This is a genomic window from Pseudomonas marincola, from assembly GCF_900116605.1.
Taxonomy (GTDB): domain Bacteria; phylum Pseudomonadota; class Gammaproteobacteria; order Pseudomonadales; family Pseudomonadaceae; genus Aquipseudomonas; species Aquipseudomonas marincola.
This window is the reverse complement of record NZ_FPBC01000003.1, coordinates 287,384-345,054: the sequence shown is the minus strand read 5'-3', so window position 1 is coordinate 345,054 and position 57,671 is coordinate 287,384. Positions and strand designations below refer to the sequence as shown.

49 protein-coding genes and 1 riboswitch (2 of these 50 running past the window's edge) are annotated in these 57,671 nt (G+C 58.2%); of the genes, 16 read left to right on the top strand and 33 right to left on the bottom strand.

Features of this window, described 5'->3' with window-relative positions; translation table 11 throughout:
* The 8 genes from hflK to BM395_RS07790 all read right to left on the bottom strand — a co-directional run.
* Positions 1 to 1,129 carry the 5' portion of an FtsH protease activity modulator HflK gene (gene hflK / locus BM395_RS07825; RefSeq protein WP_069898280.1) on the bottom strand. The gene continues 38 nt to the left of window position 1, outside the view, so the window shows 1,129 of its 1,167 coding nt (coding positions 1–1,129); it begins with the start codon at positions 1,127 to 1,129; the stop codon falls past the left edge of the window.
* Between the two features lie 97 nt (positions 1,130 to 1,226).
* Entirely contained in the window at positions 1,227 to 2,528 is a 1,302-nt protein-coding gene (gene hflX, locus BM395_RS07820) for a ribosome rescue GTPase HflX (protein ID WP_069898281.1), read from the bottom strand.
* A 14-nt stretch (positions 2,529 to 2,542) separates the two neighbouring features.
* Positions 2,543 to 2,803 carry an RNA chaperone Hfq gene (gene hfq / locus BM395_RS07815; protein ID WP_069898282.1) on the bottom strand — a complete coding sequence of 87 codons (261 nt, stop codon included), beginning with the start codon at positions 2,801 to 2,803 and terminating at the stop codon, positions 2,543 to 2,545.
* A gap of 98 nt (positions 2,804 to 2,901) precedes the next feature.
* Positions 2,902 to 3,876 (bottom strand): tRNA (adenosine(37)-N6)-dimethylallyltransferase MiaA, encoded by a 975-nt coding sequence (gene miaA, locus BM395_RS07810; RefSeq protein ID WP_090510354.1) that lies wholly within the window; start codon positions 3,874 to 3,876, stop codon positions 2,902 to 2,904.
* Between the two features lie 42 nt (positions 3,877 to 3,918).
* Positions 3,919 to 5,802 carry a DNA mismatch repair endonuclease MutL gene (gene mutL / locus BM395_RS07805; protein WP_090510351.1) on the bottom strand — a complete coding sequence of 628 codons (1,884 nt, stop codon included), beginning with the start codon at positions 5,800 to 5,802 and terminating at the stop codon, positions 3,919 to 3,921.
* Positions 5,799 to 7,217, bottom strand: a complete 1,419-nt coding sequence (locus BM395_RS07800) for an N-acetylmuramoyl-L-alanine amidase (RefSeq protein WP_090510379.1) — start codon at positions 7,215 to 7,217, stop codon at positions 5,799 to 5,801. The genes mutL and BM395_RS07800 overlap by 4 nt, the downstream gene beginning before the upstream one ends.
* A 13-nt stretch (positions 7,218 to 7,230) precedes the next feature.
* A complete protein-coding gene (gene tsaE, locus BM395_RS07795; protein WP_090510348.1) occupies positions 7,231 to 7,704 on the bottom strand; it encodes a tRNA (adenosine(37)-N6)-threonylcarbamoyltransferase complex ATPase subunit type 1 TsaE in 474 nt (157 codons plus the stop codon).
* Positions 7,697 to 9,190 carry an NAD(P)H-hydrate dehydratase gene (locus BM395_RS07790; protein ID WP_090510345.1) on the bottom strand — a complete coding sequence of 498 codons (1,494 nt, stop codon included), beginning with the start codon at positions 9,188 to 9,190 and terminating at the stop codon, positions 7,697 to 7,699. Before BM395_RS07790 ends, tsaE begins: the two co-directional genes overlap by 8 nt.
* Positions 9,191 to 9,388: 198 nt before the next feature.
* Here BM395_RS07790 and queG point away from each other — a divergent pair, with 198 nt between their 5' ends.
* Entirely contained in the window at positions 9,389 to 10,468 is a 1,080-nt protein-coding gene (queG, locus tag BM395_RS07785; protein ID WP_069898287.1) for a tRNA epoxyqueuosine(34) reductase QueG, read from the top strand.
* Here queG and orn read toward each other — a convergent pair.
* Both orn and BM395_RS07775 read right to left on the bottom strand, forming a co-directional pair.
* Positions 10,458 to 11,000 carry an oligoribonuclease gene (gene orn, locus BM395_RS07780; RefSeq protein ID WP_090510343.1) on the bottom strand — a complete coding sequence of 181 codons (543 nt, stop codon included), beginning with the start codon at positions 10,998 to 11,000 and terminating at the stop codon, positions 10,458 to 10,460. The genes queG and orn overlap by 11 nt on opposite strands.
* A 28-nt stretch (positions 11,001 to 11,028) precedes the next feature.
* Entirely contained in the window at positions 11,029 to 11,832 is an 804-nt protein-coding gene (locus tag BM395_RS07775) for a class I SAM-dependent methyltransferase (protein WP_090510340.1), read from the bottom strand.
* Positions 11,833 to 11,947: 115 nt separating this feature from the next.
* Here BM395_RS07775 and rsgA point away from each other — a divergent pair, with 115 nt between their 5' ends.
* Positions 11,948 to 12,979: a small ribosomal subunit biogenesis GTPase RsgA gene (gene rsgA, locus BM395_RS07770; protein ID WP_090510337.1), complete on the top strand. Its 1,032-nt coding sequence runs from the start codon at positions 11,948 to 11,950 to the stop codon at positions 12,977 to 12,979.
* 29 nt (positions 12,980 to 13,008) lie between these two features.
* Here rsgA and motB read toward each other — a convergent pair whose 3' ends face one another.
* Together motB and motA are read right to left on the bottom strand one after the other, a co-directional pair.
* Complete coding sequence (motB, locus tag BM395_RS07765; protein WP_090510334.1) at positions 13,009 to 14,031, bottom strand: flagellar motor protein MotB; 1,023 nt, start codon at positions 14,029 to 14,031, stop codon at positions 13,009 to 13,011.
* A gap of 10 nt (positions 14,032 to 14,041) precedes the next feature.
* Positions 14,042 to 14,893, bottom strand: a complete 852-nt coding sequence (gene motA / locus BM395_RS07760) for a flagellar motor stator protein MotA (protein ID WP_069898292.1) — start codon at positions 14,891 to 14,893, stop codon at positions 14,042 to 14,044.
* Positions 14,894 to 15,163: 270 nt separating this feature from the next.
* Between motA and BM395_RS07755 the strand changes: the two genes are divergently transcribed.
* The 5 genes from BM395_RS07755 to BM395_RS07735 all read left to right on the top strand — a co-directional run bounded on the left by BM395_RS07755 (position 15,164) and on the right by BM395_RS07735 (position 22,546).
* Positions 15,164 to 16,675 carry an HDOD domain-containing protein gene (locus BM395_RS07755; protein WP_090510332.1) on the top strand — a complete coding sequence of 504 codons (1,512 nt, stop codon included), beginning with the start codon at positions 15,164 to 15,166 and terminating at the stop codon, positions 16,673 to 16,675.
* A gap of 45 nt (positions 16,676 to 16,720) precedes the next feature.
* On the top strand, positions 16,721 to 17,536 hold the full coding sequence (locus BM395_RS07750) for a rhodanese-like domain-containing protein (RefSeq protein WP_090510329.1): 816 nt from the start codon (positions 16,721 to 16,723) through the stop codon (positions 17,534 to 17,536).
* Between the two features lie 62 nt (positions 17,537 to 17,598).
* Positions 17,599 to 18,450, top strand: coding sequence for an archaetidylserine decarboxylase (gene asd, locus BM395_RS07745; RefSeq protein ID WP_090510325.1), 852 nt, complete (start codon positions 17,599 to 17,601; stop codon positions 18,448 to 18,450).
* A gap of 171 nt (positions 18,451 to 18,621) precedes the next feature.
* Positions 18,622 to 20,415: a molecular chaperone gene (locus BM395_RS07740; protein ID WP_090510322.1), complete on the top strand. Its 1,794-nt coding sequence runs from the start codon at positions 18,622 to 18,624 to the stop codon at positions 20,413 to 20,415.
* 61 nt (positions 20,416 to 20,476) lie between these two features.
* Complete coding sequence (locus BM395_RS07735) at positions 20,477 to 22,546, top strand: EAL domain-containing response regulator (protein WP_090510319.1); 2,070 nt, start codon at positions 20,477 to 20,479, stop codon at positions 22,544 to 22,546.
* A 79-nt stretch (positions 22,547 to 22,625) separates the two neighbouring features.
* Here BM395_RS07735 and serB read toward each other — a convergent pair whose 3' ends face one another.
* Positions 22,626 to 23,840: a phosphoserine phosphatase SerB gene (serB, locus tag BM395_RS07730; RefSeq protein ID WP_069898297.1), complete on the bottom strand. Its 1,215-nt coding sequence runs from the start codon at positions 23,838 to 23,840 to the stop codon at positions 22,626 to 22,628.
* Between the two features lie 304 nt (positions 23,841 to 24,144).
* On the opposite strand from serB, the gene BM395_RS07725 reads away from it, so the two are divergent.
* Entirely contained in the window at positions 24,145 to 25,716 is a 1,572-nt protein-coding gene (locus BM395_RS07725) for a histidine kinase (protein WP_069898298.1), read from the top strand.
* Positions 25,717 to 25,778: 62 nt separating this feature from the next.
* Here the strand turns inward: BM395_RS07725 and BM395_RS07720 are convergent, their stop codons facing one another.
* From BM395_RS07720 to nudF, 9 genes are all read right to left on the bottom strand, one after another.
* Positions 25,779 to 26,486, bottom strand: a complete 708-nt coding sequence (locus BM395_RS07720) for a PqiC family protein (RefSeq protein ID WP_090510316.1) — start codon at positions 26,484 to 26,486, stop codon at positions 25,779 to 25,781.
* 265 nt (positions 26,487 to 26,751) lie between these two features.
* The gene (gene parC / locus BM395_RS07715; protein WP_069898300.1) at positions 26,752 to 29,019 is read right to left on the bottom strand and encodes a DNA topoisomerase IV subunit A; all 2,268 of its coding nucleotides are present in this window, start codon (positions 29,017 to 29,019) and stop codon (positions 26,752 to 26,754) included.
* A 7-nt stretch (positions 29,020 to 29,026) separates the two neighbouring features.
* Positions 29,027 to 29,551: a retropepsin-like aspartic protease family protein gene (locus BM395_RS07710; RefSeq protein WP_069898301.1), complete on the bottom strand. Its 525-nt coding sequence runs from the start codon at positions 29,549 to 29,551 to the stop codon at positions 29,027 to 29,029.
* Complete coding sequence (locus tag BM395_RS07705; protein WP_090510313.1) at positions 29,548 to 30,531, bottom strand: esterase-like activity of phytase family protein; 984 nt, start codon at positions 30,529 to 30,531, stop codon at positions 29,548 to 29,550. Before BM395_RS07705 ends, BM395_RS07710 begins: the two co-directional genes overlap by 4 nt.
* Positions 30,528 to 32,417: a DNA topoisomerase IV subunit B gene (parE, locus tag BM395_RS07700; protein ID WP_090510311.1), complete on the bottom strand. Its 1,890-nt coding sequence runs from the start codon at positions 32,415 to 32,417 to the stop codon at positions 30,528 to 30,530. The genes BM395_RS07705 and parE overlap by 4 nt, the downstream gene beginning before the upstream one ends.
* An 80-nt stretch (positions 32,418 to 32,497) precedes the next feature.
* Positions 32,498 to 33,124: a YqiA/YcfP family alpha/beta fold hydrolase gene (locus tag BM395_RS07695; protein WP_069898304.1), complete on the bottom strand. Its 627-nt coding sequence runs from the start codon at positions 33,122 to 33,124 to the stop codon at positions 32,498 to 32,500.
* Between the two features lie 158 nt (positions 33,125 to 33,282).
* Entirely contained in the window at positions 33,283 to 34,083 is an 801-nt protein-coding gene (cpdA, locus tag BM395_RS07690) for a 3',5'-cyclic-AMP phosphodiesterase (RefSeq protein ID WP_425287589.1), read from the bottom strand.
* A 132-nt stretch (positions 34,084 to 34,215) separates the two neighbouring features.
* Positions 34,216 to 34,680, bottom strand: coding sequence for a DUF1249 domain-containing protein (locus BM395_RS07685; protein ID WP_090510306.1), 465 nt, complete (start codon positions 34,678 to 34,680; stop codon positions 34,216 to 34,218).
* On the bottom strand, positions 34,671 to 35,288 hold the full coding sequence (gene nudF / locus BM395_RS07680) for an ADP-ribose diphosphatase (RefSeq protein ID WP_069898307.1): 618 nt from the start codon (positions 35,286 to 35,288) through the stop codon (positions 34,671 to 34,673). Before nudF ends, BM395_RS07685 begins: the two co-directional genes overlap by 10 nt.
* Positions 35,289 to 35,566: 278 nt before the next feature.
* Here nudF and BM395_RS07675 point away from each other — a divergent pair, with 278 nt between their 5' ends.
* A complete protein-coding gene (locus tag BM395_RS07675; protein ID WP_090510303.1) occupies positions 35,567 to 36,304 on the top strand; it encodes an RsiV family protein in 738 nt (245 codons plus the stop codon).
* On the opposite strand, the gene cytX is transcribed toward BM395_RS07675, so the two are convergent.
* On the bottom strand, positions 36,264 to 37,562 hold the full coding sequence (gene cytX / locus BM395_RS07670) for a putative hydroxymethylpyrimidine transporter CytX (protein ID WP_090510302.1): 1,299 nt from the start codon (positions 37,560 to 37,562) through the stop codon (positions 36,264 to 36,266). The two genes, BM395_RS07675 and cytX, sit on opposite strands and share 41 nt — an antisense overlap.
* A gap of 111 nt (positions 37,563 to 37,673) precedes the next feature.
* Positions 37,674 to 39,566: a phosphomethylpyrimidine synthase ThiC gene (thiC, locus tag BM395_RS07665; protein ID WP_090510298.1), complete on the bottom strand. Its 1,893-nt coding sequence runs from the start codon at positions 39,564 to 39,566 to the stop codon at positions 37,674 to 37,676.
* Between the two features lie 99 nt (positions 39,567 to 39,665).
* A riboswitch (TPP riboswitch) is annotated at positions 39,666 to 39,773 on the bottom strand.
* 207 nt (positions 39,774 to 39,980) lie between these two features.
* Here thiC and BM395_RS07660 point away from each other — a divergent pair.
* Positions 39,981 to 41,432: a TolC family outer membrane protein gene (locus BM395_RS07660; RefSeq protein WP_069898311.1), complete on the top strand. Its 1,452-nt coding sequence runs from the start codon at positions 39,981 to 39,983 to the stop codon at positions 41,430 to 41,432.
* 62 nt (positions 41,433 to 41,494) lie between these two features.
* Here BM395_RS07660 and waaA read toward each other — a convergent pair whose 3' ends face one another.
* Both waaA and BM395_RS07650 read right to left on the bottom strand, forming a co-directional pair.
* Positions 41,495 to 42,781, bottom strand: a complete 1,287-nt coding sequence (gene waaA, locus BM395_RS07655; protein ID WP_090510295.1) for a lipid IV(A) 3-deoxy-D-manno-octulosonic acid transferase — start codon at positions 42,779 to 42,781, stop codon at positions 41,495 to 41,497.
* A gap of 33 nt (positions 42,782 to 42,814) precedes the next feature.
* Positions 42,815 to 43,699, bottom strand: coding sequence for a LysR family transcriptional regulator (locus BM395_RS07650; RefSeq protein WP_069898313.1), 885 nt, complete (start codon positions 43,697 to 43,699; stop codon positions 42,815 to 42,817).
* 82 nt (positions 43,700 to 43,781) lie between these two features.
* Here BM395_RS07650 and BM395_RS07645 point away from each other — a divergent pair, with 82 nt between their 5' ends.
* The 4 genes from BM395_RS07645 (at position 43,782) to BM395_RS07630 (ending at position 47,202) form a co-directional block, all read left to right on the top strand.
* Positions 43,782 to 44,114 (top strand): DMT family transporter, encoded by a 333-nt coding sequence (locus tag BM395_RS07645; protein WP_069898314.1) that lies wholly within the window; start codon positions 43,782 to 43,784, stop codon positions 44,112 to 44,114.
* Between the two features lie 64 nt (positions 44,115 to 44,178).
* Positions 44,179 to 45,354: an NAD(P)/FAD-dependent oxidoreductase gene (locus BM395_RS07640; protein WP_090510291.1), complete on the top strand. Its 1,176-nt coding sequence runs from the start codon at positions 44,179 to 44,181 to the stop codon at positions 45,352 to 45,354.
* Positions 45,351 to 46,160: an aldo/keto reductase gene (locus BM395_RS07635; protein ID WP_090510289.1), complete on the top strand. Its 810-nt coding sequence runs from the start codon at positions 45,351 to 45,353 to the stop codon at positions 46,158 to 46,160. The genes BM395_RS07640 and BM395_RS07635 overlap by 4 nt, the downstream gene beginning before the upstream one ends.
* A gap of 85 nt (positions 46,161 to 46,245) precedes the next feature.
* Positions 46,246 to 47,202 carry a metal ABC transporter ATPase gene (locus BM395_RS07630; protein WP_244528946.1) on the top strand — a complete coding sequence of 319 codons (957 nt, stop codon included), beginning with the start codon at positions 46,246 to 46,248 and terminating at the stop codon, positions 47,200 to 47,202.
* Positions 47,203 to 47,249: 47 nt separating this feature from the next.
* On the opposite strand, the gene hldE is transcribed toward BM395_RS07630, so the two are convergent.
* Positions 47,250 to 48,671 carry a bifunctional D-glycero-beta-D-manno-heptose-7-phosphate kinase/D-glycero-beta-D-manno-heptose 1-phosphate adenylyltransferase HldE gene (hldE, locus tag BM395_RS07625; RefSeq protein WP_090510287.1) on the bottom strand — a complete coding sequence of 474 codons (1,422 nt, stop codon included), beginning with the start codon at positions 48,669 to 48,671 and terminating at the stop codon, positions 47,250 to 47,252.
* Between the two features lie 136 nt (positions 48,672 to 48,807).
* Entirely contained in the window at positions 48,808 to 50,604 is a 1,797-nt protein-coding gene (gene msbA, locus BM395_RS07620; RefSeq protein WP_090510283.1) for a lipid A export permease/ATP-binding protein MsbA, read from the bottom strand.
* A 276-nt stretch (positions 50,605 to 50,880) separates the two neighbouring features.
* Here msbA and BM395_RS07615 point away from each other — a divergent pair, with 276 nt between their 5' ends.
* Positions 50,881 to 51,960 (top strand): O-antigen ligase family protein, encoded by a 1,080-nt coding sequence (locus BM395_RS07615; RefSeq protein WP_244528945.1) that lies wholly within the window; start codon positions 50,881 to 50,883, stop codon positions 51,958 to 51,960.
* Positions 51,957 to 52,622, top strand: a complete 666-nt coding sequence (locus BM395_RS07610) for a BUD32 family EKC/KEOPS complex subunit (RefSeq protein WP_090510277.1) — start codon at positions 51,957 to 51,959, stop codon at positions 52,620 to 52,622. The genes BM395_RS07615 and BM395_RS07610 overlap by 4 nt, the downstream gene beginning before the upstream one ends.
* Positions 52,623 to 52,656: 34 nt before the next feature.
* On the opposite strand, the gene BM395_RS07605 is transcribed toward BM395_RS07610, so the two are convergent.
* The 5 genes from BM395_RS07605 to BM395_RS07585 all read right to left on the bottom strand — a co-directional run.
* A complete protein-coding gene (locus BM395_RS07605; protein ID WP_090510274.1) occupies positions 52,657 to 53,526 on the bottom strand; it encodes a glycosyltransferase in 870 nt (289 codons plus the stop codon).
* Complete coding sequence (locus BM395_RS07600) at positions 53,519 to 54,664, bottom strand: glycosyltransferase (protein ID WP_090510272.1); 1,146 nt, start codon at positions 54,662 to 54,664, stop codon at positions 53,519 to 53,521. Before BM395_RS07600 ends, BM395_RS07605 begins: the two co-directional genes overlap by 8 nt.
* On the bottom strand, positions 54,664 to 55,581 hold the full coding sequence (locus BM395_RS07595; protein ID WP_170860564.1) for a glycosyltransferase family 2 protein: 918 nt from the start codon (positions 55,579 to 55,581) through the stop codon (positions 54,664 to 54,666). The genes BM395_RS07600 and BM395_RS07595 overlap by 1 nt, the downstream gene beginning before the upstream one ends.
* Entirely contained in the window at positions 55,568 to 57,322 is a 1,755-nt protein-coding gene (locus tag BM395_RS07590) for a carbamoyltransferase family protein (RefSeq protein WP_090510270.1), read from the bottom strand. The genes BM395_RS07595 and BM395_RS07590 overlap by 14 nt, the downstream gene beginning before the upstream one ends.
* A gap of 88 nt (positions 57,323 to 57,410) precedes the next feature.
* Positions 57,411 to 57,671: the 3' end of a lipopolysaccharide kinase InaA family protein gene (locus BM395_RS07585; RefSeq protein ID WP_090510267.1), read on the bottom strand. It continues 1,197 nt past the right edge of the window; 261 of the gene's 1,458 nt are visible here — the last part of the coding sequence; the start codon falls outside the window, past its right edge — the gene reads right to left on this strand; the stop codon is at positions 57,411 to 57,413.

The window sequence follows — 57,671 nt, the reverse complement described above, 5'->3', positions numbered from 1 at the left end:
GCGGCCTTACCGAGCTTGTGCTTGCATCGTTGCTGCTGCCGGAAATTGAACTGGCAGCCGCACCACTGCGACCATCAATCATTTTGTCCAGCGGCAGATAGAGCAGATTGTTCTGGCCCTTGTCACCGGTGACCATGACCTTGCTGGTGTTACTCATGACTTCCTGCATGGTGTCCAGATACAGACGCTCACGCGTCACTTCCGGCGCCTTGCGATATTCCGCTACCAACGCAGTGAAACGATCCGCCTCACCCTGAGCGCGGGAAACCACTTCGTCACGGTAACCGCTGGCATCTTCGATCAGACGCTGAGCCTGACCACGCGCTTCCGGCACGACGCCGTTGGCGTAAGTCTCAGCCTTGTTCTTTTCGCGCTGCTCGTCTTCACGCGCACGAATCACGTCATCGAATGCTTCCTGAACTTCACGCGGCGCTGCGGCGCTCTGCAAGTTGACAGTCGTCACGACGATACCGGTCTTGTAGGTATCGAGGAAACGCTGCAGGCGCTCCTTGACTTCGCTGGCCATCAGCTCACGACCTTCGGTCAGCACCTGATCCATCTCGGTCGAACCCACTACGTGGCGGACCGCACTGTCAGTTGCGTGCTGCAAGCTGATTTCCGGCTGATCAACGTTCAACACAAAATCCTGCAGGTTGCTGATTTTGTACTGCACGGTGAGCGGCACTTCGATGATGTTCTCGTCCTCAGTCAACATCTGACCCTGCTTGCTGTAAGCACGCTCACGGGTGACGTTTTCCTGAAACTTGCGATCAATCGGCGGGAAATAGATATTCAGGCCCGGCCCTACGGTTTCGTAATACTTACCGAAACGCAGTACCACTGCCTGTTCTTGTTCGTCGACAACATAGATCGCGCTGTACAACCAAATGGCTGCAAGCACAGCCAGGCCGCCCAGCAGCAAGCCGAAGCCGCCACCGCCTTTACTGCCGCCGCTGTCATTGTCATTGCCACGATTCTTATTGCCGCCAAAAAGCCCGTTCAGGCTCTCTTGCAGCTTGCGGAAGGCTTCGTCGAGATCTGGCGGCCCTTTACGATCGCCGCCGTTATTACGACGACCACCCCATGGGTCCTGATTATTCCCGTTGCCACCCGGCTCATTCCAAGCCATAGCGCTCTCCATCTGATAAAGCGAATACGCGCCAAGCGGCGCGCCTGCCAATGCTATCGAATGCCCGCCCTAATCGGCATATTTAGTAACACGGGCTTTATTGCAAAGTGTGTTGCTCAATAAATTCGACAGGTTGCAAACCCGCCCGACTTACTAATCGATTCAGCTCTGTACGCGGTACGCGAACAGCCAACAAACTGCTGCCATCTTCCGCATGCGCTTCACTCTGTACAACCCCCAAAGCAAAGAACTGGGCACGTAAACTGGCCAATTTGAACGGCAGTTGCAAGGTTCCGACAAATAAATCATCACCCAGCAGCTCGGCAATGGCCTGTTTCAACAGCGGCAAACCGCGGCCATCACGCGCCGACAACCAGACCCGCTGGGGTTTACCGTCTTCGCCACGCTGAATCTGCGGCTCTACACCTTCGAGCAAATCGAGCTTGTTGTAGACCTCGAGTATCGGCAATTCCTGCGCGCCAATTTCGCCCAGCACGTGCATTACCTGCTCAACCTGCGCCATGCGTTCCGGCTCGTGAGAGTCGATTACATGCAGCAGCAAATCGGAATTGCTCGATTCTTCCAGAGTAGCGCGAAATGCCTCGACCAACTTGTGCGGCAAGTGGCGAATAAAACCCACGGTATCGGCCAACACAATCGGCCCCAGATCTTCAAGATCGAGACGCCGCAGCGTTGGGTCGAGTGTTGCAAACAACTGGTCTGCAGCGTAGACCTCAGATTCGGTCAGCGCATTGAACAGGGTCGATTTGCCGGCGTTGGTGTAGCCCACCAGTGAAACCGAAGGAATATCGGCACGCTTACGCCCGCGCCGCGCCTGATCTCGCTGGCTGCGCACTTTGGTAAGTTTTTGCTTGATCTGGCGAATACGAACGCGCAGCAGGCGGCGGTCTGTTTCCAGCTGGGTTTCACCCGGGCCGCGCAGACCAATACCGCCTTTCTGCCGCTCAAGGTGAGTCCAGCCACGAACCAGACGCGTGCTCATATGATCGAGCTGTGCCAGCTCAACCTGCAACTTGCCTTCGTGTGTGCGCGCGCGCTGCGCGAAGATATCGAGAATCAGGCCGGTACGATCCAGCACCCGACACTCAAAAACACGCTCAAGGTTACGTTCCTGACTGGGCGTAAGAATGTGATTGAAGATAACCAGGTCCGCCTCATGGGCTTTGACCTGGTCACGCAACTCTTCAACTTTACCGCTACCAATCAAGTATTTTGCGGTCAGCCGACCGCTTGGCACACTGAGGAAGGCCACCGCATCAGCGCCCGCTGACATCGCGAGCTCCTGAAACTCCTGCGGATCTTCACGCGCCTCTGAGTCTTGGCTATCCAGATGCACAAGGATTGCCCGCTCACCACCTTCATGACGCTCGAAGAACAATACAGCCCCCTATATCAGGCGTTGCCAGGCTCTGCTTCAGCTGCTTCGGTTTCGCTAGCAGTTGGCAGACGAACAGGACGGCTTGGCACAACAGTCGAAATTGCGTGCTTGTAGACCATCTGGCTGACAGTGTTTTTCAGCAAAATCACGAACTGGTCGAAAGATTCGATCTGTCCCTGAAGTTTGATGCCGTTTACCAGGTAAATGGAAACGGGTACGCGTTCCTTACGCAGGGTGTTCAGGTAAGGGTCTTGTAGCGAATGCCCTTTTGACATGTGCCGCACTCCTTTTGGGATAATTTCAAATAATTTAAGTAAGCAATAAATAGCTGGAGTCGCCATACCCCCAAGGATAGACGGCTATCGGCAGGATCTCATTTCAATATGGAGACCGAAGCCAGATATTTCAAGGCACGTGACAGATTGTCGCAAGATAAACTGTCGAGCCAGTGCAGATTCTCCCAGCTTCTCAGCCAGGTGAACTGTCGCTTGGCCAACTGGCGAGTCGCAACAATCCCGCGTTTCTGCATTTCTTCTTTTGTAGCAGTGCCATCAAGGTATTCCCAAACCTGGCGATACCCCACTGCACGTATAGACGGTAAACCGGCGTGCAGGTCACTTCTCTGATGCAGCCGTTCGACCTCATCAATCAGCCCCTGTTCCAGCATCTGCACAAATCGTTGCTCGATACGGGCGTGCAACACACTTCGTTCAGCTGGCGCAATGGCAATATTGGCCACAGTATAGGGGAAACCGTGGCCTGCGGTCGTGCTCGAATCAATATTATGTTGCGCCTGGCGTTGCCGATGTTCGGTCATGCTGAGACCGCTCACCCGATACACCTCCAGCGCCCGAATCAAGCGCTGCGGGTCATTCGGGTGAATCCGCGCAGCGGACTCGGGATCAACTGCCTGCAGCTCGGCATGCAGCGACTCCAGCCCTTGCTCCTGAGCCTGCTGCTCAAGCACGGCGCGAACCTCGGCATCAGCAGCCGGCATGTCGGCCAGCCCTTCACGCAATGCCTTGTAATAAAGCATTGTTCCGCCGACCAGCAACGGAATCCGTCCACGCGCGGTGATTTCAGCCATTTCGGCCAGCGCATCGCTGCGAAACTCGGCCGCCGAGTAGCTTTCTGCCGGGTCACGGATATCAATCAGCCGGTGCGGAAACTCGGCCAGCGTGGCTTTGTCCGGCTTGGCGGTGCCTATGTCCATGTCGCGGTAGATCAGCGCCGAGTCGACACTGATCAAGTCACACGGCAATACGCGGGCAAGCTCCAGCGCCAGGTCGGTTTTACCGGCAGCTGTCGGGCCCATCAGGAAAATTGCCGGCGGCAAGCGCTCAGACATGTTTATAAGGTCTCTTAAAAGTCGGCGAGGTGCCGGGCGCGATCAACGACCGCGCAGGAACAGCTTATCCAAATCATCCATGGCCAGCTGCGTCCATGTAGGACGACCATGGTTGCATTGACCGCTGCGCTCAGTATGTTCCATGTCACGCAGCAAGGCGTTCATTTCCGGCAGCGTCAGGCGGCGATTAGCGCGAACCGAGCCGTGACACGCCATGGTGCCGAGCAACTCGTTGAGATGCGCCTGAATCCGGTCACTGGTGCCGTATTCGAGCAAATCCGCCAGTACATCATGCACCAGCCGTGTGGCTTCAGCCTGCTTGAGCAAGGCCGGAATCTGACGGATAGCCAGTGTTTCCGGGCCCAGGCGCTGCAACTCGAAACCCAGCCGCTGGAACCAGTCGGCATGCTCTTCTGCGCAATCGGCTTCGCGCTGGCTCAGGGCAATCGACTCCGGCACCAGCAACGGCTGCCCGCGCAGCCCTTCGCTGGCCATCGCGACTTTCAGCCGCTCATAGGTGATGCGCTCATGCGCCGCATGCATATCCACCAACACCATGCCCTGCACGTTTTCAGCGAGGATATACACGCCTTTGAGCTGCGCAATGGCATAGCCCAACGGCGGCACGTCGCCCTGCTCGGCAGGCAAACCCATTGCCGGGGATGACGGCATCGGCGCGAAAAACTCGCGATAGGCACTCTGCGCCTCGGCAGCCGGAACGGCCGCGGCGGGAGAGCCACCCGAATATTGCTGATAGCCAGCGCCCGGCGAGCGCCAGACATTGGTTGCCGGCTGTGTTTCAAGCGTGCTCGCGGCCAGGCCGATTTCACCTTGCGGGCCAAATTCGCCGGCGGCCGCGCCAGTCGGGCGCACCATCTGCTCGACCGCAGCGGGCGCTGCCAGTTGGTCTTCGGGACGAACTTCGCCGAGCGCACGGTGCAGCGTGCCGTAGAGGAAATCATGAACCATGCGCCCGTCACGGAAGCGCACTTCGTGTTTGGTCGGGTGCACGTTGACGTCAACCACAGCCGGATCGACTTCGAGGAACAGCACAAATGTCGGGTGACGGCCGTTGAACAGCACATCGCGGTAAGCCTGACGTACTGCATGCGCCACCAGCTTGTCGCGCACCGTACGGCCGTTCACGTAGAAGTATTGCAGGTCAGCCTGACTGCGCGAGAAGGTCGGCAAGCCCACCCAGCCCCACAAATGCAGGCCATTGCGTTCAATCTCAATAGGCAGCGCCTGCTCAAGGAATGCCGGACCACAGACTGACGCCACGCGCCGCCCACGGCTGGTTTGATCATTGGCTTCATGCAGCGAAAGCACGGTTTTACCGTTGTGACGCAGATGAAACGCGACATCAAAACGAGCCAATGCCAGGCGCTTGATGACTTCTTGCAGATGATCGAATTCGGTTTTTTCAGTGCGCAGAAACTTGCGCCGCGCAGGCGTATTGAAGAACAGGTCGCGAACCTCAACCGAAGTGCCAACCGGATGCGCTGCTGGCTGCACACGCGGCTGCATGTCGCGGCCTTCGGTTTCAACCTGCCAGGCTTGCTCGGCCTCGGCGGTGCGCGATGTCATGGTCAGGCGTGATACGGAACTGATCGAGGCCAGCGCTTCACCGCGAAAGCCCAGACTCATGACTTGTTCAAGGTCTTCAAGCTCGCGGATCTTGCTGGTGGCGTGACGCGCCAGCGCCAGCGGCAGGTCGTCTTCGGCAATTCCACTGCCATCATCACGCACCCGCAGCAGCTTGACGCCGCCCTGCTCGACATCGACATCAATGCGTTTGGCACCCGAGTCGAGGCTGTTTTCGAGCAACTCCTTGATCACCGAAGCCGGACGCTCAACCACTTCACCGGCGGCAATCTGGTTCGCCAGCCGCGGACTCAGCAGCTGGATGCGTGCTGCGTCACTCATGGCTGTGACGCCAACGAAGTCGCCGGAATGTGCAGGGTCTGACCGACCTTGATCACATTCGAACTCAGGGAGTTGGCACTCTTCAAGGCTGCCAGGCTGATCTGGTAGCGCTCGGCAATCATCGCCAGGCTCTCGCCGGAACTCACCCGATGTTCGCGTGCGCTTGGCGCAATCTTGCCATTGTCACGCTGCCAGGCAATGTAACTGCCGGGTGGCGGGTTTTGCTGGAAGAACTGCTTCACACCCGAAGTAATCGAGCGTGCCAACGATTGCTGATGCTTGGATGAGAACAGCTTGTTGGCCTCATTCGGGTTAGAGATAAACCCGGTCTCGACCAGAATCGACGGAATATCCGGCGACTTCAACACCATGAAGCCGGCCTGCTCGACCCGACGCTTGTGCAGCGGGGTGATCTGGCCGATGTTGCTGAGGACTTTCTGGCCGACGTTCAGGCTCGACGAAAGAGACGCCGTCATCGACAGGTCAAGCAATACGCCTGCAAGCATGCGGTCCTTATCATCCAGGCTGACGTTACCCGCGCCACCGATCAGGTCGGACTGGTTTTCGGCATCGGCCAGCCAGCGTGCAGTCTCCGAGGTGGCGCCGCGATCAGAGAGCGCATACACCGAGGCGCCAAACGCAGAGCGACGCGGGGCCGCGTCGGCATGGATCGAAACGAACAGGTCGGCGCCCTTCTTGCGGGCAATTTCAGTACGCCGGCGCAGCGGAATGAAGTAGTCACCGGTACGCACCAGCTCGCCACGAAAACCTTTTTCCGCATTGATCTGGCGCTGCAATTCCTTGGCGATCATCAGCGTGACTTGTTTCTCGACCTTGCCTTTAACCGGCGACAGCGCGCCCGGGTCTTCACCGCCGTGGCCCGCATCAATCGCGATCACAATGTCGCGCTTACCACTTGGCGCGGGCACGATCTTGGGCGGCGCCTGGGTTGGGGTGACAGGAACGGTCGGCGTGCTCGCAACCTGAGTCGAAGGCAATGCTGAAGGCGTGTCGGCGCCCTGATCGAACAGGTCGACAACCAGACGATCACCATATTGCTGGTTAGGCGCCAGCGTGAAGCTCTTCGGGGTCACGACAGTTGAAAGGTCAATCACCACGCGCAAGTCATCGGCCGAGCGCTGGGCAGAACGCACCGAGGTAATCGGCGTGCCTTTAAGTGCAAGCGATTTGAAGTTGGTGGCCAACTTGGCGCCATTGATGTCGATAACAATGCGATTGGGCGCCGTCAGGGTAAAGACACTGTGCTTCACCGGGCCGGACAGGTCGAACACCAGACGGGTGTTGTCGGGGGCTCGCCACAATCGCACGCTGCGTACATCCGAAGCGGCAAAAGCCTCAGCGGCCATAACCGCCAACACCACCCCAACTGCAATAAAACGCGCGCCTATGCGCATAGCCAACCCCATTTTATGATTTCACTCCGATGGCCAATGCGGCACACCAGGATTTGCCACGTGCACTTTTCGCGTGCATTTGTAAGAGACGCCCTGCACCTTGGGGTGTAATGGTAATGTCCATGTCGGCCTTTGGCAAAACGCCGGCGCCTCTTTGCGGCCACTCAACCAGGCATAAAGCATCGCCAGCGAAGTAATCGCGGATACCTAAATACTCTAGCTCTTCTGGATCGACCAACCTATACAAATCAAAGTGATAGGCCTGCAACTTACCAATTACATAAGGTTCGACCAACGTGAAGGTCGGGCTCTTCACCGCCCCGGCGTGGCCAAAGCCGCGGATTATCCCGCGTGACAAGGTGGTTTTGCCCGCCCCGAGATCGCCGTGCAAATAAATGATGCCGACACCCTGAGTGACTTCGGCAATGCGCGCACCCAGCGCCAGCATTGCCTCTTCATCGGCGGCAAACAACTCGAAATCAGACACCTGAAAGCTCCTGCATTAACTGACGAATGGCTGCGCACAAATCACTGGCAGCCAGACCGCGCCCCTCTACAGCCAACATCTCACCCGCACACGCATGCAACCACACCGCCAAACTCGCCGCCTCAAAGGGCGCCAGTCCCTGCGCGAGCAGTGCCCCTGTCAAACCGGCAAGCACATCACCAAGGCCTGCACCTGCCATCACCGGATGACCGCGATCACACACCCGCAAGCGACCATCCGCCGCACCGATCAGTGTTCCGGCGCCCTTGAGCACACAGACACAAGCAAAGCGTTTGGCCAAAGCCTGCGTGGCCTTCGCGCGATCCGCCTGAACCTCGCCGATGCTGACACCCAACAGGCGTGCGGCCTCACCCGGATGCGGGGTTATTATCGCCCCGGCAGGCAGTTTGACGCTGCCTGTTGCGAGCATATTTAGTGCATCTGCATCCCAAACCTGAGCATCCGGGCCACTCGCGGCAAGCGAGAGCATGCTGCGACTCCAGGCGCTTTGCCCCAAGCCTGGCCCAACGACCATCACGCTGGCCTGCTTGACCAGTGCCATCAATTGATTGGCGGATGCTACGCCCAGCGTCATCACCTCTGGAATCCGCGCCTGAGCCGGCGAGACATGCTCGCTACGGGTTGCCAGCGAAACCAGCCCCGCGCCCGAGCGCAAGGCCGACTGCGCGGCCAGTAATGCGGCGCCGGCAAAGCCGCGATCACCGCCCAGCACCAGCACATGGCCCAACTGACCTTTATGCACATTCTTCGGCCGCGCGCCCAACAGCGGCACGTTGTTCGCTGCCAGCCGCTGCGCTCGCGCCGGATGCGCCGCCACAATGCGTTCATCGGCCTGCAAGTCATCGAACAACAACTCACCCACACAATCCAGCGCCGCGCCGGTGAGCAAGCCCAGCTTGAGGCCGATCAACGTCACGCTTACATCTGCGCGCACCGCACAGCCCAGAACCTGCCCGGTGTCTGCGCTCACGCCGGAAGGCAGATCCACCGCCAAAACCGGCAACTGCGCTTGATTAATCTGCGCGATTGCGTCGGCATAAGGCGCACGCACGTTGTCACGCAAGCCGGTGCCGAGCATGGCATCGACCACGACGCCACGTAGCGCCGATTGCGCCGACCACGGCTCGATGCGAACGCCAGCCGCAACTGCTTCATCGCGTGCCAGTGCGGCATCGCCCTGCAATTGGCTGGCATCGCCCACCGCCAACACCGACACCTGCCAGCCACTGCGCAACGCCAACGCCGCGATCAGGTAACCGTCGCCACCATTGTTACCGTGACCGGCCAAGACAGTGATCGCGCCAGCATCTGGCCAGCGTCGGCGCAGCACTCGCCAGATCGCATGCGCCGCGCGACTCATCAATTCAAACCCCGGGGTTCCGGCGGCAATCAATTTGGCGTCCAACTCACGCACTTGCTGTGCGCTGTAGAGAGCCAGTGGCAGATTCTCGCAATCGCGCGTCATGTCAGTAGCCCTCCCTCGATACCAATGCCGGCTGGGCACGGTAAAAGCCTTAGCGCAGGCACCCAGTTTACTGATGCACAGGCTGATTATCGGCAGATTTTATCAGCCCGGATGTCGCACCAAGGCGTTTTTGTGCGGTTGCGATGTGTGTTTGTCTGGCAAAATTGTAGCGACTCTCGTCCAGGCCCGTTGCTCCGCATGAATTCGTCCGCGCTCGACCCCGTTACGCTGGCTCAATCGATCAAGGATTGGGGCCGCGAACTGGGCTTCCAACAAGTTGGCATCGCCAGCGTCGACCTCGGCGAGCATGAGGCGCACCTGCAGCGCTGGCTGGACGCCGGGTATCAGGGCGAAATGGACTATATGGCCGCTCACGGCAGCAAGCGTTCGCACCCCGAGCAACTGGTGCCGGGTACGTTGCGGGTGATTACGCTGCGCATGGATTACCTGCCGGGTGATACGCGCATGGCCGAGCAACTGGCCAACCCTGAAAAAGCCTATGTATCGCGCTATGCGCTGGGCCGCGACTATCACAAGCTGATTCGCAAACGCCTGCAGCAACTGGCAGAGCGCATTCAGAAGGAGATTGGCCCGTTCGGTTTTCGCGCCTTTGTCGACAGCGCGCCGGTGCTGGAAAAGGCCATTGCCGAGAACGCCGGGCTCGGCTGGATCGGCAAGAACACCTTGGTGCTCAACCGCAAAGCCGGCAGCTACTTCTTTCTCGGCGAGCTGTTCATCGACTTCGAATTGCCGATTGATCCACCGCACGCCAGCGAACATTGCGGGCGCTGCACCGCGTGCCTGGACATATGCCCGACAGCCGCCTTTGTCGATCCGTATGTGCTGGATGCGCGCAAGTGCATTTCTTACCTGACCATCGAGCTCAAGGGCGCGATCCCAGTAGAACTGCGGGCACCAATCGGTAACCGGGTGTTTGGCTGCGATGATTGCCAGATGGTCTGCCCGTGGAACCGCTTCGCCAAAGCCACTGACAAAGGCGATTTCAAGCCGCGTCACGATCTCGACAACGCCGAACTGGCCGGGCTGTTTATGTGGACTGAGGATGAGTTCTTGAGCCGCACCGAAGGTTCGCCGCTGCGCCGCACCGGTTATCTCAACTGGTTGCGCAATCTGGCGGTCGGGCTGGGCAATGCGCCCTCAACCATCCCCGTACTGGAGGCGTTGAAGGCGCGCCGCGAGCACCCGTCTGAACTGGTGCGTGAGCATGTCGAATGGGCGCTGGAGCAACATCACCAGCGCGCCGCGATCACACCTTAAGGAAAGTTTCGCGGTAGTACTTGAGTTCAGCAATCGACTCGCGGATATCGTCCAGCGCCAGATGGCTGCCTTTCTTCTGGAAGCCTTCCTTGAGTTGCGGCGCCCAGCGCTCGGCCAGAATCTTCAGAGTCGAGACGTCCAGATAGCGGTAGTGAAAGTAATTCTCCAGCGCCGGCATGTAGCGATACAAAAAACGCCGATCCTGACCAATGCTGTTGCCACAAATCGGTGACTTGCCCTGCGGTACCCACTCTTGCAGGAACGCGATGGTTTGGGCCTCGGCTTCGGCCGGACTGATCTTGCTTTCACGTACGCGCTGGGTCAGGCCGCTCTGGCCGTGCGTACGGGTATTCCATTCATCCATGCCCGCCAGCAATTCCTCGGACTGGTGCACGGCGATCACCGGCCCTTCGGCCAATACGTTCAAATCGCTGTCGGTGACGATTGTGGCCATCTCGATGATCACATCTTTGTCTGGATCGAGACCGGTCATTTCAAGATCGATCCAAATCAGGTTTTGCGAATTTTGCATGGTCCGCTCCTCGGCTAGAACCGCCAGTTTAGCGGATATCGTCTGCCTGCATGTGCCACAGCAACAGATTTGATTGACGCCAGTCAGCCATTTCGATGCACTCATCAGCCTCGACGCCCGGCACCGCAAAGGTGTTGCTGATCAGCCAGGCGCCTGGCGGCATTTGTGCCTTGGCCTTGAGCCACAGCGCAGGCATGGGCACGGGCGAGAGAAAACAGTAGACCACGTTGAATTCAGCCAGATCGGTGCGCCACAAGCTCTGGTAACGAATCGAGCAATTGGGCTGCAACATGCAACGCAGCCAGGCGATGGCAAAACTCAACGGCGCGGTTTCAACCCCGACAAACTGGCCACGCGGAAAAGCTTTGGCCAGCGCCAGCAAAGTACCGGCCGGGCCGCAACCCAAGTCAACAAACCGCAGCTCGTCACTGCGCCGTTCAAGCAGCGTCGCCAACTGCTCGCGGGTTTGCTTGCCGGTCAGGTACAAAGGCACGCGCTCGGTGGCGCTGTTCCAGTTGAGCAACAGCACCAGCACAAAACCCACGGCAAACACCCAGGCAGGCAGTTGCGCCTGATTAGCCAGCAACACCGCTGGCACAAACAATAAGCCCAACACTTGCCACCATACGCCCAGACCAAACCAGCGACTTAATCCGGCGGCGAGCACGCCCTGCACGCCTGCAGCCAACAGCAAGCTGGGCCGCCACGGGCTGAGTTGGGCCAATAGCATCAGCAGCAATCCAATCAGCAATAACGCCGCCACTTGTGCAAGCAGCGCGCCCAACCAGGGCGCGCGTGCAAACCGTGACTGCAATGCCTGTACGTAGCCCATCAATGAACTGCCTCTGAATAATCGCGGCACCAGTGTAGCGCTTCAACGTAAGTCCTGGCGCTGCGCATGCTAGACTCGCGAACGGAATTTATTGCTTTTCAACCTCGGAATACTCATGGCCAAACGCCAACTCAATCGCCGGCAAAACTGGCGGATCGAAAAAATTCAGGGTGAGCGCGCAGCGCGTGCCGCCAAGCGCGAATCTCAAGCGCTGGAAACCCTTGAAGGGGGCGACCTTGGCCCGGAGCAAACCGGGCTGGTTATCGCCCACTTCGGGGTGCAGGTTGAAGTCGAGGCGCTCGAAGGCGAACTCGCCGGCCAAGTGTTCCGCTGCCACTTGCGCGCCAATTTGCCCGCGCTGGTTACCGGCGACCAGGTTGTCTGGCGTCCGGGCAATCAGGGCATCGGGGTTATCGTGGCGCAACTGCCGCGCAGTACCGAGCTCTGCCGCCCCGACACCCGCGGCCAACTCAAGCCGGTAGCCGCCAACGTCGATCTGATCGTGATTGTGTTTGCGCCGCTGCCTGAGCCGCACGCCAACCTGATCGACCGTTATCTGGTTGCAGCTGAACATGCCGGCATCCACCCGCTGTTGCTGCTGAACAAAGCTGATTTGATCGACGAGCAAAACAGCGTCGCATTGAATGCGCTGCTGGCGGTGTATCGGCAGCTGGGTTATCCGGTACTCGAAGTGTCGGCCCACGAAGGCGACGGCATGGAGCAGCTCAAAAAGCAGCTTGATGGTCACGTCAGCGTGTTCGTCGGCCAGTCTGGCGTCGGCAAGTCTTCACTGGTCAACAGCCTGCTGCCCGGTATCGAAACCCGCGTCGGCCCGCTCTCGGAGCTAACCGGCAAAGGCACGCACACCACCACAACCGCGCGCCTGTTCCACTTCCCCGGTGGCGGCGAGTTGATCGACTCACCCGGCATTCGTGAATTTGGCCTGGTGCACGTCAGCCGTGAAGATGTCGAGGCGGGCTTTATCGAGTTTCAGGAGCTGCTCGGCCACTGCCGCTTCCGCGACTGCAAGCACGACCGTGAGCCGGGTTGCGCGTTGCTCAACGCACTGGAAGACGGGCGTATTCAGCCGCAGCGAATGGCCAGCTACCGGCACATTCTGGCCAGCCTGCCGCAAGACGAATATTGAGTTCCGGGCCGTGCAGTCGGGCGGCCCGCTTACTCCGGCTTGACCTGATCGAACTGCAAAACCCCATCCTCAAAGATATTCAGCCGCTGCTTGAGCTGCTCAGGCTGCGCCGGCTCGCCCGCAACACCTGAAGCAGGAGCAGCGGCATCACTCTGCGGCGCGGTGCTGGACTCAGGCGCTTGCGCTTCCGGCGCGGCCGAGTCGCCACTGGCGCCTTCGATGTCACGCTGGGCCTTTTTGGTCAGCACGATGATATCGATACGCCGATTAATCGGACTTAAGGGATCGGCGCGATCAAACAGGGCCGATGAGGCATAGCCGACAACACGGGCTATTTTGTCTTCGTCATAGCCGCCCTCGACCAGCACCCGCCGCGCCGCATTCGCCCGATTGGCCGACAACTCCCAGTTACCAAACCCGGCATTGCCAGCAAAGGGCTTGGCATCGGTGTGGCCGCTGATGCTGATCTTGTTGGGCACCGAATTGATCGTGTCGGTCAGGGCCAACAAGATATCTTCAAAATACGGCTGGATACGCGCGCTGCCCAGATCGAACATCGGCCGGTTTTCCGCATCGGTGATCTGGATCCGCAAGCCATCCTGAGTGATCTCGAAAAGAATCTGATCCTTGAAGTTCCTCAGCTGCGGATCTTCATCAACCTTGGTCTGCAATTCCTTGAGCAACAACTCGAGGCGCTCGCGCTCCATCTCCTCGGCGATCGACTGCGCCCGCTCTTCGCTGATATCGACGCTGGTGGACTCGGGCGTAACACTCGGCTCAGGGTTGAGCGTACGATCCGGCGCTGGCGTTGGCGAGCCACCCAGATCAATCACATACGGGCTGGCGCTTTCAGAAAAGCCCACGGGGTCCTGAAAGTAACCGGAAATCAACTTCTTCTGCTCCGGCGTCGCCGAGGACATCAGCCACATCACCATGAAAAACGCCATCATCGCGATGGCAAAGTCGGCGAAGGCGATTTTCCAGGCGCCCCCGTGGCCGCCACCGGCAATTTTCTTGACGCGTTTGACGATAATCGGCTGAGTGTTTTCCATGATTCAGCCTTTAGTTTCCACGCATCGCCTGCTCAAGCTCGGTAAAGCTTGGGCGGTGAGCGGGATACAGAACTTTACGGGCAAACTCGACAGCGAGCGACGGCGGCATGCCCGAGGCAGACGCAACCAGACCGGCTTTGATGGCTTCGTAGACGTTCAGCTCTTCCAGCGAGTCGTGCTCAAGCGAGCTGGCCAACGGGCCGAAAAAACCGTACGAGGCGAGAATACCCATAAAGGTACCGGCCAACGCCGTACCGACCTTCTCACCGATCTCGGCGTTATCCGCCTCGGCCAGCACCGACATGGTGATAACGATACCCAGTACCGCCGCCACAATACCCATCGCCGGCAGGCCGTCGGCAATTCGTGCAACCGCGTGCGAAGGATGGTCAAGCTCAACCTTGAGACTGGTAATTTCCATGTCGAAGAGGTTTTCGAGCTCATGCGGCGCCATGTTGCCAGATGACATGATGCGCAGGTAATCGCAGATAAACGCGCACATGCGCTCATCTTTCAGAACCGCCGGGTATTTGCTGAAAATCGGACTCGCTGCCGGGTCCTCAACATCGGCCTCAATGGCCATCATGCCTTCGCGGCGGCTCTTGTTGAGAATCTCGTAGAGCAGGCGCAGCACATCAAGGTAATAGCTGTGCTTGTAGCGCGAGCTGAACATCTTCAGGGATTTCTTGAAGACCTGCATGAACGTGCTGCCGGGGTTGGCCTGTAAAAAAGCACCCAGCGCCGCACCGCCAATGATCAATACTTCAAAGGGGTGAACCAGCGCCATGATATGGCCGCCAGAGAGCATAAAGCCCCCAAGCACGCTGGCAAACACCACAATTATGCCGATTATTTTTGCCATAATTTTAAAACTTGAAGACCTGAAATAAGGATTCTTTTAAACAATCCTTCTCTGTATCGGAAGATTTGCGCGAGACTGTAGGCAGAATTTATTTCGGCGCAAAACCAGCGCGACTCAAGAACCGACTGGCGGAGCCGACAAAGAGCTAACCACAACGTGGCGCAGTTTACAGGCTGGTGCGAAGCGTTCTAACTATTTTTATCAGAGCGCCGGTGCAAGCCAACAGCACCCGTTGACGCTCCACCCTCTTAAATCAGTCTGGTTGAAGTGATGCCCTTACCCAGCCCAAAAACGCGCGCGCAGTGGCTTGAGCTTCTCGACAAACAACCACTGCCGGTCACACCGCAAGCGTTGCAGCAAATAACGCGTGCACTCGGCGACAGCCGCCGCTCGCTGCGCGACATTGGCGAGATAATGCAACGCACGCCAACGCTGGCACTGTGCATCATGCGCGAGGCCAATCGCAGCGCCTCCGCCTTGGGCGAGCCTTGCGCGCATCTGGAAACCGCATTGAGCCGACTGGGCCTGGAGCGCAGCGCACAGCTGATCAGTCGTCAGCCAACTCTGCCCGTCGAGCAGATTCCGCGGCAACTGCGCCAAATCCTGTTGATCAGCCAGCACGCGGCGCAGCAGGCGAATGGCTTGTTCGCCGGGCGACTGGCGCGGCTTTGGCAGGAAATAAACTGGGGCAGCATTCTGTTTTTGGCACCGTTGTGGCCGCTGGTTGCCGCCCACCCCGAGTTCTTTGATGAGTGGGAACAACGCGTTCTGCTCAATGGCGAGCAAGCGTGCAAGGTCGAGAAGCAACTCCTTGGCGTCTCCCTGCCTAGCCTGTGCCTGGCACTAGCCGAGCATTGGCGCTTGCCCGAATGGATAATCCAGGCCTATCGCCTGCTGCTCACCGACCGACGTCTGCTGGTGCGGGCGCTGCACATTGCCCGGGACAACGAACACCCGTTGCAGCAACAACAATGCCTGGATCAGGACAACAACCTGAGCCGCTGGCTGACGCATCCGGCCAACAGTGTTCTGCTTGCCAATGCCATTGCCCTGTCCGCGCACCACTGCTGGAGCGGACCGCACAGCCTGCGCTGGCAACAATTAACCGGGCTTTATTTGCAGGCAACGATTGGCGAACTGCAACAGCAAATCCACCAGCAAGCCGCAGTAAGCGCCAGACGTTGCGATACCGAACAGCTCTGGCATCCGGCGCAGGCGTTACTGTGGCCGTGGGACGCTGTCCATTTGCGGCCGAATGTCGCCAGCGCCCCCGCCAAAACCGATGCGCAGCAATGGCGCCAGTTATGCGCGCAATTGCTGCAAAGCCCGAGCGCCTTCAGCAACACCATGCAGCTCAGTTCATGTGCGATTCAGGCATTGCAAGCCGCCGGTATGCAGCGCCTGTTACTGCTGCGTATCGATCAAAAGCAAAGTGCCTTGAAGGTACAAGAGCTGGCAGGCTTGCCCGCAGAAGCCGCCGACATAACGCTGCTGCCTCTGCAAAGCCAGGTGCTGCGCAGCTTGCTGGCCAAGCCCGGCCAACTGCACTTGACGCCCGCCAATATCGCGCAATTTTCGGCGTTGCTACCCGGACCGCTGAAAGCATTGTTCGCCGGCGAGAACCTGCTATTGCGTTCAGTCGCAAACGAGGGCCGGGTGGTGATGTTGCTGGTGGCTGACATCAACGGGCAACCGCTCAGCGAGACTCAACTGAAAATATTTGGCAAAACCGCTCAATGCATTGATCGTGCACTGACAAGCTTTGCTAACCGCGCAGGCTAGGGTTTCCGTTACAATTGGGGTTTTTAATCCCATGTGAGGCCTAGCATGTCCGCCTTTGCTGAGTTGCCGCTGGTTATAGAACCCGTCCAATTGGCGCAATGCCTGAATGCGCCCGAGTTGATTCTGGTCGATCTGACCAGCAGCGCACGCTACGCAGCCGGGCACATTCCTGGCGCGCATTTTGTCGACCCCAAGCGCACCCAGCTAGGCCAGCCACCTGCGCCCGGACTAACGCCCGACAAGGCGCAACTCGAGCAACTGTTCAGCGAGCTGGGGCATAACCCGGACGCGGTGTATGTGGTTTATGACGATGAAGGCGGCGGCTGGGCCGGACGCTTCATCTGGTTACTTGATGTTATCGGCCATAACCAGTATCACTACCTCAACGGTGGTCTGCTGGCCTGGCAGGCCGAACAACTGCCACTGAGCGACGAAACACCAGCCGCTCACAGCGAGCCCGTCAGCCTGACGCTGAACGACGGCCCGACGGCCACGCGTGAATATGTGCAGAGCCGACTGGGCGCCGCCGACCTGGCGATCTGGGATGCGCGTGGACCTACCGAGTTTTCCGGCGAAAAAGTACTTGCCGCCAAAGGCGGACACATCCCCGGCGCGGTGAATTTCGAGTGGACCGCGGGCATGGATAAAGACCGGGCACTGCGCATCCGCACAGACATGCAGGCAATCCTTGAGCAACTGGGTGTCACGCCCGACAAAGAGATCATCACCCACTGCCAAACGCATCACCGCTCGGGCTTTACCTATCTGGTCGCCAAAGCACTGGGTTATCCGAACGTAAAAGCCTACGCCGGCTCCTGGGGCGAATGGGGCAACCACCCTGACACCCCCGTCGAGCAGTAATCACGCATTGCCATTTATTACGGCCCGCATTGGCGGGCCTCGATAGCCTTCAAGGGAATCCCATGAAACAACGTTTGTTCATCATCAGCCAGTACTTGCTGCCGCACCACCTGCTCTCGCGCCTGATCGGCTTTGCCGCCGAGTGCAAGACAGCCTGGTTTAAAAATCGACTGGTCGGCTGGTTCATCAAACAGTACAACGTCGACATGAGCGAAGCGCAGATTGAAGACCCAACCGCCTTCGAACATTTCAACGCATTCTTCACCCGCGCCCTGAAAGCCGACGCCCGCCCTCTGGACGCCACGCCGAACGCGGTGCTTTGCCCGGCCGACGGTGCAATCAGCCAACTGGGCAAAATCGAACACGGCCGCATCTTTCAGGCCAAAGGCCACAGTTTCAGCGTGACCGAGCTGCTGGGCGGCGATACTGAAATAGCCAAGCCATTCATGGGCGGCGACTTTGCCACCGTCTACCTGTCGCCCAAGGACTATCACCGCGTACACATGCCGCTGGCTGGCACCCTGACCAAGATGGTTTATGTGCCAGGTCGCCTGTTCTCGGTGAACCAGACCACGGCTGAAAACGTGCCGGAACTGTTTGCCCGCAATGAGCGCGTGGTTTGCCTGTTCGATACCGAACGCGGCCCGATGGCTGTGGTGCTGGTCGGCGCGATGATCGTGGCCTCGGTTGAAACCGTTTGGGCCGGCTTGGTCACCCCGCCGAAGCGTGAGCTGAAAACCTTCGATTACGACGAGGCCGCTCGCGCGCCCGTCAGCCTGGCAACTGGCGCAGAGATGGGTCGATTCAAACTCGGCTCGACCGCCATCGTGCTATTTGGCCCGCAAGTTGTTGAATGGGATCAGCAGCTCAACGCGGGTAGCGAAGTGCGCATGGGCCAACTTCTGGCTAGGTAATCGCTGCAAAAGCTTGAAATCGGCCCGGATCGCTTATGATTGATTTAGGTTCTGTAGGAATTTTCCTGCCTGATCTATGCTCTAAGCAATACAAGGTCCGGCCACAGTTCACGGATTTTCTGGACGACTCAATACACCAACTGATGTTGGAGCACCTGCTTGACCGATAAAATGAGCCCCTACTTACTGCTGCGAGTTCCGGTTCCCAGCAAAGCCAGCCTGTCGTTCAGCGAGGCCTCCCCACGCGAGTTCAAACGCTGGATAGCCGGGCTGCCAAAGGCCAATATTGGCGAGACGGCGCGTCAACTTTATCAAGCGCTGGCTGAGCTCAATCAGTTGCAAACTCCGGCCGATAATCGCCTGCAACTGCTGGAGCTGATTCGCCCGGAGGTGTACTTCGTCTGTGAGCATCTGCAGCGTCACTTTCTGAACAAGGCGATTGTGCTCGAAGAGCGTCCGCGCAAAGTCGCCAACCTGTGCCAGGCCCTGCAAAACCATCTGGCCATGGGCTACAAGCTGATTGTTGTCGATATCTGCAAGCAGCCAAGCAAGGAGCTGGCAACGACCTTCACGGTCGCTCTGCAGCGCGCCATCAGCAGCCTTTGCGCGCCTCTGGTTCGCGCCACGCAACTCTACTGCCCGGTGCCTGAACGGATTTGGCTGGAGCTGCATTTGCTCTATCAAATCGCCCGCTCAAAGCGCCTGCACAGCACGCCGGTGCCAGACAAACTGAACACCAATCAGAGCAGCAGCAGTGAACAAAGCTATCTGGTGGCGTTGCTGATCGGCTGCGCCCGCTGCAACCAGTTGCGCCAGAGCAGCATTGCCCATGTCGCGCAGGCGCTGGAAAGCTGGAGTCATCTGGCACATCTAAAGGACAAGGCAACGCCAACCAGCCTGTTCACCGTAGCGGTCGATCACGACAGCCCGCCCCGCTATACCTCGCTGCTCACCGATCAGGCGCTGCAACACACACTGGGCCTAGATACCCACGCGCTGGTAGACATGCTCAAGGAATACCTGCTGCTCGAACCTGAGCAGCGCAAAGTCTCACGCCTGAGCATTCCAGCCGGCATGAGCCTCGAAACCCTGCACCATTTAAGCGCCGCGTGGGGTGATTTATCCGAGCGCACGTTCAACCGGCTCACAGGTCAGGGCAAATTAACCGTGTGCTTGGGCATGAGCGCCGTGCACTTCTTTCTCAGTGGTGAGCGCTCGTTCAGCCAGTGCCTGAAAGCTAAAGCCGTTACTCGCGAAGCTGTATTCAATACCTCAAGCCTGTCGAAAGACAGTTGGTCGCAAGCCTATGACGTCGATAAAAGTCCAGACTGGGAGAACGGCTTGCAATACGACGAGATTGGCTATTACAAAGAGCCATCGACGATGCTTGAGGACGATGAAACCAGCGGTGAGACTTATCCAAGCTACCCGTTGGCAATCATCAACCACAGCCCCGGCGGTTACTGCCTGACCTGGCCCGGCGAGGTGCCAAGCCAGCTGCAGGCGGGCGAGTTGGTCGGTGTACGCGATCTGCCCGAGCTTGGCTGGAGCATCGCAGTGGTGCGCTGGATTCGTCAGGCACGCGCAGGCGGTACACAAATGGGCATCGAGCTTATCGCACCCAGCGCACAAGCCTGCGGTTTGCAACTGGTGCGCACCAGCGAGCAGAACAGTGAATACCTGCGCGCACTGGTACTCCCGGAAATGAGTGCCATCTCGCGGCCAGCAAGTCTGCTGACACCGCGCCTGCCGTTTCAGGAAGGCAGCAAAGTGAGGCTCAACATCAATGGTCTCGAACACCGTGCAGTCCTGCTCCGACGTAAGACCAGCACCGGCAGTTTCAGCCAGTTCGAGTACCGTCAAATGGACCAGCCACCGCCTGAGCAAGGGAAGCCCGTCACAGCTGGGACAACCCACAAGCCGAGTACCGAGGAAGACTTTGACTCACTTTGGAAGTCGCTGTAGATTGCCAAATCATCAATTTTGACGTCTTTTCACCCTCTATCGGCGTAGCCTCGACCCCATAATGGCCATCGAAAAAAAAACTATACGGCTACTTATTCTCGAAGACTCGCAAAACGAGGCCGAACGCCTCGTTAGTCTTTTCCGAAACTCCGGAAGCGCAACTCGCGTCCACCGCCTGACCTCAAGCGACGACCTCACAGAGACGCTCCAGCAAAGCTGGGACATGCTCATTTGCGCACCGCAAAGCCAAGCGCTTGCGCCAACCGAGGCAATCAGTGTTATTCGGCGGCTGGCCAAGGACATCCCGATCATTCAGTTGCTCGCCGATAACGAATCCGACAGCCTGACCGAAGCCCTGAATATGGGCGCGCAGGATGCCGTGCCGCAAGGTGACGACGAGCGTCTGGTATTAGTCGCAAAACGCGAGCTGAGCAATCTTGAAGAACGACGCGCGCGCCGCAGCGCTGAAATAGCCCTGCGCGAAGCCGAAAAACGCTGCCATTCGCTACTCGAAAGCTCGGTCGATGCCATCACTTATGTGCACGACGGCATGCATATTTATGCCAACCGTGCCTACCTTGAACTGTTCGAGTACGAAGATGCCGACGAACTCGAAGGCATGCCGATGATCGACCTGATCGCCAGTGACGATCAGGCAGGCTTCAAAGAATTCCTCAAGAATTATCAGAACGCCGACGGCGAAACCGAACTGACTTGCACCGGCGTTACCGCGCACAACAAGCAATTCAAGGCACGCATGAGCCTCGTTCCGGCCACCTACGACAGTGAGCCCTGCACACAGGTGGTGATCCGCAAGGAATCGAATAACGCCGAGCTGGAAGAAAAGCTCCGTGAGATCAGCAGCCAGGATCTGGTCACTGGGCTGTACAACCGGACCTATTTCCTTGAGCTGCTCGAAAGCGCCGCCAGCCGCGCAATCAGCACCGGCCAACCGGCCTCTCTGGCTTACGTTCGGGTCGATCATTATTCCAACCTGCTCGGCAAGATCGGCCTCGCCGAAATTGATATGCTGCTTGCCGATCTGGCCAATTTGCTGCGCTCGCACTTTGCAGAAGACGTACATCTGGCGCGCGTTAGCGATGATGCTTTTGCCGTGCTGCATCCGGGTCTGACGCCCGAAGATGCGGGCCCTTCGCTGGCCAGCCTGGTCAAGAAAGTGGATGCGCATCTGTTCGATGTCAGCGGTGTGTCGGTGCAAACCACCCTGAGCATCGGCGCCGCCGGCCTCAGCGAAAAAACCGCCAACGTACTGGAAGTTGTCGATCGCGCGCATCATTGCGCCGAAGAGCTTAGCGACGGCAATGCCCTGAAAATATTCGACCCGGCAGACGAACTCGCCGCCGCAGCCAACCGTGGCAACATGGTTGCGATGGTTCAGCAGGCGCTCGACAACAACGGTTTCCGCTTGCTGTATCAGCCGATCATCAGCTTGCGTGGCGACACTTCCGAACAATATGAAGTGCTCCTGCGACTGCTCAGCCCACAGGGTGAAGAGCTGCTCCCGGAGGCCTTCCTCGAGGCTGCCAATACTGCAGGGCTCGGCGCCAAGCTGGATCGCTGGGTCATTCTCAATGCGGTCAAATACCTCACCGAGCATCGCAGCAAAGGCCATGACACGCGTCTGTTCATCCACCTGACCAGCGCCAGTTTGCAGGATCAGACGCTGTTGCCGTGGTTGAGCGTGGCCTTCAAGGCAGCCCGGCTGCCTTCGGATGCGCTGATATTCCAGCTCAAAGAGCCGGACGCAATCACCTACCTCAAGCAGGCCAAGGTATTGAGCCAGGGTTTAAACGAGCTGCACTGCAAAGTGGCCTTGAGCATGTTTGGCTGCGCCCTCAACCCATTCAATGCGTTGAAGCACCTGCATGTCGACTTCGTCAAACTCGACAGTTCCTACTCGCAAGACCTGAGCAATCCGCAGAATCAGGAAACCCTCAAGGAAATGCTCGGCAGCTTGCACGCTCAGGCCAAACTGACCATCGTGCCCTGCGTCGAAACAGCCGGAATGCTCTCGACACTGTGGCAGGCCGGGGTCAATTACATCCAGGGCCATTACGTTCAGTCGCCAAGCCCGACGATGGACTACGACTTCTCCGCTGAGGACATGTAGCCGCCACGCGCCAGAGTCAACAAACTGCACACGTAAAAAAACCGCTATCCAGCGGTTTTTTTACGTGTCTGCTAACAGCTCAATCCAGCCCGTCGCGGTCGCGATAACCGAGCAGGTAGAGAATACCGTCCAGACCCAGCGTCGAGATGGCTTGCTTGGCGGACTGTTTGACCAGTGGCTTGGCCCGGAAGGCTACGCCCAAACCGGCAATAGCCAGCATTGGCAAATCATTCGCGCCATCGCCCACGGCAATGGTCTGCTCCAGACGCAAACCTTCCTGAGCCGCCAGCTGGCGCAGCAGATCAGCTTTACGCTGCGCATCGACAATCGGCTCGACCGCCACGCCGGTGACCTTGCCATCGACAATTTCCAGTTCGTTGGCAAATACGTAGTCGATACCCAGCTTGGCTTGCAGCTGCTTGGCGAAATAGGTGAAACCGCCAGACAGAATCGCCGTCTTGTAACCCAGGCGACGCAATTCGCTGAACAGCGTTTCAGCGCCTTCGGTCAAGCGTAGCGAGGCGCCGATATCGCTCAGCACATCCTCGGATAAGCCTTTGAGCAGCGCCAGACGCTCCTTGAAGCTCGCGGCAAAATCCAGCTCGCCGCGCATCGCCCGCTCGGTGATTTCGGCCACCTGATCGCCCACGCCCGCGGCCTTGGCCAATTCGTCGATGACTTCGGCCTCGATCAGGGTCGAGTCCATGTCGAACACGGCAAGGCGACGATTGCGCCGGAACAGCGAGTCTTGCTGGAAGGCGATATCCACATTGAGCTCTTGCGCCACACCAAGGAACTCAACACGCAGTGCGGCGGGGTCAGCTGGCTCGCCGCGTACCGAAAACTCGATGCAGCCTTTGCCCTGTTCATCCGGCATGTCGAGCGGCATGCGCCCGGACAGACGGTCAATGTGATCAATGTTCAGGCCGTACTTGGCCGTAATCGCACTGACCCGCTGCAATTGCTCAGCCGTGACCTTGCGCGTCAGCAGGGTCACAATATGCCGCGGTTTACCCTGCGCGCCGACCCACTGCTGGTAATCCGCTTCGGAGACCGGCGTGAACCGCACCTGCTGGTCGAGCTCATAGCCGCAGAACAGCACATCCTTGAGCACCGATGAGGCGCGCTCGGTATCGGGAATTTCAACCAGAATGCCGAAAGACAAAGTGTCATGGATAACCGCTTGGCCGATATCCAGAATATTAACGCCGCCTTGCGCCAAAACCCCGGTAATGGCGGCCGTCAGCCCCGGACGATCTTCGCCGGTAATGTTGATCAGGACGATTTCGCGCAAAGCGCACTCTCCAGGCAGGTTAGTGGTGAAAGTGAGTGGATAAGTGCTGCTGTCCGACTCAGTAAATAGAGCTAATAGTGGCGCGCAAGCACCTATTAGCTGTGAATCTGCGGGTAAAACACCCGTTAAATCTCACCGTTTGCTGGCAGTTAAGAATTTTTCAGTAACGGTAATCTCCAGTCAGGCTGGGCAGAGGCACACATTCTACCCATTTTCCTGACTTTCCGGCCATTCTGGGTGCTTTGCCACATGCCTGCTCATCGCTATACTGCGCGGCATCTATAGTCGACAAGAGCCGAGCTCTGTGAACCGGCCCGCCCCCGTGAAATCCGATAACTTCTTCGTATTGCTGTTTCAGGCCCTGCGCCAGCGTCGCGTGCCGTTGCCGCTGCGTATCGCCAGCCATAGCTTGCTGCTCGTCGTTATGGCGCTGGCGATCTATGCGTGGGTGATTGGCATGCAGTTCAAGCAAGCCATGCAGCAACAAGCTGACGCGCTGGGCACCAGCCTGATTATCCAGACATCCGCTTCGGCGACCGAGCTGCTGGTTTCCAACGATATTCTCAGCCTTAACGTGCTACTGAATAATCTGGTGAAAAACCCGCTGGTTGCGCATGCCGCTATTTACAGCGTCGATAACCGTATTCTCGCCGAAGCCGGCACGCGCCCGAGCCAAAGCATTCTCGGCGAAACCGACGGCCTCTACTCGACCGCGATCACCTTTCAGGATGTGATTGCCGGGCAGTTGCGCATCAGCCTCGATATGCAGCAGTTCCAGCAACCGATGACGATCAGCCTGCAGAGCATGGGCATTCTCAGCCTTATTCTGCTGGCCCTGACCCTGGCCTTGAGTCTGCGCTTGGGCCGGCACATTTCCACGCCGCTGATGCAGTTGCGCATCTGGCTGCGCGATCCGGATGATCACGCGCCAGGCGCGGGCCGTAATGATGAAGTCGGCGATCTCGCCCGTCAGCTGCAAGCGCGTCTGGTCCCTGAAAAGCCAGAGCCCGAGCCGGTCGAAGAGCCAGAGCCTGCGCTGGATGACATCGACGACAGCTTCCTTGATGAGCCAGAGGCTGCCGCGCAATCCTTTCATGTTCCCGACCTCAGCGCCGATCGCGATGAGTTCGATATTGACGACGCCCCTGCGGACCGGACACCGTCGCAGCCACGCCCTGCCGTGCGCCGTGCGCCGGTATTCACCGCCCTTGATGATGGCGATGACGACGATGCCTTCGACGGCTTGCAGCCCGAACCTGAGCCCGTTGCCCAGCACACGCCAGTGGCGCCAGCGCCGGTTAAATCCACTTTGCCAAGCGCGGTGCTGGCGATTCAGCTCGGCGCGCAGGATCAGCTCAAGCGCCTGCCCCGCAGCCGCTTGCTGGAATTGCTCAAGCGCTATCGCGGCTGCCTTGATCAGGCATCGGCCTTGTATGAAGGCGAGCTGTATACCCTGAGCGACGGCAGCAGCCTGATGCTGTTCCATTGCCAGGAAGGTGACGACGATTACCTGACCCATGCCATTTGCTGCGGCGAGCTGATGCGCGCACTGGGCCACGCCCTGCAGATAGAAGTCGCCGACAGTGGTATCACTCTGCAATTGCAGCTCGGCATGACTCAGGGCAAGAACCTCACCGGCCTGAGCCAGGGTGAGTTGCTGCTCAATGAACACGCGCAAGATGCACTCGCGCTGTCGCAACACAGCCGCAATTTGCTGCTGGTTGAGCGCAGCATTGCTGAAGACCCGCTGGTACGCCAGCGTGCGCGCATTCGTGCGATTGCCAGCCCCGAGGGTGCCAGCTGCGTTGAGCGTCTGCTGGAGCCTTACCCGTCGCTGCTGGAACGCCAACTGGGCCGGATGCACGAAACCCAGTGATGCCAGACGCCAGATAAAACAAAACCCGCAATCGCGGGTTTTGTTTTATCCGGGCAACGCTATCAGAAGCGATAAACCTCGGAATCTATGCGGATCGGCTGAGCCATCGGTATCTTCGGCGGTGGCTCTTTCGCCGCCGGGGTTGGCGCAGGCTTTTTGGCCGCTGGCGGCGTTACCGCTACAGGCGTTGAGCTGCTGGTCTTGATCGCATCGGCCAACTGGCCAACCAGTTGCTGCACCGCCAGGCTTTGCGCCCGAACCTGATCAGCAATGCTGCCCTCATGCGCCTCTTCGATGTGCACCATGCGGCCATCAATCAACTGGCCATCCTTGCTCATCAGGCGCCACTGCGCATCCAGCACAGCGGGCTGCTGCGGGCCTGAGTCGAGCCGGGCGATGGTCAGCAGAACCTGTACTTGCGGGGTGAAGCCCGGCTCAGCTGGCGACAACACCAAACGCTGGCTGTCGAGGCGTGACGCCAGTTGACGCAGCAGTTGCTGATCCAGCTCGGCAGCCAGGCTGCCTGCCCAACGCACACCGCTGGCCGCGATCAAGCTACCGTCAGCCTGACGCTGCAAAAGGGTTTCACGCTGCAAGTAATCCGCAATCGACACCGGGCCCAGAAGCACAGCAATGCCTTCCTTGTCCGCTGGCACACTGATTTTGCCGCTGTCCAACTGATACAAAGGCACCGGTTGCTGACTCACACAACCCACAAGACTAACCAGGCCTGTCAAAAGTAATACTAAAGGGAGGCGCACTAGGCTCATCACTCTCATCCAGCCGGCAACCTGTACCGGCATCCAAATAATCGATTGGCTAGCGGGGCATCGACGGCAATTAAGCAGTTATCCGAACTTCGACGAAATACTGCATATAAACCGCCATAATCGGTGGATTTACGCCCGCAGATGAAGAGTCAAAAGATCGTCATTACCGCTGAGTCATGCACAGATGATGCCCTCGGCGCTAGCCGAAGGCGCATATCATCCGCTAAAGCGCGCCATGACTCCAGCCTTGTACTCATACAAGCTGTTATCCAGCCGGTGTAATCCGCTCGACCAGCAACCCATCAACACGCTGGAATCCGCGCGGAAGCTTGTTCCCGCGACGCCCGCGCTCACCTTTATAGTGCTCAAGATCATCGGCTTTCAGCGACAAGGTGCGCTTACCCGCTTGCAGCACCAGCGTTGCGCCCACCGGCAACACAGCCAGATCGGTCAGATACTCTTCACGGCTGGCCACCCGGTCACCAGGAATGCCAATAATCTTGTTGCCCTTGCCTTTGCCCAACTGCGGCAGATCCGCCACTTTGAACAGTAACAGACGGCCTTCGGTAGTGACGGCAGCCAGCCAGTCCTCTTCGCGGCTGGTCAGCGGCTTGGGCGCAACAACCTTGGCACCGGCAGGCAGACTCAGCAGCGCCTTGCCCGCCTTGTTCTTGGCTTGCAGGTCTTCACCTTTAACCACAAATCCGTAGCCGGCATCCGAGGCGATCACGTAGAGCGCGTCGTCTTCGGGCATCATTACCGCTTCGAACACAGCGCCAGGCGGCGGCGTCAGGCGACCGGTAAGCGGCTCACCCTGCCCGCGGGCAGATGGCAACGAGTGGGCAGGCAACGAGTAGCTGCGCCCGGTCGAGTCAATGAACACCGCGTACTGGTTAGAGCGCCCCGGCGCTGCAACTTTGAATCCGTCGCCGGCTTTATAAGAAAGGCCGGTGGCGTCGATGTCATGGCCTTTGGCACAGCGCACCCAGCCTTTTTCGGACACCACCACGGTGACCGGCTCGGTCGGCAACAACTCAGTCTCGGACAACGCCCGCGCTTCGCTGCGCGCGACGATTGGCGAGCGGCGGTCGTCGCCATAGGTTTCGGCATCCTTGATGATTTCATCACGCACCAGCTTCTTCAGCTTGGCTTCGCTGCCCAACAGCTTGAGCAACTTGTCGCGTTCCTTGGCCAGCTCATCCTGCTCGCCACGGATTTTCATTTCTTCGAGGCGCGCCAACTGACGCAAGCGCGTATCGAGGATGTAATCGGCCTGCACGTCGGTCAGCGCAAAGCGCTCGATCAACACCTGCTTGGGCTGGTCTTCGGTACGGATGATGTGAATCACTTCATCCAGATTGAGGAAGGCGATCAACAAACCTTCCAACAGGTGCAGACGCTTCTCGACCTTGTCGAGGCGGAACTGCAAACGGCGGCGCACGGTGTTGGTCCGGTAAGCCAGCCATTCGCGGAGCATTTCGCGCAGGTTTTTCACCTGCGGCTTGCCATCCAGGCCAATCACGTTGGTGTTGACCCGGTAGCTGGATTCCAGCTCGGTGGTGGCGAACAGGTGCTGCATCAGCTCTTCGCAATCGACGCGGTTGGAACGCGGGATAATCACGATGCGGCAGGGGTTTTCGTGGTCGGACTCGTCACGCAGGTCCGCCACCATCGGCAACTTCTTGGCCTGCATCTGCGCGGCAATCTGCTCAAGCACCTTGGAACCCGAGACCTGATGCGGCAGGGAGGTGACGACGATATCGCCATCTTCGATGCGATACACCGCACGCATGCGCACCGAGCCTTTGCCTGTCTCGTAAACCTTGAGCAGCTCACTGCGCGGCGTGATGATTTCAGCTTCGGTCGGATAATCCGGCCCTTGAACATGTTCGCAGAGCTGTTCGACCGTGGCGTTTGGCTCATCGAGCAGGCGTACACAGGCTGCTGCTACTTCACGCAAGTTATGCGGCGGTACATCGGTGGCCATGCCCACGGCAATGCCGGTGGTGCCATTCAGGAGCAAGTTCGGCAAACGAGCCGGCAAAGTCGCCGGCTCGTTGAGTGTACCGTCGAAATTCGGCACCCAATCAACCGTGCCCTGGCCCAACTCAGTCAGCAACACCTCGGAATAGCGGGACAACCGCGCCTCGGTGTAACGCATGGCCGCGAATGACTTCGGATCATCCGGCGCACCCCAGTTACCCTGGCCGTCGACCAGCGTGTAGCGGTAGCTGAACGGCTGCGCCATCAGCACCATCGCCTCGTAACAGGCAGAGTCGCCGTGCGGGTGGAACTTACCCAGCACATCACCGACGGTACGCGCCGATTTCTTGTGCTTGGAATCAGCGTCCAGGCCCAGTTCGCTCATCGCGTAGATGATGCGTCGCTGCACGGGCTTCAAACCATCACCGATATGCGGCAGCGCGCGATCCATGATCACGTACATCGAGTAGTTGAGGTAAGCCTGCTCGGTAAAGTCGGCCAACGAACGGCGTTCTACGCCATCCAGGCTCAAGTCGAGTAAATCGCTCATGCGGGCCTCATTGCAAAGTTGATTGGCGCAGCATCAAGGTGCCGTCGCGCTGGGTAAATTCGAGTTGTTTGAGGGCGCTCATACCGAGCAACACCTCATCGCCATGCATGCCAGGCGCAATTAACGCCGGCACGTCGCGCAGTTCAATTGCGCCCAGTTTAAGCCGGTCGAGCCGGGTTTTGTGGGCGGTAGCCCGGCCATTTGCGGTGCGGATCACAATCGGCGCGCCCGCTTGCAGGCCAAGCTGTTCAGCCACTGCACTCGGCACCGCCACCTGCGTGGCGCCGGTATCGAGTAAAAAGGTCACATCGTTGCCGTTTATCTGCCCCGCCGAGACGTAATGCCCATCACGGGAGCTGACCAAGCGGACTTCAATATAGTCGTTGCCCTGAACCGACACCGGCGCCTGATTGGGGTTGTACTGGGCCGTTTCCCAGTCACCGAAAAAGCGTGTCGCCAGCAATATGCCTGCGCCCCACGCCAGCACCCACATCACCCGCCCCGCGCGTTTGCCCGGCGTCTGTTCAGTCACTCCGCTTGCTCCCAGCCACCTTTTGGCGCGCCAAAACGCCAGACGATTGACCGGTCTTCGCCATCGGCGCGCGTGTGAGCACCGGTATCAAGTCCGATCCAGGCACCTTCTGGATCAATCCACAGCGCCTCGGCCATGCCGTATTTACTGTCGTAGCGGCGCGCGTCGGTCAGTGCCGCTTCGGCAAAGGACCAACAGCGCTCGACTGCGCCGGTTTCAAGTTCACGGCGGCAGATCTGATGCGCCTGACGCTCCAGAGTGAAGAGTTTCTCCTGATAAAAGCTCAGATCGGAATAATCCTTGGGCACTGGCCCCGCGCCAAGTTTGGGCGCAACCACAACCCCGCTCTCGCTTTGCAGCACGCAAGGGCCCTGACAGCGCCAGTTGTTGGACTTGCCATACAACGCCAGCAATCCCCGGCGCTCACGCTCGGCAGCCAACCACATGCGCTCGCCTGCCGGATCAATCGCAATCCCTTCAAGCATGGCGTTGAAGTGCAGCAGCAAGCCACTGGCACGCGCCTGTCGCATAAAGGTTTTCGGCAGGGTCAACCATTCGGGCTCCCCCGCTGGCGGCATTTTCAGCACACCGGCATGCGCCTCGCTGAGCAGATAACGGTTGCCAGCGGAATCACAGGAAATACCTTCGAAGTCCAGATCGCCACCGCGGATAAGGCCGGTGATCCAGCCGCGCATTTTCATGCCCCACGGCCGCATGTTGTCCGGCAGCGGCGGCGCAACAAATGTCTCAGCCTCGGCTTGCCACGGGCTCACATCGGTATTGAGCCGATAAACGTGCCCGTCTTCACGGTCGGAAACCGCCCACAAGGCATCACCGCACCACGCCAGCCCGGACAGGTTGCCCTGCTCCATGCCGGCGACTGGGTTTTCACTGAGCAGTTTGAGTTCTTCGGGGGCCTCGGTTGCCGCAAACAGCGGCGCCGAGATAAACAGGGTCAGGGTAAATAACAACTGCCTCAAAGCAGAACCTCAGCCAGATTTCCTTTCGACTCCAGCCACGACTTGCGATCAGACGCACGTTTTTTGGCCAGCAGCATATCCATGATCTCTTCCGTACCGGCGAAGTCTTCCAGCGTGAGCTGGACCAGACGACGGGTGTTCGGATCCATGGTGGTTTCACGCAGTTGCGGCGGATTCATCTCGCCCAGACCCTTGAATCGCGTGACTTGCGGTTTGCCGCGACGCTTCTCGGCGACCAGTCGATCAAGAATACCGTCGCGCTCGGCATCATCCAGCGCGTAGAAAATCTCTTTGCCTTGGTCAATGCGATACAACGGCGGCATGGCCACGAAAATGTGCCCGGCGTCGACCAACGGACGGAAGTGCCGAACAAACAACGCGCACAACAAAGTGGCAATGTGCAGACCATCGGAGTCGGCGTCGGCAAGGATGCAGATTTTGCCGTAGCGCAGTTGCGTCAGATCAGCGGAACCTGGATCGATACCGATCGCGACGGCAATATCGTGAACTTCTTGCGAGCCCAACACCACGCTGCCATCGACTTCCCAGGTGTTAAGAATCTTGCCGCGCAACGGCATGATCGCTTGAAACTCTTTATCGCGCGCCTGCTTGGCCGAACCGCCAGCGGAGTCACCCTCTACCAGAAACAGCTCAGAACGCTTCGGGTCCTGCCCGGCGCAATCGGCCAATTTACCGGGCAGAGCCGGGCCTTGGGTAATGCGCTTACGCTCGACCTTTTTCGCGGCCTTGAGGCGACGGCTGGCATTGCTGATAGCCAGTTCAGCCAACTGCTGACCCAACTCGGGGTTGGCATTGAGCCACAGGCTGAACGCATCTTTGACCACGCCCGAGACAAACGCCGAGGCTTCACGCGACGACAGACGCTCCTTGGTCTGCCCGGAGAACTGGGCGTCCTGCATTTTCATCGAGAGGACGAAGGCGATGCGCTCCCAGACATCTTCCGGCGCCAGCTTGACGCCACGCGGGATCAGGTTGCGGAACTCGCAGAACTCGCGCAGGGCATCGAGCAAGCCCTGACGCAGGCCGTTGACGTGCGTGCCGCCTTGCGCAGTCGGGATCAGGTTGACGTAACTTTCCTGAACGCTGTCGCCGCCTTCCGGCAACCACAGCAGCGCCCAATCTACGGCTTCTTTATTGCCGCTCAGGCTGCCGCAGAACGGCATATCCGGCAGGCGCTGGAATTCGCTGACGGCATCGACCAGATAGGAACGCAGGCCGTCCTCATAAAGCCATTCAACCCGCTCGCCGCTGGCTTTGTCTTCAAAGCTGACGGCCAGACCCGGGCAGAGTACTGCCTTGGCCTTGAGCACGTGCTTGAGGCGGCTGATCGAGAACTTCGGCGAATCAAAATATTTGCCATCCGGCCAGAAGTGCACGCTGGTGCCCGTGTTGCGCTTGCCAACCGTACCCACCACTTGCAAGTCGCTTGATTTGAAGCCATCGGCAAAGGTCATCTGGTATTCGCTGCCGTCACGCTTGACCCGCACTTCAACGTGGGTCGAGAGCGCGTTGACCACCGAAATGCCCACACCGTGCAAACCGCCTGAGAACTGGTAGTTCTTGTTGGAGAACTTACCGCCGGCGTGCAGCTTGGTGAAAATCAGCTCGACGCCGCTGATGCCTTCTTCAGGGTGCATATCTACCGGCATACCGCGCCCGTCATCGCTGACTTCGAGCGAGTTGTCCTGATGCAGGATGACCTGGATCGAACGGGCATGACCGGCCAGTGCTTCGTCGACACTGTTGTCGATGACTTCCTGAGCCAGGTGATTGGGCCGACTGGTGTCGGTGTACATGCCGGGACGTTTACGAACCGGATCAAGACCGGAAAGGACTTCGATGGCGTCTGCGTTATAACTGGCCATAGGTCTCTTAATCTTCTTCAGTTAATCGAGGTACTTCTAAACAGAACGCGAGGTGCAGGGTTCGGCCATCAACTGGCCAATCACTGCACATCCAGCGCGCAAAAATCGGTATCACGCCAGTATTGTGGCGCGATCCCCGCAAAAGCAAAGAGCATTGGCAGGCGCTCAGCAAATCCCTGAAAGCCGTGATCGCCGCCAGCCTGAATACGCAAGGCACACTGGCGATAAAATACGCCTGCGTCGCGATAATCAAGGGTTTCATCAGCCGTTTGCAACCAGACCTGATAACGGCTTCCATCCGTCGGCGGCGGCACATCAAGCTCAGCCAGCGCACTCACGTGATCGGCAGTCAGATCCCAGGTTTCATTGCTGTAAAAGTTGGTCTGCGGGCCTAAATAACCATCAAAGCGTAAATGCGGACTCACAGCAGGATTGATCAGCAGCGCTTTAAGCCCATGCCGCTCAGCCAAGTGGGTCGCATAGTAGCCGCCCAGCGAGCTACCGACCAGCACAGGCCGCCCGAGGGTTTCGATCAGCGTCTCTATCTGCGCGATTGCCACACGCGGATGATGATGCAGAGCCGGTATCGCCAGCTGTTCGGCCAGCCCCATGTGCTGCATGGCCCGCTGCAACTGACTGGCTTTATGCGAGGCTGGCGAGCTGTTCAGACCGTGTAAATAAAGGATGCTGGGGTGACTGGCGGGCATGGTTTATCGAGTGAATTGATTAATAAGGCCAAACGGTAGCAGCTTTACAGGGTCAGGCTCTAGCCCAAGAAGTTGCAAAGCGTAAGCCTGATGCACCGCCAGCCCTGAGAAACAGGGCCGGACGTACAGGCAGTGACTACCTGCACGACGGCTGGCAGTTAATAGCCCTTAACGCTGTAGTCGACCACGTAATCGATCCCGGCCACCCGTGACACGCCAGTTTCCAAGCGACCGTCGTCGTACAAGCGTAACCAGCGATACCCCGGCTCGGTTGTATCGACCTGAAAGTCTTCGCTGCCCGGCATGAACTGCACACAGGTGGACGGCGACGCCAGCAGGCGCAGGTTGCCGCGCATCTGGTCGAACTCCTGATGCACATGCCCCCAAAGTACGGCGCGCGCCTGTGGAAAGCGGTCCAGCACAGCAAACAGCGCGCCCGGATTGCGCAGGCCAATCGGCTCCATCCAGCGGCAACCAATGCTCACAGGGTGATGATGCAGGGTAATCAAATGATAGCGATCAGGCGCCTCGCTCAAGGCACGCTCCAGCAGCGCCAGTTGTCGGTCACTCAAATAGCCAGGCACAGCGCCTGGGATTGAGGAATCCAGCACAATGACCCGCCAGTTGCCGACATCCACGACCGGGTCAAGCAGATGAGTCGCAACGCAGGCGGCCTGCATCGCCGGCACTTCATCATGATTGCCTGGCAACCAACGCGCGGGCGCATCAATGGCCGAGCTGACCTCACGGAAGCGCTGATACGAGGCTTCGCTGCCATCCTGTGAGAGATCGCCCGTGGCCAGCACAAGATCGACCACCGGCTGCTCTTGCAGAACCCGGTCGACCACTTGCTGCAAACTGTCGTAAGTATCCATGCCCAACAATCTGCCGCCCTCTTCCTCAAGAAGATGACTGTCTGAAAGTTGCACGATGAGTACTGAAGAATCGGTTTTAGACATCGGCGCGCTCGGCAAAAGCCATCTCCTTGAGCGGAATAGCTAAAGTATGGAGGCTAGCTTAGATGGCAGTAAACCCGCTAAGCGGGCCTGTATCACAGAATTTCAGACTGTTCTGAATGTAGGCCGGCCTGCCTAGCGCGAGCCCACTAAAACCGGCTCCGGCTCATGCCCGCATTCAAGGCAGTGGCTGAGCCACTCACCCAAAAACACGTTGAGCTGGTTTTTTTCGTCCGGTTGGTGCATCGCCGCATTGGGATACGGGTAAATACTGCGAAAGCGCCGGGCGCTCTGAGCACTGATGACTTCGGCCATGCGCGCATCGTGATACACCCGAACCTCTAAGGTTGGCACCGGCATCCACGACAGATTATGTTCCTGACTCACCTCGATGGTGGAGGTGTAAGGGCAGTTTTCCAGCACATTGAGCGCCAGCATGCCCATGGAGTGTTGCTCGCTGGTGATAGCAATCCGGCGCACGCCCTCCTCCTGGCGCATTGCCGGGAGCAAGCGCATCAGCCGAGCATAATTCGCCTCACAGGTGGCCTGCAGTTCCAGCAGGTCTACCCGGTAGCGCTCACGTAGCAAATTTAAACCCACATCCCCCTCACTTCGGCGCGGTTAAGCGCCAGCCATTGCAGCGCAATAATGCTCGCTGCATTGTCGATAATGCCATTTTTAACGGCCTGCAAGGCATCCTCGAATGCCCACACATGCACCTTGATATCTTCACCCTCTTCAGCAAGACCGTGCACTCCACCGGCGTTGGAACTGTCGCAACGGCCGATAAACAGATGAACACGTTCGTCCGATCCACCAGGTGAAGGATAGTACTGAGTGATGGGCCACAGCGCCCCAAGCTCAAGCGCGGCTTCCTCTACCGCCTCACGGCGCGCCACCTCTTCAGGCTGCTCGTCTTTGTCTATCAAACCGGCCACAAGTTCAAGTAACCACGGGCTGGCGCTTTTATCGGCCGCGCCAACGCGAAACTGCTCGATCAGCACCACTTCGTCGCGTTGCGCGTCATAAGGCAGCACGCAGACCGCATCGTGGCGAACAAACAGTTCGCGACTGATCTCTGGGCCCATCGCGCCGCTGAACTGGCGATGACGCAGGCGCAGTCGGTCGAGCCGGTAGAAGCCCTTGAAACAAGTTTCGCGCTGCAGTATCTCCAGCGAGTCCGCATCGGCTTTGAACAGTTCACTCATGGTTGTCTCATCTCATTCATTAGCTGCTTTCGCGCATCCTAACTCTGCGCGCCCAGCTATGCAGCCAATTTACGTGGTACGCCGGTGCAAGCCACAAGCCGTTGGCGGGCAATGGGCCAGATCAGGTAATGTGCTGCGAACTCGTGCACGCTTGTGCAGTCAAAACGCACCATCAGCAGATAACCTGTGGATCATGTGAAGCCCTTTGCGCCCTTGCCCAAACCTTCCAACACCCTTGTAAACTCTGCATTCTCTTCATTCAGCCAACGAAGAATTCAATGTCCCTGACCAAATTACTCGCAATAGCAGGTTTCGGCCTGATCCTCGGTGGCTGCCAAAGCCTGCTGCCGCAACAAGAACCCCTGCAGCCTAAACGCGTGGCGTGGGAGCACCGTCTGCCAGGCTGCGCGGGTGAATCCTGCCCGCTGGTGAACATCGACACGCTGAAGTTCGCCAACAATCCACAACTGGATGAACTGGTTGAAAAGCGCCTGCTCAGCATGACCCAAAACTCACCGGACGCGCCGCAGCCCACCTCGCTGGAGTCGTTTGAAAAAGACTTCCTGCAAAACGCCGAGCCAGGCTGGAAAACCTATCTGCAGGCCAAGCTAATTGATCAACATGACGATGTTGCGGTGATTGAGTTCTCCAGCTACATCGACACGGGAGGCAATCACGGTATGCCCGGTCGCGGTTTCATCAACTACGACCGCGACACAGGGAAGGTGCTGACCCTCAACGATATTCTGCTGCCGAGCCGGTCCGGGGCATTCTGGGCTCAAGTCGAGCAAGCCCATAAGCGTTGGCTGGCCAAGAATCAGCTGGATAAAGACCCAAGCTTTGTGAAGGACTGGCCGTTCCGCGAAACGCAAAACATTGCGTTGACGCGCGACCAGTTGCTGCTCAAATACGATGTACTGACCCTCGGCCCGTACTCGAATGGCCATCCGTCGCTGACCATTCCGTACGCTCAGCTCAAGGGGATACTGAAACCAGAGTTTTTGCCTGAGAGCTAAGTTTTCCCAGCACGAACTGCAGCCCCGCCGCCGCTAACAACGCCGGCAGGGTTGCGCCCACGTCAGGCCAGAAATTGCTCAGCAGGTGATAAATCACCGCACCACAGCCCCAGGCCGCCACGGTATCCCAGCGCAATGCTGGCAATGTTCCCTGCGGAACCTGCCGACGACGCAGAATAAAGTGGTCGACCAGCACCACGCCAAACAACGGCGCGAACACCGAGCCGATCAGCAGCAGAAAATTCTGGTATTCAGCCAACGGCGCAAACAGCGCGATCAAGGTGCACAGCGCACCGATTGCCAGCGCCAGGTACTCGACCTTGACCGCCAGCAGAATCCCGCTGGAAACCGCCGCCGAGTGAATATCGGCAAAGGCATTCTCGGACTCGTCGAGCAGGATCAGCAGTAACGGTATCCCCAGCCCCGCGCCCGCCAACGCCAGCAACAAGGTGTTGACCTCGGCATCTGCCGCGAACGCCAGCGTATAAGCCACGCCGAGACTCATCAGCCAGAAGTTGCCCAGGAAGAATCCGCAGGCTGTGCCGCCAAATACGCTGCGCGCACTCTTGCCGAAGCGCGAGTAATCGGCGATCAGCGGCAACCACGACAACGGCATGGCGATAGCAATGTCAAAGCCCAGCGCAAACGGCATCGAACCATCACCGGTGCGCGCCCAAAGCGCGGCCATGTCGGCCTTGTCGAACAGGTTCCAGGTCAACCAGACGCACGCCCCGAGCAACAACCAGATGCCCCACTTGCGCAGAATCCGCCGCACGAACGTCAGCGGGCCACTCACTGCCAACAGTGTTGCCAGCGCACCAAACAGCAAGGTCCAGAGCATCGGCTCGGTGAGCAGGCTGTTCTCACCGAATGCGCGGCCCGCCAACAGGCTGGCAGCGTCACGCATGACGATAATCTCGAATGCGCCCCAACCGACCAGTTGCAGCAAATTGAGCAGCGCGGGCAGCACCGCCCCCTTGCTGCCCAGCGACAGCTTGAGCGCTGCCATCGAAGCCAACCCGGTATCGCTGCCGATGACCGCAACCGCGCCGAGCAGCAACACGCCGACCGCCGTGCCGCAAGCAATGGCCAGCATCGCGCCGCTCATGCCCAGGCCCGGCGCGAGCAAAGCACCAAGCTGCAAGACCATCAGGCCGATGCCCAGAGAGAACCACAGCGAGAACAGGTCACGGCCGCCGAATACGCGCTGCCCGGCCGGAACCGCCAGATGAGGTGAATAAGTATTGGGAGTTTTCATGCGCAAGGCATCTCGATCAACAGATAAGCAAAAGCCGGAGTCAGTAACCCCGGCGCTCTAAAACCACGAATCAGGTGCGCGGCGATCAAGCCAGCGCACCTTTTATTGGGATCAGACCTGACGGTAGATCACCGAGCCTTCATCCTTGAACCGCGCCGATTGCTCCTTGAAGCCGGCTTCGACCGCCTTGCTTTCATCAGACAAGCCGTTGACCTTGGCGTAATCGCGCACCTCCTGCGTGATTTTCATCGAACAGAACTTCGGCCCGCACATCGAGCAGAAATGCGCGACCTTGGCGGAGTCCTTCGGCAGCGTCTCATCGTGATAGCTGCGCGCCGTGTCCGGATCCAGCCCGAGGTTGAACTGATCTTCCCAGCGGAATTCGAAACGCGCTTTCGACAGGGCGTTGTCGCGAATCTGCGCGCCGGGATGGCCTTTCGCCAAGTCAGCGGCATGCGCGGCAATCTTGTAAGTGATGATGCCGGTCTTGACGTCATCCTTGTTCGGCAAGCCGAGGTGCTCTTTGGGTGTCACGTAGCACAGCATCGCGCAGCCGAACCAGCCGATCATTGCCGCACCGATACCCGAGGTAATGTGGTCATAGCCAGGCGCAATATCGGTGGTTAGCGGGCCGAGGGTATAAAACGGCGCCTCGTCACAGCATTCCAACTGCTTGTCCATGTTCTCTTTGATCATGTGCATCGGCACGTGCCCAGGGCCTTCGATCATGCACTGCACATCATGTTTCCAGGCGATCTTGGTCAGCTCGCCGAGGGTTTCCAGTTCGCCGAATTGCGCCGCATCGTTAGCGTCGGCAATCGAGCCGGGACGCAGGCCGTCACCCAGCGAGAAGCTGACGTCGTAGGCCTTCATGATTTCGCAGATTTCGTCGAAATGGGTGTAGAGGAAGTTCTCTTTATGGTGCGCCAGGCACCACTTGGCCATGATCGAGCCGCCGCGGGAAACAATGCCGGTCACACGCTTTGCCGTCAGCGGCACGTAACGCAGCAGCACTCCTGCGTGAATGGTGAAGTAGTCGACGCCCTGCTCGGCTTGCTCGATGAGCGTATCGCGGAACAATTCCCAGGTCAGGTCTTCGGCCACGCCGTTTACCTTTTCCAGCGCCTGATAAATCGGCACGGTGCCAATCGGTACTGGCGAGTTACGGATGATCCACTCGCGGGTTTCGTGGATGTGCTTGCCGGTCGAGAGGTCCATGACCGTATCGGAGCCCCAACGGATACCCCAGGTCAGCTTGGCCACTTCCTCTTCAATCGAGGAGCCCAGCGCCGAGTTGCCGATGTTGCCGTTGATCTTGACCAGAAAGTTGCGGCCGATAATCATCGGCTCAAGCTCGGTGTGGTTGATGTTGGCGGGGATAATTGCCCGGCCACGCGCAACTTCTTCACGAACGAATTCAGCGGTGATCTGCTTGGGAATCGCCGCGCCAAAGCTCTGCCCAGCGTGTTGCGCATCAAGCAGGCCGGCGGCACGCGCTTCCTGCAGTTTGAGGTTTTCGCGGATGGCGATGTATTCCATCTCAGGCGTGATGATGCCTTTGCGCGCGTAGTGCATCTGGCTGACGTTATGGCCAGGCTTGGCACGACGCGGATTGCGCACATGAGCGAAGCGCATCTTGGTCAATTCAGGGTCGGCAAGGCGTTCCTGACCGAAGCGCGAGCTGAGGCCCTCAAGCAATTCGGTGTCATTACGCTCGGCAATCCAGGCAGAGCGCACATCAGCCAGGCCTTTGCGCACATCAATCTGCACGCCAGGATCGGTATACGGACCCGACGTATCGTAGACCAGCACCGGCGCGTTGATTTCACCGCCGAACTCGGTCGGGGTTATGTCCAGGCTGATTTCGCGCATGGGCACACGGATGTCCGGGCGCGAACCTTCCACGTAGACTTTTCGCGACCGCGGGAAGGGCTGAATCGACTGTTGATCGACCTTGGCTGATTCGCTGAGGTTCTGCAGGCTATTTTGTTGTTGTACGCTCATCGACTAACACTCTCCTGAGTAGTATGTCGGAGCGAACTTGAACAGAGACGGGTGGCGCGGGGGGCACGGATTGAGTGCCGAGAGACTCATCATGGCAGGTGATGAGGACATCTTGTTCCCTACGCAGGCCTTAACCTGATCAGGTTCAACGGGATCCGGCAATATGCCAATCTCAGCCCCTCAATTAGGGCACCCCGACAAGAACGCGCTCAGTCTAAACAACTGTGCAGGTGAAAACCAAGCCCCTTGAGGCCAATTCGTCGTAAAGTGACTCACCGGCCGAGTTTTCATTGATTGTTGCTGTGAAGCAACATAGCTTGTTGCAAACTACACTCTCTGCGGCAGGGCCTCATCTTGACCCTTATGGCAGCTAACCTTAGCCTTGCTGACTAACATCGAACCTAGGAAAAACCAATGCTGCGCAGACTCACCTTGGCACTCGCTGTTGCCTCTGCTTCGGTAGGCTCGGCTTGGGCAGAACAAGCCCATGTCCCGCTGACAACTAAAACGGACCTGGTATCGGTCTATAACGAAGCAGCCAACAACAACGCTGATCTGGCAGCTGCGCGCGCTGACTATCAGGCGCGCCGCGAAGTTGTTCCTCAGGCGCGGGCGGGCTTACTGCCAAACCTGACGGGTGGTGCAACCGTGGGTAATACCCGGACCTCGCTCGACCAGCCTTCAACCACGCTGTCGCGCAGCGGCACCAGCTATCAGGCCAACCTGAGCCAGCCGCTGTTCCGTGCGGATCGCTGGTATCAACTGCAAGCTGCCGAAGCGACCAGCGAGCAGGCTGCACTGGATTTGTCCGCCACCGAACAGAACCTGATTCTTTCGAGTGCCGAGACTTACTTCGCCGTGCTGCGCGCGCAGGACACACTGGCATCAACCAAGGCCGAAGAAGCGGCGTTCAAGCGCCAACTCGATCAGTCCAATGAGCGCTTTGAAGTTGGCTTGTCAGACAAAACCGACGTACTCGAAGCGCAAGCCGGTTACGACACCGCACGCGCCAACCGGATTATTGCGCAGCGCCAGGTTGATGATGCTTTTCAAGCCTTGATGACCCTGACCAACCGTGACTACACCTCGATCGAAGGCATCAAACACACGCTGCCCATCCTCGCCCCGACGCCAAATGATGCCAAGGCCTGGGTCGATACGGCTGCCGCACAGAACCTCAATCTGCAAGCCAGCAACTTTGCCGTGGACGCTGCCAACGAAACCCTGCGTCAGCGCAAGGCCGGTCACGCGCCGACACTCGATGCAGTGGCTAGTTACGAGCAAGGCGACAACGACAGCCTTGGCTTTACCAACACCGGTATTCCGACAGGCGCTCAGCCGTACGGCAGCGATGTTTCGCAAACCACTCTCGGCCTGCAGTTGAATATCCCGATCTACAGCGGCGGCCTGACCAGCTCGCAGGTACGCGAAGCCTATCAGCGCCTCGACCAGACCGAGCAGCTGCGCGAAAGCCTGCGTCGCAAGATCGTTCAGGACACACGCAACTTCCACCGCGCCGTGAACACCGACGTAGAAACTGTACAGGCGCGTAAGCAGTCGATCATCTCCAACCAGAGCGCACTTGAGGCGACTCAAATCGGTTATCAGGTGGGCACGCGCAACATCGTGGACGTCCTCGACGCCCAGCGTCAGCTGTACAGCTCGGTGCGCAACTACAACGATGCCCGTTACGACTACATCCTCAACAACCTGCGCCTCAAGCAGGCCGCCGGCACCCTCAGTCCGGGCGACCTGGAAGCGCTGGGTGCTTACCTCAAGCCGGACTACAATCCGGATAAAGACTTCCTGCCGCCAGATCTGGCCAAAGCCGCCGAGGCGCAAATGCACGGCAATCCGCAGTACTGATTACTGCCGGTTTAAACAAAAAACCCGACTGCTGTCGGGTTTTTTACGGGCGGCTGTTTTGATCAGCGTTTGAGTAAGGCATCCAACCCGTCAAGCAAGCGTTGCAGCGCGCCCTGATTAGCCTGCATCACTGCCAAACCGGCGCTGTGCATTGCCTCAGCCTGCTGCGGCTGCTGCCATAACTCCTTGAGTTGGACCGCCAGTTGCTCGCCACTGTCGACATCAAGCAAAGCACCGGCACTGCGCAGCAACGCGGTAATTTCGAGAAAGTTGAACACATGCGGGCCCATCAGAATCGGCTTGCCCAGCGCAGCAGGTTCAAGCGGATTGTGCCCACCACTGGCAATCAAGCTGCCGCCGACAAAGGCCAGGTCGGCCAGTGCGTACAAAAACAGCAACTCGCCCATGGTGTCGCCCAGTAACACCTGATGCTCGGCAGTCACAGCGGCGGCGGTTGAACGCCGCTGAGTGTTGAAACCTTCTCGTCGGCACAGCTCGAACACCGAGTTGAAACGTTCGGGATGACGCGGCACCAGAATCAACAGCGCTCGCGGATCACCTTCAAGCACCTGACGATGCGCCAGCAGTACCTGTTCATCCTCACCTTCGTGAGTACTCGCTGCAATCCATATCGGCCGATCCTGAGCCGCCCACTGCGCGCGTAACTCAGCCGCCCGGGCCAACAGCGCCGGGTCGATACGCAGATCAAACTTGATTGAACCGGTGACATCCACACACTCGGCGCGAGCGCCCAGTTCACGGAAGCGCTGCGCTTCGGTCTGCGTTTGCACCGCAATCAGATCCAACTCGGCGAGCATCGGCGCTGTCAGTTTGGCGAAGCGCGCATAACCACGCGCCGAACGCTCGGAAAGCCGCGCATTGGCCAGCGCGACCGGAATACCGCGGCGCGCACATTGATGAATATGATTAGGCCACAGCTCGGTTTCCATGATCACTGCCAGCTTGGGCTGCAGTCGTTTAAGAAAACGCGCGGCCGCCCACGGCAAGTCATAAGGCATGTAGCAATGCTGCACACGGCCCTGATACTCGGCACCAGAAAACATGGCCTGAATACGCTCGGAACCGGTTGGTGTCATGCAGGTGATGGTCACCGGCAGCTGTGGATAACGTTCCAGCAATTGGCGAATCATCGGCGCCGCGGCAATGCTTTCACCCACCGAAACCGCATGCACCCAAATACCGCCTGGCTGCAACGGCGGCAGGCCAAAAGCAAACCGCTCAGCGATGCGTTTGGCGTACGCCGGGGCACGCCATGCACGCCAAGCCAGACGCACAGCGATCAGCGGTAAACCGAGATAAAACAACAGACTATAAATTGATCGATTCATGGGCGCGCAGCTTAGCAGAGCGATCAATTTCCATCAGCCGATTGCCCGCAGATGCTCGGCAAAACTTTTACCCAGCCACTGCGCAGCCGGCCCAAGCGCTTCATCCCGACGCCTGACCAGTTCCACAACCAGAGGCGGCGGCGTCCAGTCGCAGGGCAATTCAACCAATTGACTGAGATACGTCGGGTAGCTTGCAACGTGGCGCGGCAACCAGGCCCAGCCAAGATTGCGCATTACCAGTTCGGCCATGGCGTAAAAACTATCAGCCCGCCAGACAGAGGGGCTGAGCTGTTCACCGCCCGGATACTGACCCTCTTGTGGCGCCATGAGAAGCTGGCGGTGACGCGCCAACTCACGCCGGCCAATGTGCGTCGCTTGAGCCAGAGGGTGATTGGCTGCGCATACCGTGACCATCTCGATCGTGCCCAAACGCTGGCGCTCAAGCGCATCGGGCATCTTCTCGTGGTTGAACAATAAGCCCAGATCGGCCCGGCGCTCCAGCAGCTTATTGGCAACTTCACCTTGAGCGCCGCTTGCCAGTTGCACCTCCAGCAGCGGAAACGCCTGAGACAGTGACTCCAAACTGTCGAGCACCGGCTGATACGGCATGGCCTCGTCCTGCGCTAGGCGCAAGCACGCCTCCTCGCCCCGGCTCAAGCCCAGCGCTCGCCCTTCAAGGCGCTGGCATTGGTGCAAGACATCCCGCGCTTCGGCCAACAACGCACTGCCTGCGGCGGTTAACACGGGCTGGCGGCCACTGCTGCGCTCGAACAGGGTTACACCCAGATCGGCCTCCAGCATGGCAATCGCCGAACTCACCGCCGACTGCACTCGATTCATCTGCCGCGCCACGGCCGAAAACGACCGGCCCTCGGCAACCCCAACAAACAGACGCAACTGTTCAAGATTCCACTGCATACCCATCTCCATAGCAGATAGGTAATCACTTTATCCCATCATGTAAATGACTAGAATCGCTCAATCGAAAAGGAGACTGATTATGTCCGGTTACTTGTATCTGGCGATTGCCATAACCGCTGAAGTGATTGCGACGACCTCGATGAAAGCGCTCAACGGCTTCAGCAAGCCATTGCCGTTGCTGCTGGTGATCGTTGGCTACGCGATTTCGTTCTGGATGCTCAGCCTGGTGGTCAAAACCATTCCGGTAGGCGTTGCCTACGCCGTGTGGGCCGGTCTGGGCATTGTGCTGGTGAGTATTGCTGCTGCGGTGCTTTACCAGCAGACGCTGGATTTAGCTGCAATAGCGGGCATGGCACTGATTATTGCAGGGGTTGTGGTTATTCAAATGTTTTCTCGGTCAGTCGGGCACTGAGATCAAGAGTTGTAAGCTTCGCCCGCGCTATACTGGGAGCCTGTTTGACTGTTGAGGCGTTCACATGTCCCAAGCTCTGAGTACCGACGTGCTAATCGTTGGTGGCGGTATCGCAGGCCTATGGCTCAATGCGCGGTTGCGCCGTGAAGGCTATGCCACGCTGCTACTGGAAAACGCCACACTGGGTGGCGGCCAGAGTGTAGCTTCGCAAGGCATCATCCACGGCGGCGCGAAGTACGCGCTGCACGGGGCACTGACTGGCGCCTCCGAAGCCATCGCCGATATGCCACGGCGCTGGCGCGAAGCGATTGCCGGCAACGGCGAAATCGACCTGAGCGGTGTACGCCTGCTTTCCGATGCGCATTATTTATGGTCGCCAGGCAGCCTTGCCGGCAATCTCACCAGCTTCTTTGCCAGCAAAGCCGTGCGCGGCCGGGTTGATCAGGTCAAAGGAGATCAGTTGCCACCGGCCCTGCAAGACCGCAAGTTCAAGGGCAAGGTTTACCGCCTGGCCGAGTTGGTGCTGGATGTGCCGAGCCTGATTACCCGGCTCGCCGAACTCAGCGCCAATAGCCTGCTGGCCTGTAAGGTGATTGAACCGCTGCACGAAAACCAGCAGCTGGTGGGCCTGCGCGTAGACGGCCGGGAAATTCGCGCCCAGCGTATCGTGCTCAGCGCCGGCAGCGGCACAGCCGAACTGCTGACTGCGCTCGGCCTGAACAAGCCTGAGCAACAATTACGCCCACTGCACATGGTGCTGGCCAAAGGGCCATCGCTAAAGCCCTTGTATGCCCATTGCCTGGGTGGCGGTCCCAAACCACGCGTCACCGTAACCACTCATCCTTGCTCAGACGGCGAATGGGTGTGGTACATGGGCGGCGACATCGCCGAAGCCAGTGGCGTGGCGCGCTCGCCTGAAGAACAGATTCAAGCGGCACAAACTGAAATGGCCTCGTTGCTGCCATGGATCGACCTGAGCACCGCCAAATGGGCGACGCTCCGGGTTGATCGCGCTGAACCGGCACAATCCAGCCTGATGCGGCCAGACAATGCATTCCTCGCTGATGAAGGAGCGCTGATCGTCGGCTGGCCGACCAAGCTGGCGTTGGCACCTGACTTTGCCGACCGGGTCATGGCGAGTCTGAAACGCGATGCCATCGTCCCAGCCGAGCATCCAGCATTGCCTGAACTCAAGCAGCCTGAAGTCGCCCAGCCAATCTGGGAGCACATGTTCGCATGAGCAGCCTGCATCACCTGCACCGGCCATTGGGCAGCAGCGGCTTGCAGGTTTCTCCGTTAGGTCTCGGCACCGTCAAGATTGGCCGCGATCAGGGCGTCAAATACCCGAATGGTTTCACCATTCCCGACGACGCCAGCGTGCGCCAATTACTCTCCCAAGCGCACGATCTAGGCATCAACCTGCTCGACACCGCGCCCGCTTATGGCAATAGCGAAACCCGACTCGGCCCGCTATTGCGCGGGCAACGTCAGGACTGGGTCATCGTCAGCAAGGTAGGCGAAGAGTTCGACAACGGCCTCTCCTCTTTCGATTTCAGCCCGGCCCACACCCGCTACTCCGTCGAGCGCAGCCTGCAACGGCTGGAGACGGACTACATCGACATGCTGTTGGTGCATTCAGACGGCAACGACGTCGATATTCTGCAAAACAGCGGGATATACCAAACCCTGCTGGCACTGAAACAGGAAGGCAAGATTCGCGGCTTCGGCCTGTCCGGAAAAACCGTGGCGGGCGGGTTGCTGGCGCTGGAGCAAGGCGACTGCGCGATGGTCACTTACAACCTTAATGAGCAGGCCGAATTGCCGGTGCTGGATTATGCGGCCGAGCACGGCAAGGCAATCCTTATCAAGAAAGCCCTCGCCAGCGGGCATGCTTGCCTCGCTCCTGGTGCTGACCCGATACGCGCCAGCTTCGAACTGATATTTGCCCATCCGGCGGTTAGCAGCGCAATCATTGGCACCATCAACGCAAAACATCTATCTTCGAATGTCGCAATGGCCGCCGAGGTGATTCAGGCTTTACGCTGAGACACAGCCCTCGGAGCTGACTGAATACCGGCGCACGACCTCACGGGCGCCGAAAACAACAGAGCAGAAGCCTAAAGGAGCGCAAATGTCGCGTACGTTAATTCGCAAAGATCCTAACGCCTTTAAAACATTGCCACTGTTTGTTGAGGCCGACCCGGACGGGCTGGCTTATTCGAGCCTGGGCCGCCCGCTTAACTTCAGGGAAATGCTTGAGCGGCGCACCACCATTGTAATCGAAGACAACCAGCGCTTTGCCGTGGAACTGGCTAATCTCGGGGTCTCCGTACGCTTGACGCTGAACTGGCAAGGGCGTGATTACTGGGTGTTGGTACGCCAGCGCCGAGCCGACCGCGGCGATGTCGTGCTCAAGCTGATTTCCGGCTACGTGCCAGCCCACGAACTCAACTTGCCGCTGCTCACCGCCATTCAGGAAGTCGCTGAAGAGTGCCTGATGGAAACGCCCGAAGGCTGGCTGGCCGGACGCTTTGGCGAGACCTGGCTGCCGACGCCGTATCAAGGCGTGCTGCACTACCGTGAAGCGGTTAATTTCCGTCTTGGATCGTTATCGGGGGCTGCGCGCCCGGTGCGTTGCAGCAATCTGACGCTATTGGAGCGCCCGCGCGCGTACGTGCACTTGCCAACGGCTTCGCTGCAACTGGTGTACGACATGCGCATGGAGCTGCCCAAAGAGGTCAAACAGCTGAGCCTGTTCCATGCCGATGAATGCCTTGAAGATGGCACCCTGGTCGCACGTCTGGACCGCAGCAAGCCCGATCTGTATCTGATCGCATTGGAAGACGGCAAACCCACCGCAGAATTGCTGACCTTGAAAAAGGGCGAGCTAAGCCCGGCGAGTACCCGCGGCGTCTGGCTGGCAGAGAGCTTTGCCGCTCAGGACGGCTGGGTGGTTCGCGATGAACGAATCCGCTGGAAGGACTGGGCAAAATCGCAACAACTCAAGGCACCAACGGCCAAGAGTCCGGCAAAGCCCAAACCGGCTGGAGCCGCCGATTTCAAGCAACCGCAAGCGCGTCAGGGCTGACGCCTGACGCCGGTAATCCGCAACCTAGCGGGTTACCGGCACAGCATTTAGCGGTTGCGGATTTTCTCGACGATGGCTGTGGTCGAGCTGTTCTCAACCAAACTCAGTACCCGCACTTCGCCGCCGTAGGCATTAACGATGTCCGCCCCAACGACCTGATCGATCGAGTAGTCGCCGCCCTTGACCAGCACATCAGGCTGCACTTGCTTGAGCAGGCGCTCGGGCGTGTCCTCGCTGAAACTCACCACCCAATCAACCGCGCCCAAGCCCGCCAAAACAGCCATACGCCGATCGACCGAGTTGATAGGTCGGCCCGGCCCTTTCAGGCGACTAACAGAGCCATCATCGTTAACTGCCAGCACCAGACGATCACCTTGCGCACGCGCTTGCTCAAGGTAAGTCACGTGGCCTGCATGCAGAATGTCGAAACAGCCATTGGTGAAGACGATCTTCTCGCCATGCGCGCGCGCATCCTCAATCGCAATCAGCAGCTGATCGAGGCTCAACACGCCGCGCTCCGAACCTTGTTCCCGCTGCACAGCACGACGCAACTCCGGCGCACTGATCGCCGCCGTACCCAGCTTGCCAACCACAATACCGGCAGCCAGGTTGGCCAAGGCAACGGCTTGCGGCAACTCTTCGTCGGCCGCCAATGCCGCTGCCAGCGTGGAAATAACCGTATCGCCCGCGCCAGTCACATCGAACACCTCACGCGCCCGCGCAGGCAGATGCAGCGGTGCATGGCTAGGACGCAGCAACGTCATGCCGTGTTCACCACGGGTCACCAGAAGCGCGCCCAACTCCAGTTCACGCATCAGCGCGGCACCTTTGCTGACCAATTGCGCTTCATCTTCACAGCGACCGACTATCGCCTCGAACTCGCTGAGGTTCGGGGTGATCAGGCTCGCGCCACGGTAGATGGAGAAATCTTTACCCTTGGGGTCGGCCAGCACCGGAATATTGCGTTTGCGCGCCAACTGCACCAGCGCCTGATGGTTTTTCAATGCGCCTTTGCCGTAATCCGACAGCACCAGCACTTTGACCCCGTCGAGCAGGGAGTCGACCATTTCAGCCAACGCATCGGTGTCGGTATTGAAGGGCTCTTCGAAGTCCATGCGCAGCAATTGCTGATGACGGCTCATGACCCGCAGCTTGACGATGGTGGGCTGGTCTTCGATACGCTGGAAGTGGGTTCTGACGCCAATCGCCTCAAGGCTGTCGGTGAGGCTTTCAGCAGCTTCATCCTCACCGGTAACGCCGACCAGAATTGCCGGTGCGCCCAGCGCCGCGATATTCAGCGCAACGTTGGCAGCGCCGCCGGGACGGTCTTCGATCTGCTCAACCTTGACCACAGGAACCGGCGCCTCTGGCGAGATACGTGAAGTACCGCCATGCCAGTAACGGTCGAGCATGACATCGCCAACCACCAGAACCGGGGCTTGATCAAAACGGGGCATGGACAACTTCATGTGAACTCCGAAGCCTTTAAGTAGCGGTTTCTTAGTTTATCAGGCGAATCAGCACAGGCCAGTACAAACCTGGTGATCGGGAACGGCCGGCAAGCTGCGCCAAATGGCAGGACGCACGCAGCTTGCCGTTGTGGTGTCAGACGTTTTCAGACTCGGGCTCATCCAGTCCCAGCGCATGCAGGCGGGCGTAATAGCCATTCATCGCCAGCAGCTCGGCATGAGTGCCGCGCTCGACAATCTGCCCCTGCTCCATCACCAGAATCTGATCGGCCTTCTCGATAGTCGACAAACGGTGAGCGATCACCAACGTCGTCCGGCCCTTCATGACCGAATCCAGCGCGGCCTGAATATGTCGCTCAGATTCGGTATCCAGCGCCGAAGTCGCTTCGTCGAGCACCAGAATCGGTGCATCTTTCAGCAGCGCACGGGCAATCGCCAAACGCTGGCGCTGACCGCCAGACAGCAGCACGCCGTTCTCGCCTACTTCTGTGTCGAGGCCTTCGGGCAGCTTATCGATAAACTCTTTGGCGTATGCCGCCTCAACCGCACGCTCGATGTCTTCACGCGGCGCACCGGCCAAATCACCGTAGGCAATGTTGTTGGCAACGGAATCGTTAAACAGCGTCACTTGCTGGGTCACCAACGCGATATGCCGACGCAGGTTACGCAGGGTGTACTCTTCGATATCGACGCCATCAAGCAGGATCTGCCCGGTTTCATGGTGATAGAAGCGCGGAATCAGGTTAGCCAGTGTCGACTTGCCGCTGCCGGAACGACCTACCAGAGCAATCATCTGGCCGGGTTCCGCGACAAAATTAATGTCGTGCAGCACGGCCTTCTCGGTACCTGGATACTGGAAGCTGAGGCCTTTGACCTCCAGACGACCGGTTGCCTTTTCGACTTCGACTGAACCGCTGTCGACTTCCGGCGATTCATCAAGCTGCTCAAAGATGCTGTCCGCCGCTGCAAGGCCTTTCTGGATGGTGGCGCTCACCTCAGACAACTGGCGAATCGGCTTGGGTAGCAGACCGGCGGCCGTGATGTAAGCCACCAGATCACCGGCAGTCGCATCACCGCGAAGATACAAAACCAGGAACATCAGAACCGCCATCGCAACGTAGATGACCAGTTGCAGCATCGGCGTGTACACCGCGCCAGTCTTGGTCATTTTCAATTGCTTGAAGGTGTTGTCACGGCTGGCAGTCTCGAAACGCTCAGACTCATAAGTCTCGCCGCCAAAGCTGCGCACTACCCGATAGCCCTGAATGGTTTCCGAGGCCACGTGAGTCACGTCCCCCATCGCCACCTGGATTTTCTTGCTCTGTTTGCGGAATTTTTTGCTGGCACTGCCAACCATCAGCGCAATAACCGGCAGGATCGCCAGCATGACCATGGTCAACTGCCAGTTCATCCACAACAGGTAGATAAACAGGAAGACCACCGTCAGCCCTTCGCGGATAACCACCTTGATCGCATCGGTGGCAGCCCCTGTGACCATGGTCACGTTAAAGGTGATGCGTGAGATCAGATGACCAGAGTTGTGGCTGTCGAAGTAACGATTGGGCAGGCTCAACAAGCTGTCGAATAACGCCGTGCGCAAATCGTGCACCAGGCTCAACGACACCTTGGCCAGATAAAAGTTACCCAGAAACGAGCCAAGACCCTGCCAGGCTGCAATCAAGACGATTAGCAGCGGCACCGCCTGCAGCAGTTCGAGGTCTTGCAGGTAAGGGACTGTCGGGAAAAGCACCGCTTGGGGATTGGACAAGCCATCAACGAAGTACTTGAGAATTCCAGCGAGCATCGGCTGCGTCGAAGCAAAAATCACGTAGCCGACGATACTCAACCCAAAGTAGCCGACGTAAGGTTTTACGTAGCTGAGCAGGCGGAAATAAATTTTTAGACTGGTAGAGACAGGGGTTTTATCGCTCATAGGGCTCGACGCGCCGGTAGGGTAAAAAAGTATATCACAGGGCCTCAAAGACTAGAGCCAAGCATGCCGCCAGCAACGAAATTGCAGCACAAACTGCAAACTAAGCCGACAAAGGCTTCATCTTGCGGACAGATCAATTATGCTACGCCCCTTTCTAACAACCCCTTCCAGACAATGCAATCTTCCCCAACGCTCCTGGCAGCAACTCAAACTCGGCTATATACGTTGATCGCCCAGTACTGGCTGCCCCTTGGCTATTTTTTGCTGCTGACCGGGATGATCTGGCTGCCGGAACTCAGTACCCATACCAAGCTTTACTATGGCTTCTTTGCATTTCCGGCGTTGCTGGGACTGATAGTTAAGCCGAGTTTGTTCAAGACGTTGTTACGCGAGCCGATCATAGTGTTCTTTTTGCTGCTGGCCGCACTGATGATTCTGAGCCTTGACTGGTCGCAAGAGCACAGCCCTGCAAGCCTGACCAAGCGGCCACTGTATATATTCATGCTGTTTGCCGGCTGCGCGATCATTGCCTGTCGGGATGTAAAACTCTTGCTGACAGCCCTGCGCGTCAGCGCTGTGGTCATGTCGTTGGGCGCGGTTTACAACCTCATCCAATTTCTGCCTAACGCCACTGCGGATGCACGCCTAGTAGGCACTGGGACACTGCGCAACCCACTGCTTTCTTCGCACGTATTCGGTTTCTTCTGCGCCTACTGGCTCGCGACATGGGCAACGTCTCAGGGCCGTAATAGCTGGATCGCAATTCTGCTCGCTCTGCCGTTGCTGGCAGCTGTGCTTGAGACCGGCTCACGAACGCCACTGCTGGCAATTTTTGCAGTAGCGCTTTGGCTGATGATGATTACCGGCAAAAAAGGCCTGTACGTGTTTGCCTCTGTTTGTTTGGCGGGTGTTGCGCTGTACTTTGTTGCGCCCGATATCCTGATGGAGCGCGGTTTGTCTTACCGGCCACATATCTGGCAACAGGCCCTAGAGCAGGCAAAGGAAAAACTCTGGTTTGGCTACGGTTATCAGAGCGAGTTCATATTCACGATTCCCGGCATGCAACAACTGGAAGACCCGCACAACGTTGAACTTGCCGTACTGCTACATCTGGGGCTTATCGGGCTGATAATCTGGGCGGCGATGTACTTCGCCCTATTGCGCAAAACCCTGCAGCTTCGCCACGACGCAGCGATTCAACTGGCGTCTGCACTGGTGTGTTACGGGGTATTCGCAGGATTAACCGAAGGCAGTTCGTTTATCTCGCGTCCCAACGAGAACTGGTACCTGATCTGGATTCCACTCGCGCTGTTTGCCGCCCTGTCCATTCGCCAACGCGTGCAGAACGACACATGACGACCCTGACCCAAGCACAGCTGCAAGCCAAACTAGAAGGCTCACAGACTATCGAGGAAGACGGCTACGGTCTTAAAGTTGCCCGGCTTGCCGATGGCAGCTTCCTTAAGCTCTTTCGTCGCAAGCGTCTTTTGTCGTCTTCGTTGTGGGCACCGCCGTCAGTGCGCTTTGCACGCAATGCCGCACGCCTGATAGCACTGGGTATCCCAGCACCCATCACGCTCGATTTGATTGTTGTGCCCGAGTTGCAACTCAACGGTTTGCAGTACGAACCAGTCGCTGGCGAAACACTGCGCAGTTACTGGCGCACTTTGACCCAGGAGCAGTTGCCAGAAGAGCTGTTTCGGTTCGGCAACTTCCTCGGCCAGCTGCACGAGTCCGGGGTTTACTTCCGCTCGCTACATCTGGGCAACGTACTGATCATGCCCGACCAGCAATTTGCCCTGATTGATGTGTCCGACATGAAGATCTTCTCGCGCCCGCTCTCATTCTGGCAGCGCACGCGAAATGTCCAGCATATGGTGAGGTACAAGGAAGATACGACCTGGTTGGCCGACGAACATCTCGACTCGCTGGTGCAAGGCTACGCCCAATCCGCCGGCAACAAAGCCGCTGCCCGGCTAAACCACGCGTTTACCAGCCGCAAGCAAACAGCCAAGTAGCCGCCAGCGAAATCTGTCAGCAGCTTGAGATTGCCTACGCCGGTAGCAGGTATCGTCCTGCTGCCCGAAGCGTCTTGCTGTTCCAGGCGCTCACCGGCAAGCGTTTGAACAGCTCACGAGCGAGCGGTTTATCGGTACGCGCGCACTTCAACAACATCGAATTGATGAAGCGATTACACACCTCAGGATACTGCGGGTGATCGCTGAACAGCGCGTAAGTAGTCAGTACGCTGTCGATCATGAAACGCAGGTTTTTGTAGGTGTTGGTGTCGTGTGTCCGGTACTTGGCAAGAACTGGCTCAAGCACATCAATGAAATAACCTGCCCGGGTTATCTTCAACTCGATGTACAGGTCCTCAAGGCGGATTTTAGGGTCAAAGCCGCCAACCTTTTCGAGCGCCTCGCGCCGGAACAATAGTGTCGGTGCAGGTGCTCCGGGCTTGGTCTGCAGAAACACATCATCAAAATTCAGCCGCCGTGCCGGGCGCAGACGCTGACGATCCTTAACCTTGCTCTGTGCATCGATCTTTTCGATATTGCCGGCGCAAATACCGACCTCCGGAGCGTGCTCCATGTGCGCCACTTGCAGTGCAATGCGCTCGGCAACCATGACATCGTCCGAACCAAACGGCGCGATGAGGCTGCCTTTGGACATCGCAATCGCGTCATTCAACGTGCTCGAAAGCCCCTGGTTTTTCTGCACCTTGAAGTAAAAGCCGTGCTGGTTTTGCAATGCAGTGATGCGCTCTACGCTGTCATCGCTAGAGCCATCATCAATCACCAACAACTCGATATTAGGGTAGGTTTGATTGAGAACGCTGAGAATGCTTTCTTCAATGTACTGGCCATGGTTATAAGAGGCGATGATCACCGTAACCAGAGGGGATTCAGCGTTCTTATCCATGATTTGCAGGCTCCGGATTCAACGCCTGCTCGATCAGTTGCCGATAATTCTGCCGATAATCGTCAATCGAATGAGCGCGGCACAGGTACTCGTAAGCAGTGTTTCCCTTGGCCGTAAGCTCTTCAGCGCTAAGCTCAAGAACCCTGACCATTTGCTCAGCCAGCGCCGTGACATTCTTCACCGGGAAAATATAGCCGCCACTGTCTTCAAGGAGTGGTTTGAGGCTGTCGATGTCCGAGCCGATCACTGTCAAATGCCCGGCCATCGCCTCCAGCATCGCCAGCGGCAGACCTTCCGAAAGCGACGGCATGACAAACACGTCGAAAGCCCGCACATACTGCAGCGCATCATTACGAGCGCCCAACAGGTGCACACGTCCGGCCAGTTGCAACCGACTGATAGCGGCTTCTAGATCCGCGCGTGAACGTCCCTCACCGATAATCGCCAGTTGAGCGTTAGGGTAACGATCCTTGAGGGTGGCAAAGGCTTCGACCATATAGATCTGGCCTTTCACGGGAACCAGTCGACCAATCGTGCCGAACACGAAAGCCCCAGCCTCCAGAGCCAGCGCTTCACGCGCCTGTTCGCGAGACAACAGCAGGCGCTCCGCACGCTGAATATCAATCGCGTTATTAATCTTCAAACTATTACGCGGCGTGAACCCTCCGCCACACCCCAGCAAGTATTCATGCACGGCGCGTGAAACGCCGACGACCCGCCAGTTGTCAGTGAGCAGCAGGCGTGACTCAAAGCGCCGGTAAGCCCGGTCAAAATCACCAATACCGTGCTGCACGCCGATGCACAGCGGTATTTTCAGCCAACGATTAAGTAGCATCAGCATGTTCATGGACTTGAAGCGATGAGCAATCACCACATCAAACCCTTCTTCACGGCAGAACTGATAAAGCCGATACATTGCCTTCAGTCGCAGCCCCTTGAGCTGCGACTGCGGAAAATCAAAATACACTGAGCGCGAAGCCACGCTATGCGGCTCACCTTCTCCAGGCGCGCCACGTAAAAAAGCTGTAACGACCTCAAAGCGATCCTCAGGCAAGCCCTTGATGATCTGTTCTGCAAGGTCCGATGCATTGACGTTGTAGCGCCCCTGAAGCTGCAGAACCTTGAGCTTACGTGACATTAACGCCCTCTCAGCAAGAGCTTGATCGCCTTGCGGGTATATGACCAATTGGCAATCAGGCGCCAGTCGGCGCGCAACGCATCTTTGTAGAACTCAAGCGCCGTATCTCGCTCACCGGCGCTGTAAAACGTACGAAACAATGAAGCGCAGCGCTGCGCGACAAAACTGCGCTTAAGGTCCTGCAGTTCAGCTGGCATACGCTGCTCAGAAAACACCTCATCAACCAGCGCCAAGCCAGACTCTCGGGCGAACTCCAGATTATGCCGCAGGCTTCCCGCGTGCTTGTGAATAAGCACCAGCGGTTGCTCGACTGTAGTACAGGAAAAACGCGCCAGCGCCTGAGCAAAGACGGGGATGTCTTCGGCGCTGCGAAAATTCTCGGGATAGACGCCGTGGGCAAAAATCTCACGGTGCATTGCACAAGCGCCATTGCTCAGCACCACGGTCTTTTTCAGCAGATACGCCTGCACCCGCTCACGTGCACCGGCAGGGAAGCTCGACGCCGGACGCAGTCGCTGTTTGCCACTGTCGAATACTGACCAATAAGCACCTGCAACCATTCGGGTCGTCGGATATCCTTCGATATGCTGGGCCAGCACTGCAAGTGCGCCTGGCGCCATCTCATCATCAGCATCAAGGAAGATCAGGTACTGGCCTGAGGTTTCCTCGATGCCGCGGTTACGCGCTGAAGCGGAACCGCCATTGGGCTTGCTGATGACACGAAAACGCCCATTGTGCTTGGTTTGTAGCTGCTCAAGCACCTCTAAGGTCTGATCAGTGGAGCCATCATCGACCACCAGTAGATCGGCAGAGGCTTGATCCAGCTGAGCCACTACCGATTCCACTGCCCGCGCTATTTTTTCTGCATAGTTATAGGCGGGGATGACCACACTGAAAAGCGGTTCAGACACCGTCATACCAATCCATACCTTCCTTAACCACCAGGATATCTTCCATGATGAGGTATTGCAGGTCAGAGCCGTAGAACATGTTCAGCGCATCAGTCGGCGAGCAGATCATTGCTTCACCCCGGCGGTTAAGCGAGGTGTTCAGCGATACGCCATTGCCGGTGAGGTTTTCCAGCTCTTTCATCATGTCGTAGTAACGCGGGTTGTACTCACGTTTAAGCACCTGCGCACGCGAAGTGCCGTCTTCGTGAACCACTTCAGAGACGCGGGTTTTCCACTCGTCATTCACCTCAAAGGTGAAGGTCATGAACGGTGACGGGTGATCAACCTTGAGCATTTGTGTGCCGACCGTGTCGAGCATCGACGGGCAGAATGGGCGCCAGCGCTCGCGGAACTTGATCTGCTCGTTAATCCGGTTGGCAACGCCGGGAATACTTGGACAACCGACGATAGAGCGACCGCCCAAGGCGCGCGGACCAAACTCCATGCGCCCCTGGAACCAGGCAACGGGATTGCCATCGACCATGATCTTGGCGATGCGTTGCGGCATGTTGTCGATTTGCTTGAAGGTCGGTTTGCTCGGGTGCTTGGCGCACGCTGCAATCACATCTTCGTTTGAGTACGACGGGCCGAGGTAGACGTGTTCCATCTTCTCGACCGGAACCCCGAGCTTGTTCGACACGTACGCGGCGGCGCCAACAGAGGTCCCGGCGTCGCCGGAGGCAGGCTGAACGAACAGCTCTTTGACTTCGGGACGGGCGATGATCTTCTGGTTGAGTTTAACGTTGAGCGCGCTGCCGCCGGCATAGGCGATCTTGCCGGTTTCCTTGATGATGTCACCGAGGTAGTAATCCATCATCTGCAGGGCAAGCTTTTCAAACAACGCCTGAATGCTTGCTGCGTAATGGATGTACGGATCATCGGCGATATCGCCTTCACGCTTTGGCCCGAGCCAGTCGATCAGCTTCTTCGAGAAGTAGAAGCCCTTGCCATTCTCTTTGTAACGGCGCAGGCCGATTACGTTGGCGTACTCGGTGTTGATCACCAACTCGCCATTTTCAAAGGAAGCCAAACGCGACAGGTCGTACTTGGACGCATCGCCGTATGGCGCCATGCCCATGACCTTGAATTCGCCGTCGAGCATCTCGAAACCGAGGAACTCGGTCATCGCGCCGTAAAGGCCGCCGAGCGAATCCGGGTCGTAGAATTCTTTGATTTTGTGGATCTTGCCATTCTCGCCGTAGCCGAAGAATGTAGTGGCGTACTCGCCCTTGCCGTCGATCCCGAGGATCGCCGTCTTCTCGGTGAAGCCCGAGCAGTGGTAGGCACTGGAAGCATGCGCCAGGTGGTGTTCAACGGCTTCGATCTTGACCTTCTTCAGGTCAAAGCCAAGCTGTTCCAGGCACCATTTGATCTTGGTGCGGTAGCGCTTGTAGCGACGGTTGCCAGTAAGAATCGCATCGAGGGCGCGATCCGGCGCGTACCAGTAACGCTTGGCGTAGTGCCAACGGGCTTTATCGAACAGGCTGATCGGGGCAAATGGAATGGCCACCACATCGACGTCCGCCGGCTTGATACCCGCCTGCTCCAAACAGAACTTGGCCGACTCGTAGGGCATGCGGTTCTTAGCATGCTTGTCGCGTACAAAGCGCTCTTCTTCAGCGGCCGCCACCAGCTTGCCATCGATATAAAGTGCTGCCGATGGATCGTGGCTAAGCGCGCCAGAAAGTCCAAGAATCGTCAGTGCCACAGGGAAAACCTCTTTAAAGCTGCTGAGTACTCAACGCTCAGCGGTTATTTAATGACCCAGCTCCAATCGGGAGCAATCGCTGCCAGCATCAATGCTCGGGCAGCTCAGAGGTCTTGGGTATACGTTGGTCGAGCAGTTGATACAACTCACTTTGCTGCGGCCAGTTACGTAGAAATCTGGCCCTGTCACGGCTATAAGCGCCGGAAAAGCTGTGGGCGCTGCTGTGCTGCTGCATGGCGTCCAGATCAATCAACAACCAGCGGCCATCTTGCCAAAGCACGTTAGTCCCTTTGAGATCTCCGTGACTAATACGTTCGCGCAACATTGCACTAAACAATTGATCCAGCGC

Excerpts from the sequence above, each read along its gene's own strand:
- asd (WP_090510325.1), top strand. The coding sequence starts at position 17,599 with ATGAAACAACGTTTGTTCATCATCAGCCAGTACTTGCTGCCGCACCAC.
- BM395_RS07750 (WP_090510329.1), top strand. The coding sequence starts at position 16,721 with ATGTCCGCCTTTGCTGAGTTGCCGCTGGTTATAGAACCCGTCCAATTG.
- rsgA (WP_090510337.1), top strand. The coding sequence starts at position 11,948 with ATGGCCAAACGCCAACTCAATCGCCGGCAAAACTGGCGGATCGAAAAA.
- waaA (WP_090510295.1), bottom strand. The coding sequence starts at position 42,781 with ATGAATCGATCAATTTATAGTCTGTTGTTTTATCTCGGTTTACCGCTG.
- BM395_RS07740 (WP_090510322.1), top strand. The coding sequence starts at position 18,622 with ATGAGCCCCTACTTACTGCTGCGAGTTCCGGTTCCCAGCAAAGCCAGC.
- cpdA (WP_425287589.1), bottom strand. The coding sequence starts at position 34,083 with ATGTCTAAAACCGATTCTTCAGTACTCATCGTGCAACTTTCAGACAGT.
- hldE (WP_090510287.1), bottom strand. The coding sequence starts at position 48,671 with ATGAAGTTGTCCATGCCCCGTTTTGATCAAGCCCCGGTTCTGGTGGTT.
- BM395_RS07775 (WP_090510340.1), bottom strand. The coding sequence starts at position 11,832 with ATGGGCTACGTACAGGCATTGCAGTCACGGTTTGCACGCGCGCCCTGG.
- BM395_RS07755 (WP_090510332.1), top strand. The coding sequence starts at position 15,164 with ATGCCCTTACCCAGCCCAAAAACGCGCGCGCAGTGGCTTGAGCTTCTC.
- mutL (WP_090510351.1), bottom strand. The coding sequence starts at position 5,802 with ATGAGTGACGCAGCACGCATCCAGCTGCTGAGTCCGCGGCTGGCGAAC.
- BM395_RS07595 (WP_170860564.1), bottom strand. The coding sequence starts at position 55,581 with ATGACGGTGTCTGAACCGCTTTTCAGTGTGGTCATCCCCGCCTATAAC.
- motA (WP_069898292.1), bottom strand. The coding sequence starts at position 14,893 with ATGGCAAAAATAATCGGCATAATTGTGGTGTTTGCCAGCGTGCTTGGG.
- BM395_RS07610 (WP_090510277.1), top strand. The coding sequence starts at position 51,957 with ATGACGACCCTGACCCAAGCACAGCTGCAAGCCAAACTAGAAGGCTCA.
- BM395_RS07660 (WP_069898311.1), top strand. The coding sequence starts at position 39,981 with ATGCTGCGCAGACTCACCTTGGCACTCGCTGTTGCCTCTGCTTCGGTA.
- hfq (WP_069898282.1), bottom strand. The coding sequence starts at position 2,803 with ATGTCAAAAGGGCATTCGCTACAAGACCCTTACCTGAACACCCTGCGT.
- BM395_RS07645 (WP_069898314.1), top strand. The coding sequence starts at position 43,782 with ATGTCCGGTTACTTGTATCTGGCGATTGCCATAACCGCTGAAGTGATT.
- orn (WP_090510343.1), bottom strand. The coding sequence starts at position 11,000 with ATGCAAAATTCGCAAAACCTGATTTGGATCGATCTTGAAATGACCGGT.
- BM395_RS07615 (WP_244528945.1), top strand. The coding sequence starts at position 50,881 with ATGATCTGGCTGCCGGAACTCAGTACCCATACCAAGCTTTACTATGGC.
- msbA (WP_090510283.1), bottom strand. The coding sequence starts at position 50,604 with ATGAGCGATAAAACCCCTGTCTCTACCAGTCTAAAAATTTATTTCCGC.
- BM395_RS07605 (WP_090510274.1), bottom strand. The coding sequence starts at position 53,526 with ATGGATAAGAACGCTGAATCCCCTCTGGTTACGGTGATCATCGCCTCT.
- BM395_RS07800 (WP_090510379.1), bottom strand. The coding sequence starts at position 7,217 with ATGCGCATAGGCGCGCGTTTTATTGCAGTTGGGGTGGTGTTGGCGGTT.
- miaA (WP_090510354.1), bottom strand. The coding sequence starts at position 3,876 with ATGTCTGAGCGCTTGCCGCCGGCAATTTTCCTGATGGGCCCGACAGCT.
- thiC (WP_090510298.1), bottom strand. The coding sequence starts at position 39,566 with ATGAGCGTACAACAACAAAATAGCCTGCAGAACCTCAGCGAATCAGCC.
- BM395_RS07735 (WP_090510319.1), top strand. The coding sequence starts at position 20,477 with ATGGCCATCGAAAAAAAAACTATACGGCTACTTATTCTCGAAGACTCG.
- parC (WP_069898300.1), bottom strand. The coding sequence starts at position 29,019 with ATGAGCGATTTACTCGACTTGAGCCTGGATGGCGTAGAACGCCGTTCG.
- BM395_RS07640 (WP_090510291.1), top strand. The coding sequence starts at position 44,179 with ATGTCCCAAGCTCTGAGTACCGACGTGCTAATCGTTGGTGGCGGTATC.
- BM395_RS07630 (WP_244528946.1), top strand. The coding sequence starts at position 46,246 with ATGTCGCGTACGTTAATTCGCAAAGATCCTAACGCCTTTAAAACATTG.
- BM395_RS07790 (WP_090510345.1), bottom strand. The coding sequence starts at position 9,190 with ATGACGCGCGATTGCGAGAATCTGCCACTGGCTCTCTACAGCGCACAG.
- BM395_RS07635 (WP_090510289.1), top strand. The coding sequence starts at position 45,351 with ATGAGCAGCCTGCATCACCTGCACCGGCCATTGGGCAGCAGCGGCTTG.
- BM395_RS07695 (WP_069898304.1), bottom strand. The coding sequence starts at position 33,124 with ATGCCCGCCAGTCACCCCAGCATCCTTTATTTACACGGTCTGAACAGC.
- BM395_RS07600 (WP_090510272.1), bottom strand. The coding sequence starts at position 54,664 with ATGTCACGTAAGCTCAAGGTTCTGCAGCTTCAGGGGCGCTACAACGTC.
- BM395_RS07675 (WP_090510303.1), top strand. The coding sequence starts at position 35,567 with ATGTCCCTGACCAAATTACTCGCAATAGCAGGTTTCGGCCTGATCCTC.
- motB (WP_090510334.1), bottom strand. The coding sequence starts at position 14,031 with ATGGAAAACACTCAGCCGATTATCGTCAAACGCGTCAAGAAAATTGCC.
- BM395_RS07720 (WP_090510316.1), bottom strand. The coding sequence starts at position 26,486 with ATGAGCCTAGTGCGCCTCCCTTTAGTATTACTTTTGACAGGCCTGGTT.
- parE (WP_090510311.1), bottom strand. The coding sequence starts at position 32,417 with ATGGCCAGTTATAACGCAGACGCCATCGAAGTCCTTTCCGGTCTTGAT.
- cytX (WP_090510302.1), bottom strand. The coding sequence starts at position 37,562 with ATGAAAACTCCCAATACTTATTCACCTCATCTGGCGGTTCCGGCCGGG.
- BM395_RS07650 (WP_069898313.1), bottom strand. The coding sequence starts at position 43,699 with ATGCAGTGGAATCTTGAACAGTTGCGTCTGTTTGTTGGGGTTGCCGAG.
- queG (WP_069898287.1), top strand. The coding sequence starts at position 9,389 with ATGAATTCGTCCGCGCTCGACCCCGTTACGCTGGCTCAATCGATCAAG.
- nudF (WP_069898307.1), bottom strand. The coding sequence starts at position 35,288 with ATGAGTGAACTGTTCAAAGCCGATGCGGACTCGCTGGAGATACTGCAG.